The organism is Marinospirillum sp. (genome assembly GCF_035271045.1).
Taxonomy (GTDB): domain Bacteria; phylum Pseudomonadota; class Gammaproteobacteria; order Pseudomonadales; family Halomonadaceae; genus Marinospirillum.
The window spans coordinates 173015-229042 of sequence record NZ_DATESC010000002.1; the positions used below are offsets into that span (position 1 = coordinate 173015).

The 56028-nt window shown below is 43.4% G+C and carries 60 protein-coding genes, 1 tRNA gene and 1 riboswitch (2 of these 62 only partly in view); of the genes, 29 read left to right on the forward strand and 32 right to left on the reverse strand.

Annotated features, from left to right (window positions below; genetic code table 11):
* The 3 genes in view from VJY63_RS01675 to gpmI are tightly spaced (at most 34 nt apart) and all read right to left on the reverse strand, a layout consistent with a single transcriptional unit that may run on beyond the window.
* Positions 1-959, reverse strand: partial view of a S41 family peptidase gene (locus VJY63_RS01675; protein ID WP_324047994.1) — the 5' portion only. It extends 376 nt beyond the left edge of the window; the window shows 959 of its 1335 coding nt (coding positions 1-959); its start codon is at positions 957-959; its stop codon lies off the left edge, out of view.
* 34 nt (positions 960-993) lie between these two features.
* Complete coding sequence (locus VJY63_RS01680; protein ID WP_324047995.1) at positions 994-2181, reverse strand: murein hydrolase activator EnvC family protein; 1188 nt, start codon at positions 2179-2181, stop codon at positions 994-996.
* A gap of 19 nt (positions 2182-2200) precedes the next feature.
* Positions 2201-3742 carry a 2,3-bisphosphoglycerate-independent phosphoglycerate mutase gene (gpmI, locus tag VJY63_RS01685; protein WP_324047996.1) on the reverse strand — a complete coding sequence of 514 codons (1542 nt, stop codon included), beginning with the start codon at positions 3740-3742 and terminating at the stop codon, positions 2201-2203.
* A 212-nt stretch (positions 3743-3954) separates the two neighbouring features.
* Here gpmI and VJY63_RS01690 point away from each other — a divergent pair, with 212 nt between their 5' ends.
* From VJY63_RS01690 to VJY63_RS01745, 12 genes are all read left to right on the forward strand, one after another.
* Positions 3955-4374, forward strand: a complete 420-nt coding sequence (locus tag VJY63_RS01690) for a rhodanese-like domain-containing protein (RefSeq protein WP_324047997.1) — start codon at positions 3955-3957, stop codon at positions 4372-4374.
* 29 nt (positions 4375-4403) lie between these two features.
* The gene (gene secB, locus VJY63_RS01695) at positions 4404-4847 is read left to right on the forward strand and encodes a protein-export chaperone SecB (RefSeq protein WP_324047998.1); all 444 of its coding nucleotides are present in this window, start codon (positions 4404-4406) and stop codon (positions 4845-4847) included.
* Positions 4848-4857: 10 nt separating this feature from the next.
* Complete coding sequence (locus tag VJY63_RS01700) at positions 4858-5577, forward strand: 16S rRNA (uracil(1498)-N(3))-methyltransferase (RefSeq protein WP_324047999.1); 720 nt, start codon at positions 4858-4860, stop codon at positions 5575-5577.
* Between the two features lie 47 nt (positions 5578-5624).
* Positions 5625-6584, forward strand: coding sequence for a glutathione synthase (gene gshB / locus VJY63_RS01705; RefSeq protein ID WP_324048000.1), 960 nt, complete (start codon positions 5625-5627; stop codon positions 6582-6584).
* Positions 6585-6596: 12 nt separating this feature from the next.
* A complete protein-coding gene (locus VJY63_RS01710) occupies positions 6597-7346 on the forward strand; it encodes a TonB family protein (protein WP_324048001.1) in 750 nt (249 codons plus the stop codon).
* A gap of 117 nt (positions 7347-7463) precedes the next feature.
* Positions 7464-8018 carry a YqgE/AlgH family protein gene (locus tag VJY63_RS01715; protein WP_324048002.1) on the forward strand — a complete coding sequence of 185 codons (555 nt, stop codon included), beginning with the start codon at positions 7464-7466 and terminating at the stop codon, positions 8016-8018.
* A complete protein-coding gene (gene ruvX / locus VJY63_RS01720; RefSeq protein ID WP_324048003.1) occupies positions 8011-8514 on the forward strand; it encodes a Holliday junction resolvase RuvX in 504 nt (167 codons plus the stop codon). Before VJY63_RS01715 ends, ruvX begins: the two co-directional genes overlap by 8 nt.
* A gap of 18 nt (positions 8515-8532) precedes the next feature.
* On the forward strand, positions 8533-9078 hold the full coding sequence (gene pyrR / locus VJY63_RS01725) for a bifunctional pyr operon transcriptional regulator/uracil phosphoribosyltransferase PyrR (RefSeq protein WP_324048004.1): 546 nt from the start codon (positions 8533-8535) through the stop codon (positions 9076-9078).
* The gene (locus tag VJY63_RS01730; RefSeq protein ID WP_324048005.1) at positions 9075-10079 is read left to right on the forward strand and encodes an aspartate carbamoyltransferase catalytic subunit; all 1005 of its coding nucleotides are present in this window, start codon (positions 9075-9077) and stop codon (positions 10077-10079) included. Before pyrR ends, VJY63_RS01730 begins: the two co-directional genes overlap by 4 nt.
* On the forward strand, positions 10076-11353 hold the full coding sequence (locus VJY63_RS01735; RefSeq protein WP_324048006.1) for a dihydroorotase: 1278 nt from the start codon (positions 10076-10078) through the stop codon (positions 11351-11353). Before VJY63_RS01730 ends, VJY63_RS01735 begins: the two co-directional genes overlap by 4 nt.
* A 15-nt stretch (positions 11354-11368) precedes the next feature.
* A complete protein-coding gene (locus tag VJY63_RS01740) occupies positions 11369-12025 on the forward strand; it encodes a fumarylacetoacetate hydrolase family protein (RefSeq protein WP_324048007.1) in 657 nt (218 codons plus the stop codon).
* Between the two features lie 43 nt (positions 12026-12068).
* A complete protein-coding gene (locus VJY63_RS01745) occupies positions 12069-13241 on the forward strand; it encodes an HD-GYP domain-containing protein (RefSeq protein ID WP_324048008.1) in 1173 nt (390 codons plus the stop codon).
* A gap of 34 nt (positions 13242-13275) precedes the next feature.
* Here VJY63_RS01745 and VJY63_RS01750 read toward each other — a convergent pair whose 3' ends face one another.
* Positions 13276-13614, reverse strand: a complete 339-nt coding sequence (locus VJY63_RS01750) for a P-II family nitrogen regulator (protein ID WP_324048009.1) — start codon at positions 13612-13614, stop codon at positions 13276-13278.
* Between the two features lie 158 nt (positions 13615-13772).
* Here VJY63_RS01750 and VJY63_RS01755 point away from each other — a divergent pair, with 158 nt between their 5' ends.
* Genes VJY63_RS01755 through VJY63_RS01765 form a run of 3 tightly spaced genes read left to right on the forward strand, consistent with a single transcriptional unit; the run spans position 13773 to position 16772 of the window.
* Positions 13773-14015, forward strand: a complete 243-nt coding sequence (locus tag VJY63_RS01755; RefSeq protein ID WP_324048010.1) for an accessory factor UbiK family protein — start codon at positions 13773-13775, stop codon at positions 14013-14015.
* A gap of 51 nt (positions 14016-14066) precedes the next feature.
* The gene (locus VJY63_RS01760; RefSeq protein WP_324048011.1) at positions 14067-15566 is read left to right on the forward strand and encodes a YifB family Mg chelatase-like AAA ATPase; all 1500 of its coding nucleotides are present in this window, start codon (positions 14067-14069) and stop codon (positions 15564-15566) included.
* Between the two features lie 15 nt (positions 15567-15581).
* On the forward strand, positions 15582-16772 hold the full coding sequence (locus VJY63_RS01765) for a CBS domain-containing protein (RefSeq protein ID WP_324048012.1): 1191 nt from the start codon (positions 15582-15584) through the stop codon (positions 16770-16772).
* Here VJY63_RS01765 and metF read toward each other — a convergent pair.
* Positions 16756-17583 (reverse strand): methylenetetrahydrofolate reductase [NAD(P)H], encoded by an 828-nt coding sequence (gene metF, locus VJY63_RS01770; RefSeq protein ID WP_324048013.1) that lies wholly within the window; start codon positions 17581-17583, stop codon positions 16756-16758. The genes VJY63_RS01765 and metF overlap by 17 nt on opposite strands.
* Positions 17584-17688: 105 nt before the next feature.
* Positions 17689-18618 (reverse strand): DMT family transporter, encoded by a 930-nt coding sequence (locus VJY63_RS01775; protein ID WP_324048014.1) that lies wholly within the window; start codon positions 18616-18618, stop codon positions 17689-17691.
* Positions 18619-18829: 211 nt separating this feature from the next.
* On the opposite strand from VJY63_RS01775, the gene VJY63_RS01780 reads away from it, so the two are divergent.
* Together VJY63_RS01780 and VJY63_RS01785 are read left to right on the forward strand one after the other, a co-directional pair.
* Complete coding sequence (locus VJY63_RS01780) at positions 18830-19291, forward strand: TRAP transporter small permease subunit (protein WP_324048015.1); 462 nt, start codon at positions 18830-18832, stop codon at positions 19289-19291.
* A gap of 17 nt (positions 19292-19308) precedes the next feature.
* Positions 19309-20688: a TRAP transporter large permease gene (locus VJY63_RS01785; RefSeq protein ID WP_414674800.1), complete on the forward strand. Its 1380-nt coding sequence runs from the start codon at positions 19309-19311 to the stop codon at positions 20686-20688.
* Between the two features lie 79 nt (positions 20689-20767).
* On the opposite strand, the gene VJY63_RS01790 is transcribed toward VJY63_RS01785, so the two are convergent.
* On the reverse strand, positions 20768-21886 hold the full coding sequence (locus VJY63_RS01790; RefSeq protein WP_324048017.1) for a TRAP transporter substrate-binding protein: 1119 nt from the start codon (positions 21884-21886) through the stop codon (positions 20768-20770).
* A gap of 148 nt (positions 21887-22034) precedes the next feature.
* On the opposite strand from VJY63_RS01790, the gene VJY63_RS01795 reads away from it, so the two are divergent.
* Together VJY63_RS01795 and rluA are read left to right on the forward strand one after the other, a co-directional pair.
* Positions 22035-22379 (forward strand): DUF2288 domain-containing protein, encoded by a 345-nt coding sequence (locus VJY63_RS01795; protein ID WP_324048018.1) that lies wholly within the window; start codon positions 22035-22037, stop codon positions 22377-22379.
* Complete coding sequence (rluA, locus tag VJY63_RS01800) at positions 22376-23059, forward strand: bifunctional tRNA pseudouridine(32) synthase/23S rRNA pseudouridine(746) synthase RluA (RefSeq protein WP_324048019.1); 684 nt, start codon at positions 22376-22378, stop codon at positions 23057-23059. Before VJY63_RS01795 ends, rluA begins: the two co-directional genes overlap by 4 nt.
* A 56-nt stretch (positions 23060-23115) precedes the next feature.
* On the opposite strand, the gene ahcY is transcribed toward rluA, so the two are convergent.
* The 8 genes from ahcY to pyrE form a co-directional block, all read right to left on the reverse strand.
* Positions 23116-24507 (reverse strand): adenosylhomocysteinase, encoded by a 1392-nt coding sequence (ahcY, locus tag VJY63_RS01805; RefSeq protein WP_324048020.1) that lies wholly within the window; start codon positions 24505-24507, stop codon positions 23116-23118.
* A gap of 53 nt (positions 24508-24560) precedes the next feature.
* Positions 24561-24636, reverse strand: a riboswitch (S-adenosyl-L-homocysteine riboswitch).
* Positions 24637-24723: 87 nt separating this feature from the next.
* The gene (locus VJY63_RS01810) at positions 24724-26595 is read right to left on the reverse strand and encodes a methyl-accepting chemotaxis protein (RefSeq protein ID WP_324048021.1); all 1872 of its coding nucleotides are present in this window, start codon (positions 26593-26595) and stop codon (positions 24724-24726) included.
* A gap of 44 nt (positions 26596-26639) precedes the next feature.
* The gene (gene trmB, locus VJY63_RS01815; RefSeq protein ID WP_324048022.1) at positions 26640-27374 is read right to left on the reverse strand and encodes a tRNA (guanosine(46)-N7)-methyltransferase TrmB; all 735 of its coding nucleotides are present in this window, start codon (positions 27372-27374) and stop codon (positions 26640-26642) included.
* On the reverse strand, positions 27374-28156 hold the full coding sequence (locus tag VJY63_RS01820) for a thiazole synthase (protein ID WP_324048023.1): 783 nt from the start codon (positions 28154-28156) through the stop codon (positions 27374-27376). Before VJY63_RS01820 ends, trmB begins: the two co-directional genes overlap by 1 nt.
* Before the next feature lie 31 nt (positions 28157-28187).
* On the reverse strand, positions 28188-28388 hold the full coding sequence (gene thiS, locus VJY63_RS01825) for a sulfur carrier protein ThiS (RefSeq protein ID WP_324048065.1): 201 nt from the start codon (positions 28386-28388) through the stop codon (positions 28188-28190).
* A gap of 67 nt (positions 28389-28455) precedes the next feature.
* Positions 28456-28881 (reverse strand): PaaI family thioesterase, encoded by a 426-nt coding sequence (locus tag VJY63_RS01830; protein WP_324048024.1) that lies wholly within the window; start codon positions 28879-28881, stop codon positions 28456-28458.
* Positions 28882-28907: 26 nt separating this feature from the next.
* Positions 28908-29498 (reverse strand): YfaZ family outer membrane protein, encoded by a 591-nt coding sequence (locus VJY63_RS01835; RefSeq protein ID WP_324048025.1) that lies wholly within the window; start codon positions 29496-29498, stop codon positions 28908-28910.
* Between the two features lie 24 nt (positions 29499-29522).
* Entirely contained in the window at positions 29523-30167 is a 645-nt protein-coding gene (gene pyrE, locus VJY63_RS01840; RefSeq protein WP_324048026.1) for an orotate phosphoribosyltransferase, read from the reverse strand.
* A 180-nt stretch (positions 30168-30347) separates the two neighbouring features.
* Here pyrE and VJY63_RS01845 point away from each other — a divergent pair, with 180 nt between their 5' ends.
* Positions 30348-31103 (forward strand): exodeoxyribonuclease III, encoded by a 756-nt coding sequence (locus tag VJY63_RS01845; protein ID WP_324048027.1) that lies wholly within the window; start codon positions 30348-30350, stop codon positions 31101-31103.
* A 57-nt stretch (positions 31104-31160) separates the two neighbouring features.
* Here VJY63_RS01845 and rph read toward each other — a convergent pair whose 3' ends face one another.
* Positions 31161-31880 carry a ribonuclease PH gene (gene rph, locus VJY63_RS01850; protein ID WP_324048028.1) on the reverse strand — a complete coding sequence of 240 codons (720 nt, stop codon included), beginning with the start codon at positions 31878-31880 and terminating at the stop codon, positions 31161-31163.
* A gap of 59 nt (positions 31881-31939) precedes the next feature.
* Here rph and VJY63_RS01855 point away from each other — a divergent pair, with 59 nt between their 5' ends.
* Positions 31940-32800 (forward strand): YicC/YloC family endoribonuclease, encoded by an 861-nt coding sequence (locus tag VJY63_RS01855; RefSeq protein WP_324048029.1) that lies wholly within the window; start codon positions 31940-31942, stop codon positions 32798-32800.
* A gap of 82 nt (positions 32801-32882) precedes the next feature.
* On the opposite strand, the gene VJY63_RS01860 is transcribed toward VJY63_RS01855, so the two are convergent.
* The 3 genes from VJY63_RS01860 to dsbG form a co-directional block, all read right to left on the reverse strand.
* A tRNA-Arg gene (locus VJY63_RS01860) sits at positions 32883-32959 on the reverse strand.
* Between the two features lie 51 nt (positions 32960-33010).
* On the reverse strand, positions 33011-33823 hold the full coding sequence (locus tag VJY63_RS01865; protein ID WP_324048030.1) for a TlpA disulfide reductase family protein: 813 nt from the start codon (positions 33821-33823) through the stop codon (positions 33011-33013).
* A gap of 18 nt (positions 33824-33841) precedes the next feature.
* A complete protein-coding gene (gene dsbG, locus VJY63_RS01870; RefSeq protein WP_324048031.1) occupies positions 33842-34723 on the reverse strand; it encodes a thiol:disulfide interchange protein DsbG in 882 nt (293 codons plus the stop codon).
* A 102-nt stretch (positions 34724-34825) separates the two neighbouring features.
* Here dsbG and VJY63_RS01875 point away from each other — a divergent pair, with 102 nt between their 5' ends.
* Positions 34826-35074 carry a hypothetical protein gene (locus VJY63_RS01875; RefSeq protein WP_324048032.1) on the forward strand — a complete coding sequence of 83 codons (249 nt, stop codon included), beginning with the start codon at positions 34826-34828 and terminating at the stop codon, positions 35072-35074.
* Here the strand turns inward: VJY63_RS01875 and VJY63_RS01880 are convergent.
* Positions 35071-35433, reverse strand: coding sequence for a hypothetical protein (locus VJY63_RS01880; RefSeq protein WP_324048033.1), 363 nt, complete (start codon positions 35431-35433; stop codon positions 35071-35073). The two genes, VJY63_RS01875 and VJY63_RS01880, sit on opposite strands and share 4 nt — an antisense overlap.
* A 171-nt stretch (positions 35434-35604) precedes the next feature.
* On the opposite strand from VJY63_RS01880, the gene VJY63_RS01885 reads away from it, so the two are divergent.
* Together VJY63_RS01885 and ubiA are read left to right on the forward strand one after the other, a co-directional pair.
* On the forward strand, positions 35605-36177 hold the full coding sequence (locus VJY63_RS01885; protein ID WP_324048034.1) for a chorismate--pyruvate lyase family protein: 573 nt from the start codon (positions 35605-35607) through the stop codon (positions 36175-36177).
* Positions 36174-37037: a 4-hydroxybenzoate octaprenyltransferase gene (ubiA, locus tag VJY63_RS01890; RefSeq protein ID WP_324048035.1), complete on the forward strand. Its 864-nt coding sequence runs from the start codon at positions 36174-36176 to the stop codon at positions 37035-37037. Before VJY63_RS01885 ends, ubiA begins: the two co-directional genes overlap by 4 nt.
* Here ubiA and VJY63_RS01895 read toward each other — a convergent pair.
* A complete protein-coding gene (locus tag VJY63_RS01895; RefSeq protein WP_324048036.1) occupies positions 37034-37873 on the reverse strand; it encodes a response regulator in 840 nt (279 codons plus the stop codon). The two genes, ubiA and VJY63_RS01895, sit on opposite strands and share 4 nt — an antisense overlap.
* Before the next feature lie 148 nt (positions 37874-38021).
* Between VJY63_RS01895 and VJY63_RS01900 the strand changes: the two genes are divergently transcribed.
* A complete protein-coding gene (locus VJY63_RS01900) occupies positions 38022-38459 on the forward strand; it encodes an acyl-CoA thioesterase (RefSeq protein WP_324048037.1) in 438 nt (145 codons plus the stop codon).
* Between the two features lie 31 nt (positions 38460-38490).
* Here the strand turns inward: VJY63_RS01900 and VJY63_RS01905 are convergent, their stop codons facing one another.
* Both VJY63_RS01905 and VJY63_RS01910 read right to left on the reverse strand, forming a co-directional pair.
* Positions 38491-39948 carry an NAD-dependent succinate-semialdehyde dehydrogenase gene (locus VJY63_RS01905; protein ID WP_324048038.1) on the reverse strand — a complete coding sequence of 486 codons (1458 nt, stop codon included), beginning with the start codon at positions 39946-39948 and terminating at the stop codon, positions 38491-38493.
* A gap of 35 nt (positions 39949-39983) precedes the next feature.
* The gene (locus tag VJY63_RS01910; RefSeq protein ID WP_324048039.1) at positions 39984-40448 is read right to left on the reverse strand and encodes a cyclic nucleotide-binding domain-containing protein; all 465 of its coding nucleotides are present in this window, start codon (positions 40446-40448) and stop codon (positions 39984-39986) included.
* 240 nt (positions 40449-40688) lie between these two features.
* Here VJY63_RS01910 and VJY63_RS01915 point away from each other — a divergent pair, with 240 nt between their 5' ends.
* The 4 genes from VJY63_RS01915 to dnaJ all read left to right on the forward strand — a co-directional run bounded on the left by VJY63_RS01915 (position 40689) and on the right by dnaJ (position 44810).
* Complete coding sequence (locus VJY63_RS01915) at positions 40689-40892, forward strand: hypothetical protein (RefSeq protein WP_324048040.1); 204 nt, start codon at positions 40689-40691, stop codon at positions 40890-40892.
* Between the two features lie 95 nt (positions 40893-40987).
* Positions 40988-41578 carry a nucleotide exchange factor GrpE gene (gene grpE, locus VJY63_RS01920; protein WP_324048041.1) on the forward strand — a complete coding sequence of 197 codons (591 nt, stop codon included), beginning with the start codon at positions 40988-40990 and terminating at the stop codon, positions 41576-41578.
* A 64-nt stretch (positions 41579-41642) separates the two neighbouring features.
* Positions 41643-43580: a molecular chaperone DnaK gene (dnaK, locus tag VJY63_RS01925; RefSeq protein ID WP_324048042.1), complete on the forward strand. Its 1938-nt coding sequence runs from the start codon at positions 41643-41645 to the stop codon at positions 43578-43580.
* A gap of 96 nt (positions 43581-43676) precedes the next feature.
* Positions 43677-44810, forward strand: a complete 1134-nt coding sequence (dnaJ, locus tag VJY63_RS01930; protein WP_324048043.1) for a molecular chaperone DnaJ — start codon at positions 43677-43679, stop codon at positions 44808-44810.
* A 105-nt stretch (positions 44811-44915) separates the two neighbouring features.
* Here dnaJ and VJY63_RS01935 read toward each other — a convergent pair whose 3' ends face one another.
* The 9 genes from VJY63_RS01935 to dksA all read right to left on the reverse strand — a co-directional run.
* Complete coding sequence (locus VJY63_RS01935; RefSeq protein ID WP_324048044.1) at positions 44916-46091, reverse strand: acetyl-CoA C-acetyltransferase; 1176 nt, start codon at positions 46089-46091, stop codon at positions 44916-44918.
* A gap of 152 nt (positions 46092-46243) precedes the next feature.
* Positions 46244-46624 (reverse strand): aspartate 1-decarboxylase, encoded by a 381-nt coding sequence (panD, locus tag VJY63_RS01940; protein WP_324048045.1) that lies wholly within the window; start codon positions 46622-46624, stop codon positions 46244-46246.
* Positions 46625-46646: 22 nt separating this feature from the next.
* Positions 46647-47513, reverse strand: coding sequence for a pantoate--beta-alanine ligase (gene panC, locus VJY63_RS01945; protein WP_324048046.1), 867 nt, complete (start codon positions 47511-47513; stop codon positions 46647-46649).
* Positions 47510-48301 carry a 3-methyl-2-oxobutanoate hydroxymethyltransferase gene (gene panB / locus VJY63_RS01950; RefSeq protein WP_324048047.1) on the reverse strand — a complete coding sequence of 264 codons (792 nt, stop codon included), beginning with the start codon at positions 48299-48301 and terminating at the stop codon, positions 47510-47512. Before panB ends, panC begins: the two co-directional genes overlap by 4 nt.
* Before the next feature lie 101 nt (positions 48302-48402).
* Complete coding sequence (folK, locus tag VJY63_RS01955; protein ID WP_324048048.1) at positions 48403-48912, reverse strand: 2-amino-4-hydroxy-6-hydroxymethyldihydropteridine diphosphokinase; 510 nt, start codon at positions 48910-48912, stop codon at positions 48403-48405.
* Between the two features lie 14 nt (positions 48913-48926).
* Positions 48927-50288: a polynucleotide adenylyltransferase PcnB gene (pcnB, locus tag VJY63_RS01960; protein WP_414674798.1), complete on the reverse strand. Its 1362-nt coding sequence runs from the start codon at positions 50286-50288 to the stop codon at positions 48927-48929.
* A 786-nt stretch (positions 50289-51074) separates the two neighbouring features.
* The gene (locus tag VJY63_RS01965) at positions 51075-52517 is read right to left on the reverse strand and encodes a sigma-54 dependent transcriptional regulator (RefSeq protein ID WP_324048049.1); all 1443 of its coding nucleotides are present in this window, start codon (positions 52515-52517) and stop codon (positions 51075-51077) included.
* The gene (locus tag VJY63_RS01970) at positions 52495-55458 is read right to left on the reverse strand and encodes an ATP-binding protein (protein WP_324048050.1); all 2964 of its coding nucleotides are present in this window, start codon (positions 55456-55458) and stop codon (positions 52495-52497) included. Before VJY63_RS01970 ends, VJY63_RS01965 begins: the two co-directional genes overlap by 23 nt.
* Before the next feature lie 339 nt (positions 55459-55797).
* A protein-coding gene (gene dksA, locus VJY63_RS01975; RefSeq protein WP_324048051.1) for an RNA polymerase-binding protein DksA crosses the window boundary here: on the reverse strand, positions 55798-56028 show its 3' portion. Its footprint extends 210 nt past the window's final position; only the last 231 of its 441 coding nucleotides appear in the window; the start codon falls outside the window, past its right edge — the gene reads right to left on this strand; the stop codon is at positions 55798-55800.

The window sequence follows — 56028 nt, forward strand, 5'->3', positions numbered from 1 at the left end:
GCGACTATTTCTGACGCTGAAGCTGAACCTTCGTTAATTAAGACCACTAGCGGTACACCGTCTAAGCTATCACCTGAATTGGCTTCAAAGCGCATTTGCGTATCAGGCAAGCGACCACGGGTATACACAATTAAGCCACCATCTAAAAATACATCGACTACATCAGCAGCCGCCTGCAGTACGCCGCCTGGGTTATTGCGTAGGTCTAAAATCAAGCCTTTTAATGGCGCTTTATTGGCTTTAACTAAGCGATTTAAGGCTTGTTCTACCTCGTTACCGCTGCGGTTTTGAAATTGACTAATGCGTAAATAACCAAAACTGGGTGCTAGTATTTTTTCTTTTACGCTAGTAATGCGAATTAAACCTCGTTCTAAATTAACATTAAAGGGTTGATTAGTATTTTTACGTTGAATGGTTAGCTCAATTTTAGTACCTGGCTCACCGCGCATAAGCTCCATTGCTTTATTAACGGTCATTTCACGCGTAGGGGTGTCGTTAATGCGAATAATTAAATCATGGGGCTGCAAACCGGCACGTGAAGCTGGGGTGTCATCAATGGGGCTAATCACTTTAATGTAGCCTTCTTCAATGCCTATTTCGATACCCAAACCACCAAATTCGCCTTGGGTAGATTCACGTAAATCTTTAAATGCTTCCGGCTCTAGGTAAGCAGAATGTGGGTCTAAGCCGGATAACATACCTTTAACCGCATTTTCTAATAATTCACGATCATCGACTTCATGCACATAGGCTTGTTTAATACGCTCGTAGACTTCTGCAAAGCTGCGTAGTTCATCCAGCGGTAGGTCGTATTGTGGGTCGAGAGGATAGTCTAATTCACCATTACTGTAAGCCGCATGGGTAGGTATAAGTAGCGATAAACCAAGCAGTAATCCAGCACCAAGCCGCAGTAAAGTAGGAGAGTAAGCATTATTGCTAGGTGCAACAAAGGGGTACATAGGATTACCTAAAAGAAAAGAATAAAGTTAAAAGTTAGCGGCGTGCTATCCAGCTTATAGGATCTAAAGGTTTACCAGCACTTCTTATTTCAAAATAAAGACCGTTTTGCTGTTGCCCACCCGTCGCGCCAGCAGTAGCAACGATTTCGCCACCATGCACCCAGTCACCAGGCTCTTTACGCAGGGTCTGATTATAACCATAAAGACTCATGTAACCATCGCCATGATCTATAATTAGCATAAAGCCAAAGCCGCGCAACCAATCGGCAAACACCACTCGCCCACCATGTACTGAATGTACTTCTTCACCTTCACTGGCTTGAATCAGCAGCCCGTGGCTGGTAATGCGATTATTAAACAGTTTGCTACCGTAAGCACTAAGCACTTTACCTTGAATGGGCCAAGGTAATTTGCCGCGCATTTGTGGAAAAGGGCTAGCATCTTTAGGTGGTGGTAATCGAACAATGGCTTCAGTGACGGCTTCTAATAATTGCTCTAAACGTTTTTGGTCGGTTTGTAGTTTTTTAAGTTCATCGCCACGACCGGCAATGTCTTGGCTAAGCTGTTTAACCACCTGTTGACGTTTTTTCTGTTCGGCTAGCAGTTCGTTGCGGCGCACTTGTAAACTGTGCCTAACTTGTTCAAGGGTTTGCCCACGGGTAATGATTTCAGCTTGTACTAAGGTCAATTGCCGAGCAGTACCTAGGTATTGCTCAATCTGGTCGGTTCTTTTTTTATTGATGTAATCGTAATAACGCAGCAGTCGTGCTACGCGGTCAGGTTCTTGCTGGTTCAGCAGCACTTTTAAATATTCTTGCCGCCCCATTGCATAGGCGGAACGAATTTGCTGGCGCAAATAACTGGCTTGCTGGTCAAGCTGGGTTTGTAAACTACGTTGCTCATTGCGTAAGCCCATCAGTCTTCGTTCTAACTCAGAGGCTTCTTTACTGTTATCACTAATGCGTGTCACTAGTTGGCTAATTTGTACTTCGGTACTACGCAGATTATTTTCTAGCGAAGAATGTTCGCCTTGTGCTTCGGTCAGCCAGCTTTGCAGCTTATTAATATCAGTGCGTAGCGCTTGTAATTGCTGTGCACTGACTTCTTCTGGTGCAGCAGCCATTATTGGGTTATTAATTAGCATACTGACTAATAATAAGGTGGCTAAAGTAAGGCGGCGGCGCATCACACGTTTTTGCTTTCTGCCTTCTGTTGGCTGCATTACCAATCTTCCCTATAACTTAATTGAATTCAATCAGCGCTTTACCAGTCATTTCAGGTGGCTGCTCTAAACCCATAACTTTAAGCATTGTGGGTGCTAAATCTGATAAACGCCCACCGTCTAATAAGCGCACATTACGGTTTTTAGGAGGAATATAAATAAGCGGTACAGGGAAGGTAGTATGCGCGGTTTGTGCTTGCCCCGTTACTTCATCCAGCATTTGCTCAGCATTACCATGATCGGCTGTAATAAAACCTTGCCCATTCACTGCTTGTAGCGCTTTTACAACGCGCCCAACACAAGCATCCAGCGTTTCAATGGCTTTTACTGTGGCAGCAAAATCACCCGTATGCCCAACCATATCACCATTGGCATAGTTACAAATAATCGCATCGTATTCGCCGGAATGAATCGCAGCGACTAGCTTATCGGTTACTTCTAGCGCACTCATTTCTGGCTGCAAATCATAAGTTGCTACGGGTGGTGAAGGCACTAACATACGCGTTTCACCAGCATAGGGTTCTTCTTTGCCACCTGAAAAAAAGAACGTAACGTGAGCATACTTCTCGGTTTCAGCAATGCGTAGCTGCGTTTTACCTAAGTTTGCCAAGTATTCGCCCAGCGTGTTGCTTAAATTAGCCGGTGGAAAGGCGGCTCGCGCATGAATATCTTCAGCGTATTGTGTCAACATGACAAAGCTGCTTAAACGTGGCCAAGCACGGCGCGAAAACCCGTTAAAGTCGGCTTCGGTGAAGGCACGGGTGATTTCTCTGGCGCGGTCAGCACGAAAATTCATAAAAATAACCGCATCGTCGTGTTCAATTTGGCAAGGTAAGCCAATTGCGGTTGCTTTTACAAATTCGTCGTTTTCGCCTCGCTCATAAGCGGCTTCAAGCCCAGCAGCAGCGGTTTTGGTATTAAAATCAGCTTGGCCTAGGGTTAGCAAATTATAGGCTTGTTCTACTCTATCCCAGCGGTTATCACGATCCATTGCAAAATAGCGACCAATTAAACTGGCGACTCTGCCAACACCTAAAGCTTTAAATTTACGCTCAGCGGCTTCAATTGACGCTTTAGCGCTACGGGGTGGTGTATCACGACCGTCTAAAAATGCGTGTAAAAAAACCTGTTTAGCACCGCGTTTAACGGCAAGCTCTGCCATCGCAAATAAATGCGCTTCATGGCTGTGTACGCCGCCACCCGACAACAGCCCCATTAAATGTACCGCACCTTGTTTGGCAATCGCTGCATCGACTGCCGCGATTAACGTGGCGTTTTCAAAAAAACTGCCATCTTTTATAGCTTGAGTAACGCGGGTAAAGTCTTGGTAAACCGTTCGCCCAGCGCCTAGATTCATATGCCCAACTTCAGAGTTACCCATTTGCCCTTCTGGCAAGCCAACGTGCAGGCCGTCAGTATGAATTTGACTGGTAGGGTATTTTGCACGCAGGTGATCCATAACCGGTGTTTTGGCATGAAAAATAGCGTTATTGTCGCTGGCTGGGTTATCACCATAACCATCTAAGATAATAAGGGCGGTAGGAAGGCGTTGAGAACTCATGACGTTGTAGGGTCGCTCTTTAAGGTCGGGTTAACGTTAGAATAAGCACAGGTCAGAAAAATTAATTGAGGCACATAATAGCGCTCTCCACCTTAAATCGCCATCTTGCAGATGCCTTGATTGTGACTCTGGTGTATCCTAAACGACAATTTTTCTTCAGGGTTAAGCTTGTCTTAATCTTTAGTCATGGCGTAATAAAAAAGAGATCAGCGATGTTAGAGCAAGTTATTGAATTTAGTATTAACAACCCCATGTTAGTGAGTGCCTTCGTTGTTTTGTTGGCTTTAATTGCGTTTAACGAAAGCCGTACTGCAGGTAATGGTGTTGGCGTAGCAGAAGCCGTGCGTTTTATGAACCGTGATGAAGCGATTGCTATTGATATTCGTGACCGTAAAAACTATACCCAAGGTCACATTGCTGGTTCATTGAATATTCCTATGGCTAACTTAGATTCGCGTCTTCAAGAATTAGAAAAGCATAAAAGTAAGAAAATTATTGTCGTTTGTAACACCGGCACTTCAGCAGGTATGGCAATAGCCAAGTTACAAAAAGCCGGTTTTGAACAAGTGTTACGCTTAAAAGGCGGTATTATGCAGTGGCAAAGCGATGCAATGCCGATGGTTAAAAAATAAATAATCGTAAAAATTAAGGAAACTAAATAATGAGTGAAGCACCCCAAACCCAGTTTGCACTACAGCGCCTTTACCTAAGCGATGTGTCTTTTGAAGCACCTAATAGCCCCGAAGTTTTCATGGTTAAAGAGCAGCCACAGGTTGACGTAAAATTAGATACAAAAAATCGCCAAGTAAGCGAAGACCTTTATGAGGTGACGGTAAAAATTACTGCTCAGGTTACTTTTGGTGAAAAAACGGCTTTTTTAGCGGAAGTTGAACAAAGTGGTGCGTTTCAAATTACGGGCATTGAAGGCGATAACCTAGAGCACGCTTTAGGTGCTTTTAGCCCCAATATTCTTTTCCCTTATGCGCGTGAAGCGATTGATAACCTAGTTGTTAAAGGCGGCTTTCCTCCGTTAATGATTGCGCCGGTTAATTTTGAAGCTATTTTTGCCGAGCGCAAACAGCGTGAAGCACAAACGACGCAATAGATAATATAACGTGCGCCGTTTTTATTCCCCTCAACCCTTGGCTGGTAAGGCTCAAATTGAGCTAGACGGTCAAGTGGTGCGTCATATTATTCAAGTGCTACGAATGCAGGCAGGTGAACATTTGCACCTGTTTGATGGGCAGCAGTGTTATTTAGCCAAGCTGTTAGACGGCAATAAAAACCGTGCGCTGTTGCAGCTATTAGAGCCTATTGCCGCCGCCGCGCCTTCGCCTTTAACCACCCACCTTGGGCAAGCCATTTCCAAAGGCGACAAGATGGAATGGATTATTCAAAAAGCCACCGAGCTGGGCGTAACCGAGCTTACTCCTTTGTATACCCGCCAAGGTGATGTGCGTTTAAAAGGTGAGCGGGAACAAAAAAAGCACCAGCAATGGCAGCAAATTGCGATTAGTGCTTGTGAACAAAGTGGGCGCAATGACGTGCCAATCATTCACCCGCCCCAAGTTTTAAATGACTGGTTAGGGCAACGGCAAGAAGCCATGAAACTCTTGCTGCACCCGCACGGTCAAAGTGGCGAGCTGGCAGTTAAAGAAGTCAGCAGTGTTGCTTTATTAATTGGCCCTGAAGGTGGTTTGACGGAAGCCGAAGCCCAAGCAGCCAAGCAACAAGGTTTTACTGGTCTGCGTTTAGGCCCTAGAATTTTAAGAACTGAAACAGCACCGCTAGCCGCACTAACCCTAGTGCAGCACTGGTGGGGTGACTTTAAGTAATGATTTTAAGTAGTGGTATTTAAAAATTAAGCCAGTGTGGAGGCAAAATGACTAAGCAGGTTGTGGTTGGTGTGGTAATGGATCCAATAGCGGATATTACTTACAAAAAAGACACCACGCTGGCGTTATTACTAGCTGCTAAAAAGCGTGGCTGGAAGCTTAAATACATGGAAATGGGTGATTTACACCTACGCCAAGGCAAAGCTTGGGCGCTGATGGCAGACCTAGACGTGTTTGCTAATCCAGAAAAATGGTTTGAATTAGGCGAATCCCAAGCCGCTTCTATGGCTGAACTAGACATTCTGCTTATGCGTACCGATCCACCTTTTGATGGCAACTTCTTAACCTCGACTTGGTTATTAGAAGCCGCCGAGCGTGAAGGTGTACTAGTGGTTAATAAGCCACAAAGCCTGCGTGACTGTAACGAAAAGCTGTTTGCCCAAGAATTTCCAGACTGTTGCCCACCCACCTTGGTTAGCAGCAATAGCGAGTTAATTCGCGCCTTCCATAAAGAACACCAAGACATTATTTTAAAGCCGCTGGATGGCATGGGCGGTATGGGCATCTTTCGTGTGAAAGAAGAAGGCTTAAATCTGGGTGCAATAATTGAAGAATTAACCGACAACAACCAGCGCCAAATAATGGTGCAAAGGTTTGTGCCAGAAATTAAAGACGGTGATACCCGTATTCTAGTGATTAACGGTGAAGCCGTGCCTTATGGTTTAGCGCGAGTACCTATGGCGGGCGAAACCCGTGGCAACCTAGCCGCCGGTGGCAGTGGCATTGCTCGTAAGCTAACCGAACGTGATTATTGGATAGTGAACCAAGTTGCGCCGGTACTTAAAGCCAAGGGCCTAATGTTTGTTGGTTTAGACGTTATCGGCGATTACCTTACCGAAATTAACGTCACTAGCCCCACCTGTGTGCGTGAATTAGACGCACAATGCGGCTTAGACATTGGTGGTCAATTAATGGCTTACTTGGCTGAACGCCTAGGTCGCGGTTGATTGTCAGCTGGGTTGACTAAACGCGTAAAATGGCAGCGCCCTATTTTTTGGACGCTGTTAATTGCTTTACTGCTGCACCTCTTGTTATTACTGATTGCTTCTTCACCCGAGGAAGACGACCTTCAGCAAACCTTTTCTCAGGCCACAGAAGTGCTGCTGTATGATTTAAAAGAACCGATTTTAGAAGAGCCACCGCCTGCTGCTCCTATTCCCGCTGCTATTCCTGTTCCTGTTGAACCTAAATCGCTTTCTGTTGAACCTGTTGCTGAAGAACCTGTTGCTGAAGTAATTAAAGAAGAAGTGACTAAAGCTAAACCACATTTTTCAAAAAGTTTAATTACTCGAAGTTTAGAAATTGCCCGTTTAGAAGCAGCGTTAGCAGTGATGCAAAATCACTCGGCACAACGCCCCCGAGTCAGGCGGATTAGTTCTGGCGCACGCATGAGTAGCGAAGAAGCACTGTATTTACGGCAATGGGAAGAAAAAGTAGAAAGGGTGGGTAATTTAAACTACCCCGAAGCAGCCAGAAGCCAAAATTTGGGTGGGCGTTTACGTTTGCTGGTGGTTATTGCAGCGGATGGGCGTATTTTAGAAGCGCAGTTATTAACGGGTTCAGGTCATACATTGCTAGATGATGCAGCTATACGCATTTTAAACCTAGCAGCGCCCTTTGCACCCTTGCCAGATTCCATCAAAGCACAAGCCGATGTGTTAGAAATTATTCGTACTTGGCAGTTTGGTGATGGTTGGTATGCTAATTGAATTATGCCAATTGAATGAGCCAGCCAACGCAAGGTAATACTAGCGTTAAACGCTTTTATTCACCGTATAATTTCGTCAGAATTACGTCTTGATGCGTTACAAAATAAAGAGAAAACTGTGAATACACTTAGGGATCATTTTTTACTAGCAATGCCACAACTTAAAGACCCGCATTTTGGTGGAAGTTTAACTTACCTTTGTGAACAAAATGCAAAAGGTGCTTTAGGTTTAATCGTCAACAAACCATTGTCACTTACGTTTGCTGAGTTAATGGAGCAGATGGCTATTGAAGCTTCGTCGGATCTTTACGCAGATCGCCCCATTTTTTGTGGTGGGCCAGTGCATGGCGACCGAGGGTTTGTTTTGCATACGGGTGCTGCTAACTGGAAAGCCAGCTTGCCGATTAATGACCAGTTAAGCCTTACTACTTCGTTAGATATTTTAGACGCACTTGCCAAAGGCGAAGGCCCAGAACACTTTCTTATTGCACTAGGCTGTGCGGGTTGGGAAGCTGGTCAACTAGAACAAGAGCTACTCGATAACGCTTGGTTAACCTGTGCTGCCAGTGAAGTCATACTTTTTGCTACCTCAGCAGAAAGCCGCTTAACCGCAGCAGCAACAACACTAGGCATCAACCTAGATTTAATGACAGGGCAAGCTGGTCATGCTTGATAGCACTGTGATTGCTGCCCCTAAGCTGCGCTTAATAATGGCGTTTGATTTTGGTAGCAAGCGCCACGGCGCTGCGCTAGGCAACGAGCTGACGCGCACAGTCAATCCGTTAACCGAGATTCCTGCTAAAGACGGTATTCCAGCGTGGCAAATTTTGGATGCTTTAGTGAAAGAATGGCAGCCTGATGTTTTTGTGGTGGGTTTGCCGTTGGATGAACAACTTGATGAAACGCCGTTAAGCCTGCGGGCTAGAAAGTTTGCACGGCGTTTATTTGGGCGTTATGGCAAAGCTTGCTATGGCATGAATGAACGGGGTTCGACGCGCATTGCCAAAGCAATTGTTAAGCAGCAGGGTGGGCATAAAGGTAATTTTCGTGAGGATCCTGTGGATAGATTGGCTGCAGCGGTTATTTTAGAGGAATGGTTACAGCTAAATCCTAATGGCGATAGCATTTATTTAAAGCAGATTGCTGGACCTGATTTCGTTAAATTTTAAAAGGAGCGACTGACTAAAATGGGAAATCAAAACCAAGCCGTTTTATTACCAAAAGTTTCGCCACTTATTGACAGTCTAGCCATCACGCTAGAAAACTATTTACAGCAGCAGGGCATTACCGAGCCTTTATTGATTGGCATTCATACCGGCGGTGTTTGGGTGGCGGAAGCACTGCACCAAAAAATGCAGATTGCAGCGCCCTTGGGAACGCTAGACATTTCTTTTCACCGTGATGATTATTCTCAAGTGGGTTTTAATGCGAGTGTAAAACCGTCTAATCTACCTTTTGTAACTGAAAACCAACACCTAGTGTTAGTTGATGATGTGTTGATGTCGGGACGAAGCATTCGTGCTGCCATGAATGAAATTTTTGATTATGGTCGTCCTGCCTCTATTACATTGGTTACGTTATTATCTTTGTCGGGTCGAGAGTTGCCCATTCAAGCGGATTGTTGTGCTTTGCATTTAGATTTACCCGCTAATCAACGCGTTAAACTGTCTGGCCCCGATCCGTTAGAATTTAATTTGGTTATTCGTCCTGTTGACACAGAGGAACCTGCATGAGTAGTGCGCTCGATAATCCAAACCACCCCCGCAATATACAGTTAACAGCGGATGGGCGTTTAAAGCATTTTTTAAGCATTAATGGTTTGTCTAAAGCTTTGCTAACAGAAATTTTGGATACTGCAGAATCGTTTGCCAATATGGGCGAACAAGCGGTTAAAAAAGTACCGCTGCTGCGAGGTAAAACCATTGTTAATTTGTTTTTTGAAAATTCTACCCGCACCCGCGCCACCTTTGAATTAGCGGCTAAACGCTTGTCTGCTGACGTGTTAAATTTAGATATTAATACGTCTTCAACCACTAAAGGTGAAACACTGATGGATACGCTACAAAACATTGAAGCTATGTATGCCGATATGTTTGTGGTGCGTCACGCTGATTCAGGTGCAGCCCATTTTATTGCGAGTCAAGTTACGCCTAAAGTTGCCATTATTAATGCCGGTGATGGTCGTCATGCTCATCCAACGCAAGCCATGTTAGATATGTTTACCATTCGTCGCCATAAAGGTGGTTTTGAAGGGCTAAAAGTAGCGATTGTCGGTGATATTTTGCATTCGCGGGTTGCGCGTTCGCAAATTCGCGCCTTGAATGTATTGGGTGCGGCGGAAGTGCGTTTAGTGGCACCTAAAACCTTGTTGCCCGTTGGCATTGAAGAAATGGGCGCCAAAATTTATACCCGTATGGAAGAAGGCATTAAAGGTGTGGATGTGGTGATTATGCTGCGTTTGCAAAAAGAGCGCATGAGCGGTGCTTTGCTTCCTTCTGAATCTGAATTTTACCGCCTGTATGGTTTAACGACGCAAAAGCTGGCTTATGCACATCCAGAAGCAATTGTGATGCACCCAGGCCCGATTAATCGTGGGGTAGAAATAGAATCAGCCGTCGCTGACGGGGCGCGTTCTGTGATTTTGCAACAGGTGGGTTATGGTATTGCTACGCGCATGGCGGTGATGAGTATGGCAATGAGTGGACAGATGCACGAAAGGTCACAAATACAATGAAAATTTCTATTCTAGGCGGGCGTGTTATCGACCCAGCAGCGGCATTAGATCAGGTGCTTGATCTGCATATAGATAAAGGTCATATTTTAGCGCTGGGTGCTTGCCCTGAAGGCTTTAAAGCAGAGCAAATACTGGATGCCACCGGCTTATTAGTGTGTGCCGGTTTTATCGACCTCTGCTGTCATATACGAGAACCTGGCCCCAGTTATAAGGGTAGCATTGCTAGCGAAACTCAAGCAGCTTTAGCCGGTGGCTTTACCCAAGTTTGTGCGCGTCCCGACACACAACCGCCTTTAGATTCACCAGCGGTTATTCGAGTAGTGAAAGAACGAGCGGAACTGGCAGGTCAGGCTAAAGTGCTGCCCATCGGCGCACTCACACAAGGTTTAGCCGGGCAGTTATTAAGCAATATGTCCGCACTACAAGCCGCAGGCTGTGTGGCATTGACTAACTTGCGCCACCCGATTCAAGACAATTTAATTTTGCGCCGTTGTTTAGAATATGCAGCTACTTTTGATTTGTTGGTGATTTTTTACCCAGAAGACCATGCGTTAAAAGGTGCTGGTTTTGCACATGAAGGTGCGCTGTCTTCACAGTTAGGTTTACATGGTATTCCTGAAACAGCCGAAACCCTTGCCGTGGCGCAAACGCTGTTGTTGGTCGAACAAACCGGCATTCGTGCTCATTTTGCACACCTTTCTACCGCCAGAGCGGTTGAGCAAATTGCCGATGCTAAGGCAAAAGGCTTACCTGTAACGGCAGACGTTGCGTTAAGTCATCTATTGTTTACTGATGCCGCTTTAGAATCATTTGATAGCAATTTTCACTTAGAGCCGCCATTACGCAGCGAAAATGACCGTTTAGGTCTGTTACAAGGTTTAAAAGATGGCACGATTGCGGCGGTTTCTAGCAGCCATTTACCCCATGAGCAGGCGGCAAAAATGGCACCTTTTTCTGCTTCAGAAGCAGGCATGAGCAGCCTAGAAGTAGTTTTGCCACAAATGTTAGCACTGGTTGAAGCCGGTTGGTTAAGCCTTGCTGATATGGTAAAGCGTTTGTCGTTAGCGCCAGCTCAAGTGCTAGGCTTAAAATCGGGCACACTGGGTGTTGGTTATAAAGCTGATGTGGTACTCATTGATCCAACGGCTAGTTGGGTATTAAATGAGCAAACGGGCTTTTCAGCCGGACACAACACGCCTTTTTGGAATCAATCGCTGCAAGGCCGTGTGGTGACCAGCCTTGTCGATGGTCAAATTCGTTTTAACTTAAAATAAAGGGTGAGCAACGCTGTGTTTAATTCTCGATTATTAGGTACGAATAGCCTGTGGCCTTTGGGTAAAATTGTCTGCGTGGGGCGTAATTATGCTGAACACGCTGCTGAGCTAAATAATCCAGTACCTGAACAGCCGCTGTTGTTTATTAAACCAGCAACGAGTGCGGTTGCGATGCAAGCGCCTGTGCGATTACCTACAAATGTGGGTGATGTGCATTATGAAACCGAAATTGCCTTATTAATTGGCCAAACGCTGAGCAAAGTTAAGCCTGCCAAAGCTTTGGCAGGCGTGGTGGGTGTGGGATTGGCGCTAGACTTGACTTTGCGTGATTTGCAGTCAGAACTTAAAAAACTGGGGCATCCGTGGGAAAGAGCCAAAGCTTGGGACGGTGCTTGTCCTTTGTCTGACTTTGTTGATGTTGCAGCGGTTAACGACTGGCAAGCCTTAGAATTGAGTTTAAAAATAAATGGCATTGAAAAGCAGCGTGGGCAAGCCAAGCAAATGCTCACGCCGATAGCCGAACTACTTAGTCATATTAGCCAAACTTTTACGCTGCTGGCGGGTGATGTGGTGATTACTGGTACACCCGCTGGTGTGGGTAAGTTAGCGGTGGGCGATCAGTTAGAATTAGCCTTAACTGGCTTGTTGCAGGTAGAAACGCGTGTAATTTAAATAAAGTTATTTTAGCCAAGTGAATGAACAAAGGAATGCGCTAATGACAAGTAACACTTTAGTAACATCAAGCGTAGCAAAAGTAAGCTTGATAACAGCCATGAGTGAGCGGCAAGGATTGCCCGAAAAACTAAGATTATTAGCTGAAAGATTACAAGAAAAATATGCACAGGTAGAACGCTTTTCGATTGCCTTGTATCACCCTGCTACTGATAAAGTACGCACTTTTTTTACCACTAGCCACTGTGATATGGCCATTACTGCGTATGATTTTCGGCTTCAGGATGCGCGATCGCTGTATGCCCTTGCGCTTAATAGAAAGCCTAGAGTTATTCATGATTTGACCGAATTGGTACCGCCTAAAAATTTAGGCGCTGTTAATCCGCATACTTTAAAACTGGTTAGCCAAGGTTGGCGTTCCAGTTTTACGTTACCTTTGTTAGTTGATGACGAGTTGATTGGCTTTGTATTTTTTAACTCGCAAACTATTTGCACTTTTCAAGATGATTTATTAGCAGAGTTAGAGCTGTACTGTCAGCTAATTGCTCAGTTGGTTTACCAAGACCATGCGGCAATCAAAACGTTAACTGCTGCAGTGCGCTCCACCATGTCCTTGTGTGCTAAAAGAGATCCTGAAACGGGCGCTCATTTAGAACGCATGGCGCAATTTTCTCAATTAATAGCCGTTAACTTAGCACCAAAATGGATATTTAGTGATCGCCAATTACAGCACCTGTTGCTGTTTGCACCTCTGCATGATTTAGGCAAAATAGCCATTGCTGACCGAGTGTTATTAAAGCCTGGTAAGCTAACTGATGATGAGTTTAAAGAAATGCAGCAGCACACAGTTAAAGGCTGTGAGCTGTTAAGTTTAGTGATTAATAATCATGGTTTAGAAAGCCTAGATGATATACAAATGTTAAAAAACCTAGTGCTTTACCACCATGAAAAAATGGATGGCACGGGTTATCCAGAAGGATTGAAAGGCGAAGAAATTCCTATTGAGGCAAGGATTATTGCTGTTGCTGATGTTTTTGATGCGCTTACCAGTGAGCGTCCTTATAAGAAAGCTTGGTCAGTGATGGATACCTTGGCAGAGTTACAACGCATGGCAGGCAGCCATTTAGATGCGGATTGCGTGGACGCTTTGGTAAACAACCGTGAACAGGCAGAATACATTCTTAACAAGCTTCGCTGTGAAATAAGCGAAGCCTAGTTAGATTAAGCCTAGCTAGATGATGGCGGCTAAACTAAATGGCATCTTTACCTTTTTCACCAGTACGAATACGAATGATTTGGTCGAGCGGGGTCACAAAAATTTTGCCATCACCAATTTTTCCAGTGTTAGCAACGGTAATAATGGAGTCAATTACTTGCTCTTCCATAGCATCATCTACAGCAACTTCTAATTTTATTTTAGGTAAAAAATCCACTACATATTCAGCACCACGATAAAGTTCGGTGTGCCCTTTTTGACGACCAAACCCTTTTACTTCAGTAACAGTAATGCCTTGTACGCCAATTTCAGAAAGTGCTTCACGTACATCGTCTAGCTTAAAAGGTTTGATAATGGCGGTAATTAGCTTCATTGTTGCTTCCTCGGTAAATGAATAAATATTGCTTAATGGTAAAGCCTCTAGCTATAAATAACCAAAAGAGATGCGATATTTTTTAGGTCAGTAAACTTGATCTAACCCGTTTTTTATAAAAAATCAGCTATGTTAAGCTGCCGATATTAGGAGATAGTATGCTTAAACCTGAGTACTTACAAAAAATAACCAGTGAGATAACTACAAAGTTGGGTAGTTTAAACCAACCTTTACCTACAAGTCAGGCGCTAAAAAATCTAGTTAACGAAATAGTAACAAAGTTAGATTTAGTTAGCCGTGAAGATTACGAGCGTTTGTTGCAGATTCATCAGCGTACACGGCAAAAAGTAGACCAGTTAAATTCGCGCGTAGAGATGTTAGAGGATAGGTTAAAAAACTAGATTAAAACGGTGTTAAAAGAACTCAGTTAAGAGATTACAAGGAGGTTTAAGATGTCGCTGGCATTGGTTGCAAGTCGTGCCCTTATTGGCTTGGATTCACCTGAAGTTCGTGTTGAAGTACATTTGGCTAATGGTTTGCCTGCATTTAATTTGGTTGGAATGCCAGAAGTAGCGGTTAGAGAAAGTCGTGATCGGGTGCGTAGCGCATTAATGACGGCGGGCTTTGAGTTTCCTGCGCGGCGTATTACCGTTAATCTTTCGCCAGCCGATTTGCCTAAAGAAGGGGGGCGTTATGACCTTCCCATCGCGCTAGGTATTTTAGTTGCTTCTCAACAATTACCGCAAAATAGCCTTAATGGCCGTGAGTTTATTGGCGAGCTGGCTTTAAATGGCGAGTTGAGAAAAATAAAAGGCGCATTACCCACGGCTTTATCAACTTCAAAAATAGGTAACTTTTTAGTGCTGCCTGCGGCTAATTTGCCAGAAGTTGGGTTGGTTTCTAGCTTAAAAACGGGTGGCGCTCATCACTTGCTAGATGTTGCTGCAGCGTTGCGGGGTCAAGCCGAGTTCTTAACACCTAGCCACACGCCTTTAGACGTTGTTAGCTTAAATTACACCGATTTATTAGAAGTAAAAGGTCAGCAAGCCGCAAAAAGGGCTTTAATGGTTGCGGCGGCTGGGCAACATAATCTGCTGTTTTGTGGGCCACCTGGCAGTGGTAAAACTTTATTAGCACGCTGTTTATTGGGGTTATTGCCTGAACCCAGTGAAGAAGAAGCCTTAGAAGTTGCCGCGATTCAATCCATCGTTCAAGGGTTTGATGCCAGCACTTGGCGACAACGCCCATTTCGTTCACCCCACCATACGTCATCCGCTGTTGCTTTAGTGGGCGGTGGCAGCAATCCTTTACCCGGCGAAATTTCTTTAGCCCACCGGGGTATTTTATTTTTAGATGAGCTGCCTGAGTTTGGTCGACAAGTTTTAGAAGTGTTGCGTGAGCCTTTAGAAGCTGGCGTGATTCACCTTGCTCGTGCTAAACGCAAGGCAAGCTATCCAGCACAGTTTTTATTAATTGCTGCGATGAATCCTTGCCCTTGCGGTCATTTGGGTGATCCACGCAAAGCTTGTATTTGTCCACAAGGCTTAATTCACCGCTATCAATCACGCTTGTCAGGGCCTTTGTTAGATAGAATTGATTTACACCTTGAAGTACCTGCTTTGCCAGCCGATTGTTTATGGCAACCCGTTGAAGGTGAAAGCTCCGCTCAAGTGCGTGTAAGAGTAAAAGAAGCACGGCAACTGCAAATACAGCGGGCAGGCAAGCCAAATTCACAACTATCACCCACAGAATTAGAAACCTTTGCACCTTTAGGCAAAGAACAACAACAGCTATTAACACGCGCTATGAATAAGATACATCTGTCAGCTAGAGCCGCGCACCGTATAATCAAAGTAGCACTGACTTTAGCTGACTTAGAAACCAAGTCCGTTATAGAGTCTAAACATTTATTAGAAGCACTTAGCTACCGTAAACTACCTTGGTCAGACTAATTTAATGGTATAACTATGCAGTTTCCAACTTTACAATCCCTTGCAACAACACAAGTCATTAGCCTAAACGAACAGGCTAGTTTGGCTGAAGCGCTAAGTCTGATGAATAAACATACCATTCGTAGTTTATTAGTGAACAGCAGTCAGGGTTATCGCTTATTACAAACTAAAGATTTAATGGCGTTTCATTTGCAGGGCATTAATTTTAAGGTGCCTTTAGCGCAAGTATTGCTGCCTAGAGCGTTGCAATTGCCACCTGAAGTTGATGTGCAAGAAGCGATTAAGCTGATTAGTTTGCATCAAGCCGAGCAAGTTTGTTTGATTGATGAAAATGAGCAGCTTTGTGGCATTGTGACTTACACCGATCTAGTACAAAACCTTGATCCTGATGCTTTAGCTGAAAATCAGCGTTTGGGTGATTTATTGCGCGGAATGCAGCTATTGCAGGTTAATAAAGAAATGCCGATTAACCTAGTATTGGGATTGATGCAGCGGCAAGATGTTAATACGGCTTTAATTAGTGAAGATCGTGTGCCTTTAGGTATGCTTACTTTATCGGATGTGATGCGTTTGCTGGATGCTAATTTAGACCTTTCTAGCCGTGTCGATACGGTGATGTCTAGCCCAGTATCCACTTTGTCCGAGTATTTTTCAGTGCGCCAAGCCATTAATAATATGCGTGAACAAGGCTTTAAGCGTTTAGTGGTGGTTAATGATGCTAATAAGGTGGTGGGTTTAATACGCCAGCAAGATTTAGTTAATCTTTATTACAGTCAGTGGTTTGGGCTGATTAAACAGCAGCAGCAAGAGTTGCTCGACAGTAATCAGCATTTGGAACAAAAAGAACAAGCCTTTACTCAGTTGTTAGAAATGTTAGAGTTTCCAGTTTTGTTGTTGAATGCTAAGGGTGAGTTAGATCAGTTTAATCAAGCCGCGCAACAAATTTTTGCTAAAGAAAAACTTTTATCCGGTGTTACATTGCAACGGTTGATGCAAGACAATCCTTCAGCGGCTAATGCTAAAGATTTTTTTATCAAGTTAGATATAGGCCAAGCTTCACGCGCTGAAGTCATGTTTAAATCAGTGACTGGGCATTATCAAGCTTATCAATTAACAGCACGTCCGCTTAATAGTGATGCTAGTCGTGGCTTTATGCTACTTAGCTTTAAGCCACGTCAGGCGATAGAGTCTACTTCAAGTTATTAACAACAGCTAAAGAGGCTTCAGCTTGATTAAGGGTATAAAAGTGCAAGCTGGGCGCGCCACCTTCAATTAGCTGTTGACAAAGGTTAGAAATGACTTCTTCACCAAACTTAATAATGCTGTCGCTATCATCGCCATAAGATTCGAGTTGTTTTCTAATCCAGCGCGGTAATTCAGCACCACAAGCATCAGAAAAACGCGCCAGTTTACTGTAGTTAGTAATCGGCATAATGCCAGGAATAATGGGGATTTCGATACCTTTTGCCCTGACTCTATCTACAAAATAAAAATAAGCATCGGCATTAAAAAAGTATTGGGTAATCGCGCTGTCGGCACCAGCTTGGCATTTACGCACAAAGTTTTGAATATCAACGTCTAGGTTGGCTGCTTGAGGGTGAGATTCAGGGTAAGCAGCCACTTCAATAATAAAATCTTTGCCAAACTCTTGGCGAATAAATGCAACCAATTCATTGGCATAACGCAATTCACCACCCATACCCATACCAGAAGGTAAATCACCACGCAAAGCAACTAAGCGGCGAATGCCCTTGTCTTTGTAGCCTTGTAATTGATTGCGTAATTCGGCACGGCTTGCACCAATACACGACATGTGTGGTGCTGAATCAATGCCGCTTTCACGTAAAGCTAAAACGGTTTGTAAGGTGCCATCTTGGGTAGAACCACCGGCGCCATAGGTAACAGAAAAAAATTCAGGATTCAGGGCAGCAAGCTTATTGCGCACCACTAAAAGCTTTTCTTGGCCTACGGGTGTTTTAGGGGGAAAAAACTCAAAACTAATGGGTATAGAAGGCATGATTATTCTCATTTATATTAATTGGATTCATCTTACCTGCTGATTAAGATGAATAAAATAGCAGTTGCTTGAAACTTATTAGCAGACTGGATGAGATTTATTCATTTAATGAATGATTGAGTGTTTTTTTATAAAAGTCGCTAAAATAATGCCGCTAAAAATAAGCAGCATTCCTGCCCAGTGAAAACCTTCTAGTTGTTCGCCTAAAAAAATACTGGCTAAAATTAAGCCCCAGACTGGAATTAAATGAATAAAATAACCCGCACGGCTTGCGCTAAGCACCTCTACACCACGATTCCAAAATAAAAAAGCACCAATAGATGCAAATAAACCAACATAACCAATACTTAATAAGCTGGTTAGGTTGAAGCTAAAATTGCGTTCTTGTACCAGTAGTTCGTAAAGGTAAAACGGCGTGAGTTGTAGCCAACCAAAAATAACCGTTAACGCAAAAAAAGCCAGCCCACTTAAATCGGTTGGGCGACTGCGTAACATAACGGAATAAATAGCCCAACTAAATACCGCTGCAAGTACCCAAAGATTACCGTTACCACTGCCAAGCTGGTTTAATAATTGACTGGGTTGCCCTTGACTAATCAGCACGCTAATACCGGCAAGTGAAACCGCTAACCCTATAATTTGCTTTGAGCTAATAGCGTCGCCATAAAACCACCAAGAAAAAACTAAAATAAACAGTGGGCAAGCAGATAAAAGTAAAATGCCGTTGCTTGCAGGTAAGGTTTGTAAACCGATATAAACCAGCGTATTAAAACCTGTAACGCCAAACAGTGCCATTAAAGACAACTTAAACCAGTGGGCTTTGATAATGTGTTTGGCGTTCCAAAGCTGTTGCCCAGCAAAAGGAAGAATAATCAACATGGCCAGTAACCAGCGCCACCAAGCTAAGGCTAACGGTGGGATTTCAGTATGCACAGCACGGGCGACAATGAAATTACCACCCCAAAATAAAGTCGTTAAAATCAATAAAAAATAGGCTAGCCACTCAGCTTTTTTAAGACTTACTTGATTAAACATAAAAAACTCATCAGGTTAAAGCAGAAGGATTGAACACAGATTGAAGGCGGTGTTTGTGTGTTTTGGGCTAGAATATCATGTATTCTTGTTGGCTTAATTTAACTTTATATATGAGGGCTGCAAAGTGCAGGCTATAGCACTGATCATCCGATTAATCAGTCGATTTAATATCCTTCTAGGGCAGATTTTTTCCTGGTTTTCTTTAGGCATCGTGCTGGTATGTTTTTCTGTAGTCGTGCTGCGCTATGTTTTTTCTGTGAGTCAAGTATGGATGCAAGACCTTTATGTTTGGCTTAACGCCATGATGTTTATGGGCTTGGCTGGTTATGCTTTATTTAATAATTCTCACGTTAGGGTCGATATTTTTTACCGTCCGGCTAGCTTACGTCATAAAGCTTGGGTAGATATGTTTGGCAGCCTATTCTTTATTGCCCCATTTGTAACCATTTTGGTTTATTGGAGTTTTCCGTATGTTATGCGTTCTTGGAAATGGCTAGAAGGCTCATCTAACTATGGTGGTATGCCGGGCTTATATATCATTAAAAGCTTTATTATGGTATTTGCTTTTGTAGTGGCTCTACAAGGTTTAGCCATGTTTTTACGGGGTGTTTTGGTGTTATTTAATCAACAAGACTTGCTGCCTAAAGAATACCGTTATCGGGAGAATCACTAATTATGGAGCCGACTTTAATTGGTGAAGTGCTTTCGGTTGTGATGTTTTTTGGCATCATCGGTGTATTAATGCTGGGTTACCCCGTTGCTTTTTCACTGGCTGGGGTATCACTTTTTTTTGCAGGTTTAGGCTGGTTGTTAGGTGCTTTTGATCCATCTAACTTTAATAGTCTTGCCTCACGTTATATCGGCGTAATGCTAAATGAAGTATTGGTTGCTGTGCCTTTATTTATTTTTATGGGCATGATGCTAGAGCGTTCAGGCATAGCTGAAAAGTTATTAATAACTATGGGTCGTATGTTTGGCACGCTGCGTGGTGGTTTGGGTTTATCGGTTATTTTGGTGGGCGCTTTATTAGCTGCTTCAACGGGCATTATTGGTGCAACCGTAGTTACTATGGGGCTGTTGTCTTTACCCGCAATGATTCGTGCAGGTTATGATCCTCGCTTAGCTACTGGTGTTATTTGTGCTTCAGGCACGCTGGGTCAAATTATTCCACCCTCAACGGTGCTCATTTTTATGGGTGATATGCTGTCAGGCATTAACGCTCAAGTACAAATGGAAAAAGGCAATTTTGCGCCCTCTGCTGTTTCTGTGGGTGACTTATTCGCTGGCGCTTTTATACCCGGTTTAATGCTGGTTAGTTTTTATATGTTGTGGATGATTTATAAAGCCATAACCGACCCTAAAAGTTGTCCGGCTTTGGAAGTCACTGCAGAAGAAAAAGCTAACTTAGGACACGATGTTTTAACCAGCCTTTTGCCACCATTAGTGTTAATTATGGCCGTTTTAGGTTCTATTTTAGGTGGTATTGCTACGCCAACAGAATCGGCTGCTGTGGGTGCTGTGGGTGCTATGTTGCTAGCGGCAGTCAAACGTAAGCTAACGTTAACCAATTTACGCGAATGCATGAGTGCTACGGCAAATACCACGACTATGGTTTTTGTTATTCTCTTGGGTGCGTCTGTTTTCTCGCTGGTATTTCGTATGTTGGGTGGCGATGAGCTGGTTGCAGATTTTTTAGGGAACTTACCCGGTGGAACGCTAGGCGCAATCGTGTTTGTTATGTTGCTGATGTTCTTGCTGGGCTTTATTTTAGATACCTTTGAAATTATTTTTATCGTGCTACCTATTACTGCGCCTATTCTGCTAATGATGGATGTTGATCCTGTTTGGCTAGGCGTTATGGTGGCAATCAATTTACAAACCAGCTTCTTAACACCGCCTTTTGGCTTTGCGCTTTTTTACCTTCGCGGTGTAGCGCCTTCATCGGTACCAACCCGCATGATTTATGAGGGGGTCTTGCCCTTTGTTGGTATTCAATTGGTGGCTTTAGTTACTTTGATTATTTTTCCAGAAATAGTGACTTGGTTGCCTAACAAGCTTTACGGTAACTAACTTTTCAGCAAAATAGCATAAAAAAAGCGCACCCAATTATTTAGGTGCGCTTAGTTTTTTTGTAGGTGACTATTTAAAGCTACTTATAAATAAAGTGCTTCTCACGAGCCAAACCAAAGCGTTGGTCTACCTGCTCTGTACGAGTACGCAAGATAGTTAAACTCTTCACAAAGCTTTCTGCGGTTTCACGCGTTAATGCATCTTTATGTTCGCGCAGCTCAGTCATAATATTCATTGCAGCTTTAGCACCCGCTTCTAGGATGTCATCAGGGAAAGCGCGAATATTAACCCCGTGTTTATCAACGAGTTGTTTAAGTGCAATGGGGTCATTGGCATAAAAATCTGAAGCAACTTGGTCGTACTCTGCCTGACAAGCCACTTCAACAATTTGCTGTAAGTCTTTAGGTAGCTTAGCAAACTCTGATTTATTCACGACTAGCTCGGTTGCTAGACCCGGTTCAGTGAAGCTAGGCATATAGTACTCTTTACACACTTGGTGAAAACCTAACGCTAAATCATTAAAAGGCCCAACAAACTCAGCCGCATCTAAAGCACCGGTTTGCAGTGCTTGGAAAATTTCACCGGCCGGTAAATTGACAACGCTAGCGCCAATGGCTTGCCAAACTTTACCAGACAAACCTGGCGTACGAAATTTAAGGCCTTTAACATCTTCTATGCTGTTAACTTCTTTACGAAACCAACCGCCCGCTTGAGTGCCTGTATCACCTGATAAAAAGCCTTTAACACCAAACTGATCGTAAACCTTATCCCAAATTTGTTGCCCGCCCATATAACGTATCCAAGCGGTTAGCTCGCGTGATGTCATACCATAAGGAACACCCGTGAAAAAAGAGCTGGCTTCGCTTTTGTTCTGCCAGTAGTAAGCCGCACTGTGGCACATTTCTGCAGAGCCTTCGATAACGGCATCAAAAGATTGCAGTGCGGGTACAAGTTCATTGGCTGAATAAACACGAATCGTTAAGCGACCTGCTGACATGGCATTAATACGATCCGCTAAGCGTTGTGCGCCCACGCCTAAACCCGGAAAATTACGCGGCCAAGTAGTTACCATGCGCCAGTTATATTTTTTTTGAGATATGGCTGGTGTAGCAATACCGGCTGTTACAACAGCACCTGCACCTATGGCTGCGGATTTAATAAAGCCACGCTTACCTTGGTCGACTGATTTATCTTTCATTACAGCGAAACTCCAACAAGTTTTATATGAGTAGACTTTATTGTTTTAAGCAGCGATTTAGCGTCTTGTTAAGTAATCTACTAGAATGCCATTACTATAGAATGGCTTTTTTAATATTACACACAAACACAGCAAGGTCGAAAATAATATGCAAAATGAACACCCCGATGCTCGCCAGCCCGATTTACTGCGTAGCAAATTGGCCCTTGAAACGGCTTTAATTACTTGGCGTGAATTAGAAATACACCATGCGCGAGGTTGTGTGGTTCAGGTTAATAGTACATTAGATTTAACGGAAGTTGGCTTTCAGTTGACGCAAGATAATCGGGCGCAATTTCAACAATGGTTAGATTCGGGTGAAGTCGGCACAGTGGCTGATGACGATGCACATACTTGGCATCAAGAAAATACTGAACTTTGGGCATTAGTAGTGGCTCCTTGGGTATTGGTTCAAAATCGCCCTAAAAAACCTGCGGATGCGCGTTTGCAATGAGTTTGTTAGCAATCAACCAAGCACCACCCGTGTTAGATTATCAGCCACCTACCGAACCTTGGCTGGATATTCTTTACCAGGATAAAGACATATTAGTGGTTAACAAACCAGCAGGGCTGCTTTCTACGCCTGGTCGTGGTGAAGGCTTATACGACAGTGTAGAAGCACGCGCCAAACAAATATCACCCTATGCTGAACTTGCTCATCGCCTAGACATGGCGACCTCTGGCGTACTTGTTGTGGCGCTGCGTAAAGATGCTGAGCGTTCGATAAGAATGCAATTTCAAAACCGCCAAACCAGAAAAACCTACATCGCACAAGTTTGGGGCTGCCCAACAGAAACAGAAGGCGAAATAAACCTACCGCTAATATGCGACTGGCCCAACCGTCCACTACAAAAAGTCTGCCACGAAAGAGGTAAACCCTCGCTAACCCATTACCGTGTTATAGAAACCGATGGCAAAACCAGCCGCCTAGAACTCAACCCCATAACTGGGCGCTCGCACCAACTAAGAGTCCACCTAAAAGCCCTAGGCCATCCCATTTTGGGCGATAGGTTTTATTCGGAAGGCGAGGCGTTAGCTGCCAGCAGCCGTTTACTGCTTCATGCACAAGAGCTAGAAATAAGCCATCCAAGCACAACAGAGCCAATGACTTTTACTGCACCCTGTCCTTTTTAGTTGGTAATAAAAAAGCCCAGTTAAACTGGGCTTCTACTGTTAGCAAGCAATACTTACTAATAACGATAAGTCTCTGGCTTAAATGGGCCAGCCTGCGGCACACCTAAGTACTTGGCTTGGTCATTGGTTAGCTTGGTAATCACGCCACCAAAACCTTGCACCATATACTGAGCCACTTCTTCATCTAATTGCTTAGGCAACACTTCAACAGTAATGTTACTGGCTTTCTGGTCTGCTGCTAGGTTAGCAAAACCTTCTCCAAACAAATGAATTTGCGCTAGTACTTGGTTAGCAAAAGAACCATCCATAATACGGCTAGGGTGACCTGTTGCATTACCTAGGTTCACTAAGCGGCCTTCAGAAAGCAGAATTAAGTAATCATTACTGGCTTCATCAAACTGACCTGGCTTGCCATCACGGAAAATTTTATGAACCTGTGGCTTAATTTCCTGCCAAGCCCAGTTCTTACGTGTGTAAGCAGTGTCAATTTCATTGTCGAAGTGACCAATATTGCAGACAATCGCACCATTTTTCAGGGCTTTCATCATAGGCGCATCACACACATTCACGTTACCTGTGGTGGTAACTAATAGGTCAATTTTGCCTAGCAATAACTTATCCACACCTTCATCTTTACCGGTATTAACGCCGTTCAAATAAGGAGAAACCACTTCGTAACCGTCCATGCAAGCCTGCATCGCACAGATAGGATCAACTTCACTGACTTTAACAATCATGCCTTCTTGCCTTAAAGAAAGCGCAGAACCTTTACCTACGTCACCATAACCAATCACCAAAGCTTGCTTGCCCGAAAGCAGGTGGTCAGTCGCACGCTTAATCGCATCGTTTAAGCTATGGCGGCAGCCGTATTTGTTGTCGTTTTTAGACTTGGTAACCGCATCGTTTACGTTGATAGCAGGAATCTTCAAAGTGCCTTTCTGCATCATTTCAATTAAACGGTGCACACCTGTGGTAGTTTCTTCAGAAACACCGTGAATAGCGTCAATTAACTGAGGGTAATCATCGTGCAGAATTGCGGTTAAGTCGCCGCCATCGTCTAGCACCATGTTGGGTTCCCAGCCGTCTTTGCCTTCAATGGTTTGTTTAATGCACCAGAGGTATTCTTCTTCGGTTTCGCCTTTCCAAGCAAATACTGGCGTGCCCGCTGCTGCAATGGCTGCCGCAGCATGGTCTTGGGTAGAGAAGATATTGCAAGAAGACCAGCGAACTTCAGCGCCTAAATCAATTAGGGTTTCAATCAATACGCCGGTTTGAATGGTCATGTGAATACAGCCAACAATGCGCGCACCTTTAAGCGGCTGCTGTTCGCGGTATTTAGCACGAATGGTCATTAGCGCAGGCATTTCGCTTTCAGCAATGCGCAGTTCTTTACGGCCCCAATCAGCTAGGCTGATATCGGCTACTTTGTAATCAGTAAATTCAGACATATAACACTCCGTTTAGCAGAATAAATAGCCAATAAATAGTGGCCATTGCATCGTTTTAACGGGCGCCGTTAGTCTTTAGTTCCTGAACTGAGCCTGACAGAAAATGCTGCTGCAGCGCCCCTCAGTACAGAGAAAACAGTTAAGTTTAACTAACTTATACAAAAATTATAACTCAGCTAGACAGCCTTTGCAGCAGGGCAGCTATAAAAATAAAGCTTAGGTTAGTTTACCCATTTCAAAAGAAGCCGCTAAATGCGCTTTAAGCGATAAAATCTCTTCCTTTAGTTTGAGTGATTCAGCATGGTTGCCTTCAGCCGCTTCAGCAAGCACCAATGAAATATCATGGATTTTGCTGGTGTTGTCGTGAATTTCATTCGACATCATGTGCTGCTCTTCCACGGCGCTTGCGGTTTGCAGTGTCATATCATTAATGGTGGTGTTGGCTTTTGTGATGGCCTGAATTTGTTCATAAGCAAGGCTGGCTTGGTCGGTGCTTTCTTTGGCTGTCAGCTCACTTAAGCGCATTTCTTTAATGGTTTCTTGAGTTGCCGTTTCAAGTTTTTGAATTAACGATTGAATTTCTTGCGTTGCATTTTGGGTGTTATGCGACAAAGAGCGCACTTCATCGGCCACTACCGCAAAGCCACGGCCATGCTCGCCTGCCCGTGCCGCTTCAATGGCAGCATTTAAAGCTAGCAGGTTGGTTTGTTCGGCAATGTCATTAATGTTACGCAAAATTTTACGAATGCCTTCAACGGTTAAAGCTAGTTCATCCAACTTAATGGCGTTGCTGTGTACTAGTGTTGAAAGCTTAGAGATGGAATTATGGCTGCTTTGCATTAGCTTCATTCCCTGCTGGCTAGAATCGACCCCTGATTCTGAAGCGCTGGCAGTTCGTTCCGCATTTTCAGCAATTTCAGCGGTGGCAATCGACATTTGGCTTACCGCTTCAGACATTTGCGACAGGGCTTCACGCTGTTCTTGAGTTGCGTTTAGTGTTTCATTGGAGTGAACTTCTGTTGATTCAACACTTGCAAGTAATTCATCGCTTAACCGGCTGGTTTTGCCTAAGGTTGATTGTAGTTTTTCAATTAAGCGGTTATAAGCAAGGCTCATCATGCCAAACTCATCGTTTGAAGTAATTTGGGTGCGTTGCTGAATTTTACCATCGGCAAGCAAGTTGAGTGCTTGGGTAACACGTATTAATGGTGTACTGAAATAGTTAGTGAGTAACCAAATTAGAAAAGCAGCAATGGCTACTATAAGTAAGCTACTTAATACTAGTTGCAGGGTTAGGTCATAAAGTGGTGCTAAAGCATCTTTTTCATTCACTAATAAAATAAGCTTCCAGCCTTGCTCGGGTAATGATATTTCACGAATAAACCAGCTTTGATTCAGGTATTGCACTTTATCTAAGCCACGAAAACCTTCGCTTGCATTAGAATAAAGTTCAGTATAATTCTTGTTCGCTTGACTTGAATCTGGGTGGGCTAATAGCTGACCACTTTCATTGGTTAACCAAAGCTGTGAAGTCCAGCGAGTTTCCATCATCAAAAGTGTTTTTATAAGTTGAGTAAGGGTTACATCGCCTGCAACCACGCCACCCATACCATTTTGCATGGGCGCAGCAACAGTCACCACTAGCTCGCCAGTGCTAGAGCGTGGGTAGGGTTGGGTAATAATTAACTTATTAGCCTGCTGAGCTTGTTTATACCAAGGGCGAGCGGTTGGGTCATAGTCTGCTCGTTGCACTGTGGCAGGGTTAGATTGTAAAAACTCTTTTTGAGGTGTACCAATATAAAAAAGATCAAAACCACCTGAATCTTTTGCCAAAGTTAATGATGAATCAATGCCTTGACGACTGATTGGTAGGTTTTTAGTTGCTGAGCTTATAATGGCAGATTTGGCATCACTCCAGCTGTTTGCAGCATCCCTTGCTTGTTCTAATGTCATGGATATTTGGCTATCCAAGGTGGTATGTGTTTCATTCATTAGGCGGTAAAGTGCAAGGGCTGCTAACACTAAGCAAGTAATGAGTAGTAAGCTTAGTGTAGAAATTAACAGCTTGTTTTTAAAGTTTAATGCCACAGATAATTCCTCAGTATTTTTTATTGTAATATTTTATTTGAAAGTTAGTTAATTCGCCTATAAATCAAATCCCAAACGCCATGCCCTAAGCGTTCGCCACGCAGTTCAAACTTAGTTAAAGGGCGAGATTCTGGGCGTGGCACAAAATCACCTTGGGTCGCGGTATTTTCATAACCAGCGGCATTGTTCATAACATCGCGCATGTGTTCTGCGTAGGCTTCCCAATCGGTAGCTAAATGAAAACGCCCACCAATTTTTAGCTTTTTGCGAATCACTTCCACAAAAGGCGGCTGCACTATACGGCGCTTGTGGTGCTTTTTTTTGTGCCAAGGGTCGGGAAAAAACAGCTGAAATAAGTCGATTGAATTATCGGGAATGCACTGGTTAAACACCTCTACTGCATCTTCGTGGTAAACCTTTAAGTTATCCACACCCAGATCACCGGCCTCGCCCAACAACTTACCCACCCCAGGTAGGTGAACTTCAATGCCCACAAAGTCATGGTCGGGCATGGCTTGCACTTGTTCGAGTAACGAGCCGCCCATGCCAAAGCCAACCTCAACAACCAAAGGTGCATCACGCCCAAAAACGGCAGCAGCATCAAATGCACCATCTTCAAGTGTTAGCCCCAATTTAGGCAAAAAATCGCTAATGCCTCTTTGCTGCAAGCCTGTCATCCGCCCTTGGCGCAACACAAAACTACGAATACGCTTATCATGAATCGCATCATCCGCACGGTCGTGCTTATTGCTCACATTCGATTGTTCTGCATTGCTCATTATTTAATTAATCCTTCTAAGGGCGAACTGGCGCTGGCATAGGCTTTTTTAGTCATGCGACCCGCTAAAAAAGCTTCACGACCGGCTTGAATCGCCTTATTCATAGCGCTTGCCATTAACACCGGATTATGAGCATGAGCAATCGCTGTATTCATCAATACGCCAGTGCAACCCATCTCCATTGCAAAGGCGGCATCGGAAGCTGTACCTACGCCTGCATCAACCAATACCGGCACTTTAGCTTCTTCCATAATTAAACGAATATTGTGCGGATTAAGAATGCCCAGGCCTGAGCCAATTAAAGAGCCTAACGGCATAATCGCCACACAACCCATACCTTCTAATTCTTTGGCGGCTATGGGGTCATCGTTGCAATACACCATAACCTCAAAACCTTCGGCCATTAACTGTTCAGTGGCAATTAAGGTTTCTCGCATATTGGGGTAAAGGGTTTTTTGGTCGCCTAACACTTCTAATTTAACAAGGTTATGACCATCTAATAATTCACGCGCTAATAAACAGGTACGCACAGAATCTTTAGCATCGTAACAGCCAGCCGTGTTAGGTAGCAGGGTGTATTTTTCTGGCGAAATAACGTCGAGTAAATTAGGCTCACCTTGGTTCTGACCAATATTGGTGCGGCGAACAGCAAAGGTAACGATTTCAGCACCTGAAGTTTCAATGGCTGCTGCTGTTTCCTGTAGGTTTTTGTATTTGCCTGTGCCAACTAAAAGGCGAGATGAAAACTCACGTTGACCAATTTTAAAAGTATCTTGGTTCATTATTTATTGTCTCATTTTTTTGCTAGAAAACTTAGCCACCACCAATCGCGTGTACTATTTCAACGTAATCATCTGCTTTAAGTAGTGTTGTAGCATGGCGGCTTTTAGGAATGATTGATTCATTAACTTCAACTGCAAGGCGTTTACTAACCAAGTCAAGTTGTTGCAGTAGATCAACAATATTGATCGGTTCGGTTAGGGTATAGGGTTGCCCATTTAAGTGTATTTGCATCTTCACCTTTTAACCTTTTTATTTAAAGTAGGTGTTTTTTAAGCTAAGTATTTTTAAGTTAAGCATTTTAAACAGTGATAGGTGGTACAGAATAGGTAGCAACCACATGAGCAACAATGTCTTCTTCGCCTTCACTGTAAAGCTCAACCTCACCAATAATTAAACGTTTACCTTGTTTTAGCAAGCTTGCTTTTGCCATTATTGCGCGGTCAGAGCGGGGCTTGTTTAAAAAATGAATGGTTAAGTCGGTCGTAACCGTTAAAGCCACGGGTCCAATTTTAGAAAGAATAGCAACATAAAGCGCAACATCGGCTAAAGCCATTAATGTTGGACCAGAAACAGTACGACCAGGACGTAAATGACTTTCATTAATGGGTTGGCGCAGCAGGCTGTAATTTTCTGCAACTTCACACACTTCGCCAATGTATTGAGGGAACTCTTTATGCAAAAATTCAGCCAGTGCTTGGTGAGTCATTTTTAAGGCGCTAGTCATAGTCGTTAGCCTCTGGTTTTAATGGGTTAGAAGTTTAAACGGAAGCCAAGGTTTACCCCATTTTCTAATGGGTCTTTTAAGGTGTTTCTACCATATTTCACATTTTTAACTTTTAAATGGCGATACCCTAAAAACACGTCAGTATTTTGAATAACGCGAAAAGCAATGCGAGCACCCAGCTCATAAACTTGTTCGGTATCCCCAAAGCTAGTTACTTTAGGTGCAAACCAGCCATAGCCACCAGCTGAAAAGCGTTGTGCGCCTGGAAGGGTGTGGTAAAACAAGCCGCCGACAGCAATGGCTGTACCACTTAATGGGCCGTAATCATAAAAATATAAACGGCCGCCGACCGCAGCGCGGTAAGTAGCGTTATTCGTTTCTACGCCTTGAAAGCCCACCGTAGCCACAATAGCATTATGATCGCGGTGTTCTTCGGTATAAAGTAAACTGGCATTGACGTGTAGATTGGTCGTTTTAGGCAGACGGGTATCAAATTCAATTTGTGCGGTGTCATTATTTAAACTGGCTTCAATTGAACTGGCTGCTGAAGCATTTAAGCCAGTGGTGGCTAGCATGACAGCACCAGAAAAAGTAGCGAAGGTTTTTTTAGTCAACATATTCATACTTTCCTTTATAAAAAATTAAACACCGTAAGCTTGGCGATAGGCTTTTATGGCTGTTACGTGCTGCGTTAGGTTTGGTTGATCGGCTACAAATTTTAAAACGTCTTCCAAAGCAATAATGCTGATAACGGGGATCGTTAAATCTTGTTCAACTTCTTGAATGGCGGAGCGTTCGCCTTGTCCGCGTTCTTGGCGATTTAAAGCAATGACGACACCAGCAACGATGCCACCGGCTTCTTCAATTAACGGTATTACTTCACGAATCGCAGTGCCAGCAGTAATCACGTCATCAATAATCACCACACGTTTACCGCGCATATCGGCACCCACTAGCTGACCACCTTCGCCGTGAGCTTTTACTTCTTTACGGTTAAAAGTAAAAGGGGTAGGACGCTGATGGTGTTCAGCTAGCATAGTTGCTGTTGCAGCACCTAAAGGAATGCCTTTGTAAGCAGGGCCAAACAATACATCGAATTCTAAGCCTGAACGGACAAGCGTTTCAGCATAGCTTTTACCCAGTTCCACCAAAGCTTCGCCTGAATTAAATAATCCAGCATTAAAAAAATAAGGGCTAATGCGACCTGATTTTAAAGTGAACTCACCAAAACGTAGCACTTCTTGGCGTAGAGCAAAGTTAATAAAGTCTTTTTGATAATCAAACATAGTGGATGTCTATAGCTCATTTCTTAATAGGTTTAAAAGTATTGTGCATTCAGCAGGCAGTTGCGGCAAAATGACTTATATAAGCAACCTAGGGTAACAGCAATTCCCTAAAGGTCTGAAGGTCAGGTATCATACACTTTATTAAAATTTGTCACACGCGGGAATGGGAACAACCTACGCATGAAAGTTATTAGCCTGAATGTTGGCGGAATTAAGCAAGCCGTTGAAAGAGGGTTTCTCGATTGGTTGAAAGACCAAGATGCTGACGTTGTATGCGTGCAAGACGTGCGTACCAAAAGCTGGAAACTCGGTGACGCTATTGAGCGCCCAGACGGTTGGGAAGGGTATTTTTTTGATGCCGAACAAGATGATTATTCTGGTACTGGCATTTATTGCCGCAAAACTCCTAAAGCGGTAATGACAGGATTGGGTTTTGAATTGGCCGACCGAGAAGGTCGCTTTATGCAAGCTGACTTTGAAAAAGTTAGCGTTGCTAGTTTTTTAATGCCTTCAGGTGCTAATCCAGCTGAAAAAAAGTTGTTTTTAGAGCAGTTTCTAGAGTTTTTAAATAAGTTACGCCGCAAACGCCGTGAGTTTATTATTTGTGGTACGTGGAATATCGCCCATAAAACGCTTGATTTAGCTAACTGGCAAGATAATCAATTAAGTATTGGTTTTCGTCCTGAAGAACGTGCTTGGATGGATCAGGTCTTTGGCCCACTCGGTTTTATTGATGTTTTTCGTGAAGTAAACCGTGATACCGATCAGTTCACTTTTTGGCCTGACGCTAAAGAAGAGCGCCTAAGGCAAGAAGGTTGGCGTTTAGATTACCAAGTCGTTGGCCCGAATTTACGCAAAAACATTAAACGTGCTTGGATAGATAACAGCGTTAAATTTTCTGACCACGCTGCCTTGTTTGTCGAATACGAGTTTTAGTAAAGGGGATCAGAATCAATTTATGTTTTTAAATTGATTCTGATCCCTGACTTTAAACTAAAGACTTTTTAACGCTTCTTGTTGAATTACAAATAATTCACGGCAGCCTTTTTCAGCCAATTCTAGCATGGCGTTCATTTCTTCACGGCTAAATGCTTGACCTTCCGCTGTGCCTTGTACTTCAATAAATTTGCCGTCTTGCGTCATTACTACGTTCATATCGGTTTCGCAATTAGAGTCTTCAGGGTAATCTAAATCTAATACGGCTTCGCCCTTGTACATACCCACCGAAACTGAAGTAATAAACTGGGTAAAAGGATCAGATTTAATGCTTTTGTTTAGCTGCAAACTACGCAACGCATCCACCAGTGCAACGCAAGCGCCAGTAATTGAAGCGGTGCGCGTACCACCGTCGGCTTGAATCACATCACAGTCTAACGTGATGGTAAATTCACCCAGCTTTTTTAGATCAACGGCAGCACGTAACGAGCGCCCAATTAAACGTTGAATCTCTAAAGTACGGCCACCTTGTTTACCACTCGTAGCTTCGCGTCTATTACGTGTGTGGGTTGATCTTGGTAACATACCGTATTCAGCAGTAATCCAACCTTGGCCTTTGCCCTGTAACCAGCGAGGCACACCCTTTTCAACACTAGCGGTGCAAATCACCTGAGTATTACCGAAACATACCAGCACCGAACCTTCGGCATGACTGGTAAAATGACGGATGATTTTGACTTCTCGTGCTTGATCGGAAGCTCTGCCACTTGGACGCATTAATAATTTCCTAAACGTTAATTAAATTAGCCAGCTAGTATAACCCAGAAGGATATTCCATGACCGCCAGCATGACCGCTTTTGCCCGCCGTGAAACGCACCAAAACTGGGGGAGCCTGAGTTGGGAAATTCGCTCCGTTAACCAACGCTACCTAGAACCCACTTTTCGCCTACCAGAAACGCTACGAGACTTAGAGCCGCTGTTGCGTAATGAACTGCGCCAAGCCATTTCGCGTGGCAAGTTAGATTTAACTCTAAAATTTCAACCTACAGAAGCTAGCAGCCAGTTAGAAGTCAATACTGCTTTGTTAGACCAGCTGATTGCTGCTGCTGACCAAATTTATAACCGCACGCCAGCAGCAGCGCTTGATCCGCTGCGTCTGTTGCAGTGGCCTGGTGTTATGCAAAGCGCCAAAGCTGATGAAGATGATGTAAAAAAAACAGCGCTACAGCTTTTCAAAGACGCTTTAGTCGATTTAAAAGCCCATCGCCAGCGCGAAGGTGAAGCGTTAGCCAAACTGATTGAAGACCGTTTAGAACAAATTAGTCAGCACTTAATAACAGCACAAAACTACCTACCTGCTGCATTAGAAGTTTGGCGAACTAACCTATTAGAAAGAGCACAAAAGCTACAAATAGACGTAGACCTAGCAAGGCTAGAACAAGAAACCGTTTTGCTGGCACAAAAACAAGATGTGATGGAAGAGCTAGACCGACTAACCACTCACATAAAAGAAGTGCGCCGCGCCCTAACCAGCAAACAACCGATAGGCCGCCGCTTAGATTTTTTAATGCAAGAAATGAACCGCGAAGCCAATACACTAGGTTCAAAAGCCATTAGCATGGAAATGACACAGGTTTCAGTGGATTTAAAAGTGCTAGTAGAGCAAATGCGCGAGCAGATACAAAATATTGAGTAGTCAACTTTAATTTTAGGCGTGGGTAACGCCATTTAGCAATTATTTCGTATTCTGGTTTGATATGTTATCTGTGGTTAAGGATTGGCGCGCTAGGCGGGAGTCGAACCCACGACCTTCGCCTTCGGAGGGCGACACTCTATCCAGCTGAGCTACTAGCGCATACCTTGCAAAACAGCGTTTGCAAGGCCACGGATTGTAGGACGTGCGTGTTTATTTGTCCAGCAGCGATGTTTGTTGATTAATAAAGCGTTCGATTTGAGCACGGCTTAATTCACCAAAGTGCCGGTCAACTTGTTCGCCTTTGGCGTTATAAAACACGGTAGCAGGCAAACCGGGTGCGCTAAAAATTTGTCCGGCTTGTTGATGCACATCAAGCAACACAGCACCAAAATCAAACCCTTCGCTGCGTAAATAATGATCGACCGCCACAGTGCTTTCACCTTGATTAATCATCACCAACTGAATTCGCTCGTCACCTTCGTAACTATGTAACATTGGCATTTCACGTCGGCAAGGCGGACACCAAGTTGCCCAAAGGTTCACAATGATTGGCTTGCCTTGAAACTGGGTTAATTGCTGCTCTTCACCATCAAGTGTTGTAAAAACTTGATTCGGCAAGCCTTCGTTATTGAATGCGTTGTTAGGTGTTAATAGCAGCAGCGCCACCCCGACTAAACCAGCAATGCCAAGATTTGTTATGCCACCAATAGCCAATGGTGGCTTTTTATAAAGGTAAAACCCTGTAAAAGCCGCTGCAGAAATAATCGCACCCCAAACACTGTAACCGGGCTGCCAAAAATACAGTAGTGTCCAAGGTTCGCTTAAATAAGCCGAGGGTGCGCTTGCTGCATAAACCAATCTTGCTCCTAGCGTAGCTGCCAAAGCCGTTAACCAACCCCAGCGGGCAAGACCCGGAAAACGCTTGTTATAAAGTTCACTGCCCGCCAGTAAAATAATCAGTGCCACCAAGCCGGGAATACGGCTAATGGGTAAAATTAACGGGCCAAGCGTGATTGCTTCCATAGTATTTTTTCCTAACTTCTAACGAAAACGCATTAACGTAGGTTCAGTGTGTTTTTGAGCCGGTAAGCCAGTGATGCTAGGCAATTTTGGTAAGCGCAACATACCCGAATGGGTTTGTAGATCACCCGCTTCATTTAGCCAAACCCAACCAGGTGTGCCGTTGATACCAAAGGCTTGCATCAAACTCATATTCGCTTGCAGTTGCATTTTATCTTTATCATCCGCTGCTTTACCCATATCTGATGGATTTTCCCCAAACGCTTGCATACTTTGTTCAAGTAGTTTCGCTTGCTGATTGGGTGAAGTGCTTAATAGTGCTGCGGCTTTATCACGGCTATCTGGCTTTAAATAAGCCACCGGAATCCAGCGTACTTCAAGCCCTGCATCACGGTAAGGTTGCAGCGCTAACCAAGATAAGTGGCAAAAAGGGCAATTAGCATCAAAGAACATATAAATAGTCGATTTGGGCGCGTCGGCTTGGTTTTCTACACGGTTTTTTTCAGTAATAAAATAGCTAGTGGCTAAGTCTTCCCAGTTAGGTTTAGGTAGCCAGCTTTTTTGGTGTTCTTCGGTTAAATCATTGCCTTGTGCATCTAATAACACACCATTAATTAAAAACTCACCGTCGGTCGTGGTATAGACAAGGGTATCATTACCTTCGTAACTAACTACCCAGCCTGTGATGGATGCGCCAACGTGAAATTCACGTACAATGTCTAACCCTTTACTTTTAAGGTGTTGAATAGGTTCAGGTAATTGGTTTGGTAGGTTTGTTGCTACGGCATTTTGTTCACTTGATTGGGTTTGAGCTAAAGCAGTACCCGATAATCCCAGTAACAGGCTAAGCGCTAAAGTGAAGATCAGGGTGTTGTGTAAACGTACATGAAAAAAATGAATCATAAAGTAGACCGCCTCGGCTAAACCAATGCTAAAAAATAAGCGACAAGGTTAGCGATTTTGCTAGGCAGTGTCATCTTTTAGGTAGTGAAGGGTATTGAGTGAATGGGTATGTTTAATAATCGACTACGTTTATGGGCAATAGTTTCGCAAGCTTTAGGTTTTATGGTTATTTTTTGGTTAGAAACCTACTTGGGGCGTGGGCAAGCAGGCGCTTGGCAATTGGGTGTGTTATTGCTGATGCTCGCTGCTGCACTGTTGATTGCGGTATTAAAGCGCTACCAACAACGTAAAGCGATGCGTTTAGCAGAGCAGCGTTCTGCCCTGCTGCGTGAAGAAGCGGCAGATGATTAAATTTTTAGGTGCTTGATTAAGCTTTGCAGTTGAAAAAGTAGTTTGTAATCCCCTTCTACTTTGACATCGCCTTCTTGAATCGCTCGCATAAAAGCATTTTTGTCTTTACTGGTTAATACCTTCCAAGCTTTGGCAGGGCTGCCAAATACTAGGGTTAAATCCATTGGCTGATTGTTGGTATTTTGAGTTGTTACCTTGGTTGCGTGTAAAAAGAAGCAATGGTTTAGCTGACTGCCAGCAGTTTTTATAGCAAAGTTTAGCGGTTGTTTTTCCAGTTTTTGTCGGAATTTTTCATCGTTACGCCAAGTACGCTTTAATAGAAATCCCAGTATCCACAGTAAAAATTTTAGTTTAAGCATTGTTATTGGTTTCCCTAGCTGTGAATAAGATTTAAGAATAATAAAGAACATTCAGAATAAAACAAGCGTTTTAAAAAATAGCCAAGTTATCGATTTAATAGTCGGGTGCTTCCCTTGTGGTAGAATTTGTAACCTTTATAGATATAGACCAAAAAGCACCTTTGTTTTTTTATGCCATTAATCAATTTAGCTAAAGCTTCAGTCGCACACCTGCCCAATACCGCAGCGGTACATTGGCAGCCAAGTGCCCATTTAACAGGCGCTCCAGCAGGTGCTTGGCGTAGTTGGCTACAAGAGAAAGGGTCGCTGACGCTGCGCTTAAAAAGCCACACTAAGCAAAGTTTTCGGGTCAGGGTTTTAAATGAGGCTGTGCTGTGTCCGCATAATAATGAACTCGCTTTGTTAGGTTGTCTCAAGCAGCGTGCTTGGGTGCGTCAGGTTTTATTAGAGGTCGATGATGAGCCTTGGGTCTTTGCGCGGTCTGTTTTGCCTTTAGATTCACACGGTATTTTACAACGTCGCCTTACGCAAGTTGGCAATAATGCTTTAGGCCATATCTTGTTTAATAACCCATTAGTTAAGCGTGAAGCCTTGGTATTTTGTGCGCCTAATCAGCTGTCAGTGCCTAGTTTGTGGGGCCGTGCTTCTTGTTTTTCTGACCAGCATTTACGCTTGCTAGTTGCTGAACATTTTTTACACCCTATGGCTAAACAGTTACTTTTATCTGGAGTGCCTAAATTATGATGCCTTGGTATCAACGCCTTCCCGCTTTTGTTGATCTAACCCGTTTAAACCGCCCCATTGGTACTTACCTTGTTTTGTGGCCTACGCTTTGGGCGCTGTGGTTTGCGGCAGAGGGTATGCCAGACATTAAAGTGCTGCTGATTTTTGTGGTGGGTGTGGTGTTAATGCGCTCAGCAGGTTGTGTGATTAATGATTTTGCTGATCGCAAAGTGGATGGCCATGTGCAGCGAACCTGCACGCGCCCTTTAGCGACTGGCAAGGTAACCGCTAAAGAAGCTTTAATCTTATTTTTTGGATTAATCTTCATTGCGTTTTTTTTAACGCTATTTACTAACGTATTAACAATTGTGTTAGCGCCCGTGGCTTTGTTGTTAGCAGCCATTTATCCGTTTATGAAGCGTTATACCCACTTTCCACAAGTGGTATTAGGTGCTGCTTTCTCTTGGGCAATTCCAATGGCTTTTGCCGCACAAAGCAATGCTTTGCCGCCTGCGCTATGGCTGGTTTTTTTGGCTAATTTGGTTTGGACGGTGGGTTATGATACAGCTTATGCGATGGAAGATAGAGAGGATGACCTAAAAATTGGCGTTAAATCAACCGCGGTATTTTTTGGACAATACGACCGTTTAGCGATAGCTATCTTACAGTTATTCACTTTACTGCTGCTGGCTTTGGCAGGCATAGCTTTTGAACGTGGTGTTATTTTTTACCTAGGCTTAGTAGGTATGGCAGGTTTTTTTGTGTGGCAACAGTGGTTAATTCGTAAACGCCACCGTGGGCCTTGCCTACGCGCATTTTTGAATAACCACTATGCAGGTATGTTGCTATTTATTTTGCTGGTTATTGATTATCTTATTTAAAGCAGCAGTGCTAGCACTTTGTTAAATTTAGCTTCAGTTTCAGCCTCTTGGGGTAAAAACTGTACTCGCAAATTGAACTTGTCACTTTCTGGATTGCGTTCCGTTAGCTGTAGGCTAGAAACGTAAGCTTTAACCGTGACCTTAACCGCATTGTCTTCACTGCCTGCAGCAATGCCTAGGGTTATTTCTTCGGTTAGGTTGGGCCGACCTTCACTTAGTTTACCTAACAGTAGGGCTTCTTGTGGGTTAATATCACGAATAATAACAGTCATACGTTCTTCACCCGTTAGCAGCAGCGCTTTACCAAAAGGGCCTTTGCGTTTAGGTGTAGCGGTTGAGCGTACTTTTACTTGTGCCAATAAAGGGTTGCCACCCGCTAATAACTCTGCGCCACCCGCAGCAGATATACGTTCTTTACTACGCCCCATACTCATGGCTTCTTCACGGGTAACACAGCCAGACTTAATTAGCTGCTTCATAACTTTGTTCATTAGCTGTTCAGGTGTAAAAGGCTTGGTAATATAGTCATTTACGCCGGCTTGCAGTGCTTCTACTACGTTTTCTTTTTGATCTAAGCTAGTGACCAATACAAAAGGTTGTTCTTTTAAGTTTTCTTGGCAGCGTACCCATTGCAATAATTCGATGCCACTCATTTCGGGCATTTCCCAATCACAAAGAATCAAATCAAAACTGTTATTTTGTAAAATTGATTGTGCTTTACGTCCATCAACGGCTTCAGTGATTTCCATTGAAGGGTATTCATTTCGTAATGTTTTTTGTACCAAGTCACGAATGAACTTAGCATCATCAACGATTAAAAGCCTTATTTTTTTCATATTTGCGTGCCAATTTAGAAGTGAAATTAAATGCATTCAAGTTTAGCGCTAAAGCTCAGCCAATGTCAGTAGTGTATTAAATGCTTAAACAATTTGCTTTCTTATCCATTGCAGGTAAAATTTTTCTATATCGCAACTGCGAACAATAATGACAAAAGAGACGGATGCAAGCATGATTGACCATGATGATTTAGAAGATACTCCCGGCCCAGAAGGGCAGTTAAGTTTAAAGTTAGTGGCGACACCTAAAGACACCAACCTACACGGTGATATTTCGGCAGGTTGGGTCGTCTCACAAATGGAGCAGGCAGCAGAGTTAGCCGCCGCACGCTTAGCCAAAGGGCGCACCGCTACGGTTGCATTAACGAGCATGGACTTTCTTTGCCCTGTTCGCTTAGGCAGTTTGGTGCAAGTGCATTCGCAGCTATTAGAAACCGGCACTAGCTCGATGAAGATTAATATTGAAGTGTGGATTTTACCACCCAACGAAAAAGACCCCAATAGCCTATATAAGGTGACTGAGGCCACTTTTGTTATGGTTGCGTTGGATGATAAAGGGCGTATTCGTACTTTACCAAGCAACTAAATATTTTTTTATTGAATACTTTTTTAATTGTTTAGACACTCATGCAAAGGTATTTCATTTCTAAGTATTCATCAATGCCGTGGCGTGAACCTTCACGCCCTAGCCCTGATGATTTAATGCCGCCAAAAGGTGCTACTTCGGTAGAAATTAGCCCCGTGTTAATGCCTATCATGCCATATTCAAGCGTTTCGGCTACTTTCCAAACACGCGATAAATCCCGTGCATAAAAATAAGCTGCCAGGCCATATTCCGTTGCATTTGCCAGCTCTATGACTTCATTTTCATCAGTAAAACTAAACAGTGGTGCTAGCGGCCCAAAAGTTTCTTCCTTGGCAACTAGCATCGCTTGCGTTGCACCAGAAATGATTGTGGGTTCAAAAAAGCTTGCGCCTAAAGCGTGGCGTTTGCCGCCTAGTAATAGTTTGCCGCCTTTTGCTAACGCATCTTGTAAATGCCGTTCAACTTTTTCAACCGCAGCTTGGTCAATTAAAGGGCCAATTTCTGTGCCTGCTTCTAAGCCAGAACCTACTTTTAACTTGGCAACAGCGGCCGTAAATTTTTCTGCAAAAGCAGCATAAACGCCTGCTTGAACATAAATACGATTAGCACAAACACACGTTTGTCCAGCATTACGGTATTTAGAAATAATCGCGCCTTCAACTGCTGCGTCTAGGTCGGCATCATCAAAAACAATAAAGGGCGCGTTGCCACCCAGTTCTAGCGATAATTTTTTAAGCGTGGGCGCACAGGCTTGCATCAAGTGAATCCCGATTGCTGTTGAGCCAGTAAAGGATAGTTTACGCACAATTGGGCTGGCGGTTAGTACTTCGCCCACGCTGCGTGCATCATTTACGTCGGCTGTCACTATATTGAATACGCCTGCTGGAACACCTGCTTGTTCGGCCAGTTGCGCTAAAGCTAATGCTGATAACGGCGTTTGTGGTGCAGGCTTTAGTATCAGCGTACAACCTGCAGCCAGTGCTGGTGCGGCTTTTCTGGTAATCATTGCTGCTGGAAAATTCCACGGTGTAATAGCGGCAACCACCCCTACCGGCTGCTTTAATACTAAAATGCGTTTATCGGGTTGATGACCTTGTAGCACTTCACCATCAATACGCTTGGCTTCTTCAGCAAACCATTCAACAAAGGAGGCAGCATAAGCTATTTCACCCTTGGCTTCGGCTAAAGGTTTACCTTGCTCTTGGGTCATAATGAAGGCGAGTTCGTTTTGATGCTGCATGATTAAATCAAACCAGCGTCGCAAAATTTGGCTACGGTCTTTAGCTGTACGCTGCCTCCAAGCCGGCAAGGCAGCGTTGGCCGCTGCAATGGCTTGCTCGGCATCAACACCGTTCATTGAAGGCACTTTGGCAAGTAGTTCACCATTGGCAGGGTTAAATAAGTCATAATGCTTATTGCTTTGAGCAGCAACCCATTGACCTTTAATAAAGGCTTTGTTGTTGATAAATTGTGTGATTTTAGTGGGCATAAAAAATACTCTTAAAGTGTTTTGTCTAGTGTCAATTAGCTGCGGTTACTAAGCTCTATATTTTTCTGATGCAAACGCTCAATTAATTTTAGGATAATTTGATCTTTAATTTTTTCACGCGCTGAAGGGGCGAGTGTTTTAAGTGCTGAACGGCTACAGCGAAATAGAAGGGTTTGCTTTAAAGCTACTACATTGGCTGTTCTGGGACTGTCGGTTATAAATGCTGCCTCACCAATGGTTTCGCCAGGTGGCACTTTGGCGATGGCAATTTCTTTGCCTGCTTCGTTGGTAACGCGTACTTCTAGTTCACCGCTTAATGGTATGTACAAAGTAGGATCTACACTTCCTTCTTTAATGATGTATTCTCCTACTTCTGCAAGGACGATCATACCTTTCCCTTCAACTAGCAGGGTTACATCTGTATTATTAAAGTCCTTGAAAAATTCAAGGCGTTGTAGAAGCTGAATAATTTTATGTCGAAGTGTATTAATCTGTTTCATCAGAAATTTTCCATTGAATACGGCGAAATTGGCTTTAGAATAACAGAGGTTGTAAAGTAAAAAGTGTGATCCATGTTGAGAACTAACAATAATTAGCTATACGACTAATAAGCATTTAATTATTTTTTCTATTTTTGTTGACCGTAAGTACAGCTACTAAGCTTGATTTATAGTAGTTTACAAGGCTGACTATTAAGTAATTACTCGAATTTTATAACTAAAACTTTAGAGGTGAAGCACTTGAAGCCAAATGGCTTGCCAGACTATTACCGGCAAAAAATAAGTTTACATGACGAGCTTGAAAGGCAGTTTCGTGAAGAGCTATTAAAGCTTGATAAAAAGAAACCTGTTATTGATCCAGATATCGTCTTACGAGAAGAGATAGAGGTTTTGTTAAAAAACTATGATATTTCTCCCGCTCGGATGTTAGAAATTCTTTCTTGAAATTTTGTTAGCCTGCCCCCATTTATCTGTAACCTAATCAGTTCAGCATGAATTAACGCAAGGGTGCTTAACGCATCCGGTTTACGGAGTTAGATATGAGCAAGCAAGAAGAAATTCAAGAGCAAATTGAAGGCGAGTTGCAAGATTTAATTAATGCCGATGTTGAGCAGCCTAATAATCTAAGTCCAGAAGAGACCGTTGTTAGCTTATCTGCTCAAATCGAAGTTTTGCAGCAAGAAATCGCTTCTGCTCGCGATCAAATGTTACGTGCTTCTGCTGATGCACAAAATACAAGGCGTCGTGCAGAAGCCGACGTAGAAAAAGCACACAAGTTTGCACTCGAAAAATTTGCGCGTGAATTGCTCCCTGTTGTTGATAGTTTAGACAAAGCCACTGAAGCTTTATCGGGTGTTGCAGACGCTCAAAAAGAAGGTGTAGAAATGACCTTACGGCTATTTTTAGCTACTTTGGGTAAGTTTCAAATTAAACAACTTGATCCGCTTGGGCAAATTTTTGATCCTCAATACCATGAAGCCATGAGTATGGTACCTAACCCTTCTTTGCCAGCCAATGCAGTGATGGATGTGTTGCAAAAAGGCTATTCTTTAAATGAACGCTTGCTGCGTCCTGCGATGGTGGTTGTGGCTACGGGCGGTGAACCAAAAAAAGTTAATGAGACGGCTTGAAATAACGCCAATTAGCACACATTAACTAGACAAGCGAATTGAACCTACTTTTGGAGAAATAAATATGGGTCGCATTATAGGCATTGATTTAGGTACTACTAACTCATGCATTGCTGTATTAGACGGTGACAAGCCTAAAGTGATTGAAAATGCAGAAGGTGGACGCACAACGCCTTCAATTATTGCTTACACAGAAGATGGCGAGATTTTAGTCGGTCAAAGCGCTAAGCGCCAAGCAGTGACTAATCCACACAACACCCTTTACGCAATTAAGCGTTTAATCGGTCGTCGTTTTGATGAAGAAGTGGTTCAAAAAGACATCAAAATGGTGCCTTACAAAATTGTTAAAGCCGATAACAACGATGCTTGGGTTGAAGTAAACGGCAAAAAAATGGCGCCGCCACAGATTTCTGCTGAAGTATTAAAGAAAATGAAAGCAACGGCAGAAGACTACTTAGGTGAAGAAGTTACCGAAGCGGTTATTACAGTGCCTGCTTACTTTAACGACAGCCAGCGTCAAGCCACTAAAGATGCCGGTCGCATTGCTGGTTTAGAAGTTAAACGTATTATTAACGAACCAACCGCAGCAGCACTTGCTTATGGTATGGATAAGTCACGCGGTGATAAAACCATCGCTGTATTTGACTTGGGTGGCGGTACTTTTGATATTTCTATTATTGAAATTGCTGACGTTGATGGCGAAACCCAGTTTGAAGTTTTAGCAACCAACGGCGACACTTTCTTAGGTGGTGAAGATTTTGATATTCGTCTAATCAACTACTTAGCCGAAGAATTCAAAAAAGAAAATGCGATGGATTTAAAGGGTGATCCTTTAGCCATGCAGCGTTTAAAAGAAGCCGCTGAAAAAGCTAAAATTGAGCTTTCTTCTGCACAGCAAACCGATGTAAACCTACCTTATATTACCGCTGATGCCAGTGGCCCTAAACACCTTAATATAAAAGTGACGCGTGCTAAATTAGAGTCTTTGGTTGAAGATTTAGTAGAGCGTTCACTAGCACCTTGCCGCATTGCACTCAAAGATGCCGGTTTAGACGTTAGCAAAATTGATGACATTATCTTGGTCGGTGGCCAAATTCGTATGCCATTGGTGCAAGCTAAAGTTGCTGAGTTTTTTGGTAAAGAAGCCCGTAAAGACGTTAACCCAGATGAAGCGGTCGCTGTTGGTGCTGCCATTCAAGGTGCGGTACTTTCTGGTGATGTAAAAGACGTTCTACTGCTTGACGTAACACCGCTGACGCTAGGTATTGAAACGATGGGCGGCGTGATGACTTCTTTGATCGAGAAGAACACCACGATTCCTACTAAAAAATCACAGGTTTTCTCTACCGCTGAAGATAATCAAAGCGCAGTAACCATTCATGTGTTGCAAGGTGAACGTAAGCAAGCAACACAGAATAAATCATTAGGCCGCTTTGACTTGGCAGACATCCCACCTTCACAGCGTGGCTTGCCACAAATTGAAGTAACTTTTGACTTAGATGCCAACGGTATTTTGAACGTATCAGCTAAAGATAAGGCAACGGGCAAAGAGCAGTCGGTGGTTATTAAAGCGTCTTCTGGTTTGTCAGATGAAGAAGTCGAACAAATGGTTCGTGATGCTGAAACTCATGCGGCTGAAGATAAGAAATTTGAAGAAATGGTTCAAGTACGCAATCAAGCGGACGGCATGATTCATGCGACGCGTAAAATGCTAACCGATGCTGCTGACAAAGTAGATGCAGCGGATAAAGACGCTATTGAAATAGCGGTTACTGAGCTAGAAGCAGCAATGAAAGGCGATGACAAAGAAGCCATTGATGCTAAAATTCAGGCATTAACCGAAGCTTCTGGTAACTTAGTTCAAAAAATGCAAGCTGAAGATGCTGCAACAACAGAAGGTGCTGAGGCGAATGCTGCTAATAAAAGCCCTGATGATGCAGTGGATGCAGAGTTTGAAGAAGTGAAAGAAGCCAAAGATACTAAAGAAGACGATAAAAAATAAGTTTTCTGGTAACTGAAGCAGTAAACATAACAGACAACGCGGGAGCCTTTCCCGCGTTGTCTTTATACGATGGTTGAAACAGGCGGTGATAAAACCATGGCAAAACGTGATTATTACGAAGTCCTAGGTGTAGAGCGCGAGGCTGACGAAAAAGAAATTAAAAAAGCCTACCGTCGTCTGGCCATGAAATACCATCCAGATCGCAACTCGGATGACCCAGCAGCCGAAGATAAGTTTAAAGAAGCCACTGAAGCTTATGAAGTTTTATCCGACGAACAAAAACGGGCTGCTTACGACCATCATGGTCATGCCGGTGTTGATCAACAAATGGGTGGCGGCGGTTTTGGTGGCGCGAGTCCTTTTGGCGATATGTTTGGCAATATGGGCGATGTATTTGGCGATATTTTTTCTGGCAATTCAGGTCGTGGCGGTCGCAGTGGCGCACAGCGAGGTTCAGACCTGCGCTATCAGCTTGACTTAGATTTAGAAGAAGCAGTGAAGGGAACCAGTGTAAAAATTAAAGTACCAACGTTGACTGAGTGTGACCCTTGTAACGGTACAGGTTCAGCCGATGGGCAGGTTAAAACTTGCCCTACGTGTGGTGGTGCAGGTCAGGTAAGAATGCAGCAAGGCTTTATCGCCTTTCAGCAAACGTGTCCGACTTGCCGTGGTTCGGGTCAGTCTATCAGTAACCCTTGTAAGAAGTGTCATGGCGAAGGCCGTGTGCAAAACACCAAAACTTTGGAAGTGAAAATTCCTGCAGGTGTTGATACTGATGACCGTATTCGTCTTTCTGGTGAAGGTGAAGCGGGTCGTAAAGGTGGTCCAACAGGCGATCTTTATGTGCAAATTAACGTGCGCCCTCACCCCATTTTTGAGCGCGATGGTGCTGACTTACATTGTGAAGTACCGGTTAGTTTTGTTGACGCAACCTTGGGTGGTGAGCTTGAAGTTCCTACCTTAGAAGGCCGTGTTAAGCTTAAAATTCCTGCCGAAACACAAACCGGCAAGTTGTTTCGCTTGCGTGGCAAAGGCGTTAAACAAGTACGTGGTGGCGCACAGGGCGATTTATTGTGCCGTGTAGTGCTAGAAACACCCGTAAACCTAAGTGATGCCCAAAAAGATATTTTACGTCAGTTCCATGAAGATACCCAAGCTGAAAAACATTCACCCAAAAGAAATAATTTTTTTGATGGCGTGAAGAACTTCTTTGAAAACTTAAAGCTGTAACTGTTTTTTAGAACGTTTTTTTAGAACGGTTTTCTTTGCCAATAAAACCCCCGCAGTTTATTAATAAGCTGCGGGGTTTTTTAATGCTTATTGATTATGTAAAAATTAACGCTCAATCGCTAAAGCAACACCCTGACCACCACCAATACAAAGCGTGGCTAGGCCTTTTTTAGCATCTTGCTTAACCATTTCGTGTACTAAAGAAACCAATATACGGCAACCGGAAGCACCAATTGGGTGACCTAAAGCAATGGCACCACCATTAACGTTTACCTTGTTAGTATCCCAACCTAGCTCACGGTTAACGCATAAAGCTTGTGCAGCAAAAGCTTCGTTAGCTTCGATTAAGTCTAGGTCACTAATGTCCCAGCCTGCTTTTTCTAGGCATAAACGTGTAGAAGGAATTGGACCAGTACCCATGATTTTTGGATCAACACCCGCAGAAGCGTAAGCCTTAATGCGTGCTAATACTTTTAAGCCTAATTCTTCAGCTTTTTTGGCCGAGCAAAGAATCACTGCTGCTGCGCCGTCGTTAATTGAAGAAGCATTACCCGCCGTTACTGTGCCATCTTTTTTAAATGCAGGGCGCATAGTACCAAGCTTTTCAGCAGTAACATTGCGTGGGCCTTCGTCGGTATCAAAAACAACGGGGTCGCCTTTGCGCTGCGGAATAGAGACGGGGAAGATTTCATCTTTAAAACGGCCATCAGCAACCGCTTTAGACGCTTTAGTTTGCGATGCAGCAGCAAAAATGTCTTGGTCTTCACGGCTGATGTTGAATTGATCAACGATATTTTCAGTGGTGATACCCATGTGATAATCATTAAACGCATCCCACAAACCATCTACAACCATAGTGTCTTGCGCTGTCCAAGGGCCCATACGTTGACCGTTGCGTGAGTTTGGCAGAATGTGTGGTGAGGCACTCATGTTTTCTTGGCCGCCAGCAATAATAATGTCTGCATCGCCACAACGAATGGCTTGAGTCGCTAGGTGAAGCGCTTTAAGACCTGAACCACATACTTTATTAATAGTCATGGCTGAAATGGTTTCAGGTAAGCCAGCAGCAATGACAGCTTGGCGCGCAGGGTTTTGACCACAGCCTGCGGTTAAAACTTGACCCAAAATAACTTCGTCAATTTGGTCTGCCTTAATGCCTGACTGCTCTAATAATCCTTTAATAACGGTTGCGCCTAACTCGTGAGCCGGAACATTCGCAAGTGAACCACCAAAACCACCAATAGCAGTACGACCTGCCGCTACAATAACAACGTCTTGCATTTTAATTCTCCTAATTAGCCTCAACGAGGCAAGATACAATCAATATTATTGATTACTAAAGTTAAAAATGTACCAGAAGCTAAGTGACTTGCCTATTGCTTATAAGTAGTAGCATAAAAAAAGGCAGCCTAGGCTGCCTTGATAGTTAGGTTTTAAGAAACCTGAACGGGTATTGCATCACTGGTATGGCTAACTGCATTGCCATCGGTGATGTAAATTAAAGCAGGTTTATGTTTTAGGCGCTCTTCTTCTGAATAATTAGCATAAGCACAAATAATCACACGGTCACCTACATCAGCCATATATGCTGCTGCGCCATTTACCGAGATAATGCCGCTGCCTTCTTCGCCACGAATAATGTAAGTGGTGAACCGCTTACCGTTATCAAGGTTATAAATTTGAATTTGCTCGTATTCATGCATACCAGCCATGTCGAGTAGATTACCATCTATGGCGCAAGAACCCTCATATTCAAGCACTGCATGAGTGACTCTGGCTTGATGGAGTTTGGCTTTGAGTAGAATGGTTTGCATTGCTTAGTCTTACCTCGTTTATTTAATTACTGTCCCGCTGAACAATAAGATTATCAATAAGGCGGGCTTTACCCAGCCTTGCAGCAATAAGAATAACCCAGCTTTTAGCATTTGGGCTTGCAGAGCTTAAATCTAGGTTGCGTATTTCAACATACTCAGGCGCAAAACCTTGTTCGGCTAAGCGCGCGCGTGCTGTGTGAGTTAACTCATGAAAATGTGTATTACCTGCGGCTAACGCCGATGCCATATTTTTAAGTACAGCATACAGTGACGATGCTTTTTTCAGCTGTTCAGGTGTTAGGTAGCCATTACGTGAAGAAAGGGCTAAACCTTCGGGCGTTCTGTGCGTAGGGACTTCAATAATTTTAATAGTAAAAGATAAGTCTTCAATCAGCTTACGAATAACAGCTACTTGTTGGTAATCTTTTTGTCCAAAGCAAGCAACATCGGGTTGCACAAAGTTAAATAGCTTAGTAACAACGGTAGCAACACCATCAAAATGCCCCGGTCTTTTTTGGCTACACAAGCCTTCACTAACCACGGGAACAAGAATGCGAGTTTGGTTTTCTTGGCCGTTAGGGTAAACCGCTTCAATGCTGGGTGTGAACAGTAAGTCGCAGCCTGCATCAGTTAACATCGCTTGGTCTGCTGCTAGCGTGCGAGGATAGCTTTCGTAATCTTCACCGGGTGTAAACTGAAGTGGGTTGACAAAAATAGTTGCAACCACTACGTCTGCATGGTTTTTTGCTTCTTCAATTAAGCACAAATGCCCTTGGTGTAAATTACCCATAGTGGGTACCAGTGCGATAGTTTTTTCTTCACGTCGATAGGTGGCTAGTTGTTGGCGTAGCGCATCAACTTGGCTGATAGTTTTTAGCGTTGTACTCATTTAAAACAATGTTCCTCTGCTGGGAAAGCACCTGATTTGACGGCCTGATGATAAGCAGCCAGTGCGGCAGGAATAGAATTAGCCTCTTGCATAAAGTTTTTCACAAACTTAGCTGTTTTACCAACGGTTATGCCTAGAATGTCATGTAAAACTAGCACTTGACCATCGGTTTTTGGCCCCGCACCTATGCCAATGACTGGGCATTTAACGGCTTGAGTGACTGCTTCACCAAGATCACTCGGCACGCATTCTAATAAAATAACGGATGCACCTGCTGCTTCTAATAACACAGCTGTTTCAACCAGCATTTTTCCTGCTTCTCCACGGCCTTGCACTTTATAGCCGCCCATTTGATTAACCATTTGTGGGGTTAAACCTAGGTGAGCACACACTGGAACGCCGCGCTGAGTCAGTTTAGTAATGCTTTCAGCCAACCAAGCATCGCCTTCAATTTTAACCATGTGAGCACCTGCTCGCATCAGTGCAGCTGAGTTTTCTAGCAAGGTTTCAGTATTAGGGTCTGACATAAAAGGCAAGTCAGCCATGATTAAGGCGTGCTGATTGCCGCGCTTCACTGCTTGGGTGTGGTAAACAATGTCGGCAACTGTAACCGGTAGGGTTGAGTCATGGCCTTGTAAAACCATGCCTAGGGAGTCACCCACCAGCATAACCTCAACGCCTGCTTCATTAATTCGGGTCGAAAAAGTAGAGTCATAGCAGGTAAGAACACTGAATTTCTCGCCTGATTCTTTTAACTCTCTCAAGGTGTTGATGGTCACAGCGTTCATCGACTGCTCCCTTTTTTAAGTAAATTAGTAAGATGAAATGCTAGCTTGTAACGCGCATTCCAAGCACGAAAAAACGATTGTTACTCCTGGTAACTTAAAAGTCAAAACCTTGTGGTAACTTTTGCTTCGACTGGTAACACTTCATTGCAAGCTTGCTTGCCAAGTTGTTGAATTAATTGCTTAACCTTACCCAAGTTGGGCAGCATTAAGTTTTCATCTAACTCAGCCAACGGACAAAGTACAAAAGCCCGTTCAGCAATGCCAGGGTGAGGCAGTGTAAGCTTTTCAGTGTTTAGCACTACTTGCTCATAAGTAAGTAGGTCTAAGTCTAGGGTGCGTGGCCCCCAGTGCCTTTCGCGTTTACGTTGATGCAAGTTTTCTATGTTTTGAAGCGCTACTAATAATGCTAACGGTGTTAAATTGGTTGCTATTTCTGCAACGGCATTAATAAAATCAGGTTGATCTTGAGGCCCAAAAGGTTTGCTTTGCCATAAACTGGAGCGGCGTACTACTTGTGTCTTAGGCAGCGCATCCAGTTCTGTAAAAGCATCCGTTATTTGTTGGCTGGGGTTTTCTAGATTACTGCCTAGCCCTATCCAAGCTTTAGCCATTAAAATCTTCCTAATTAGTTAGTAGGCGCTGGTTTATGGCGGCGCAGTTTGCGTTTTCTGCTGCCTGATTTCTTAACAGGACTACGCCCCAAAGAAGTGATTAACTTATGCTGTTCATCTTCATTGGCCTCTTGAAAAGCTGTCCACCAAGCCCCAGCACCATCCGTTGCTTCACCCGCCATTTCACGTAATAGTAAAAAGTCGTAAGCAGCACGAAAGCGTGGTGTTTGCAGCAGCACCCAAGCTTTTTTACCTTGGCGTTGCGGTAGTTTTAGTTGTAAGTCCCAAATTTCACGCATTGGAAAAGCAAAGCGCTTGGGAATGGTAATGTGCTGGTTTTGCCTTTGTAGCAGTCGATTACCTGCTTGTTGCATAGCAGGAAAAGCAGGTACGCCATTATTTTGTAAATCATTAAAAATGTGTTCTAAACCTGGCCATAATAAAGCGGCGTATAAAAAGGCCGGTGTAACAGGGCGGCCTTCACTAATTCGTAAATCAGTATTGGCCATTGCTTGCTCAACTACCACCAAAGCAACGGGGTTGGTTTTAAATGCTTCATGGCTAGCAGGAAAAAGAAAAGCAAATAAACCATAGTGCCGTAATAGTTGAAACGTAGTTAAGCCATGACCTGATAAAAACAATTTAAGCACTTCGTCAAACATACGTGCGGGCGCAACCTGTAATAAAAGGTTGGCTTGCTCATAAATAGGGGCTTCGGTGGCTGCTTCTAACTTGAAATCAAGCTTGGCTGCAAAACGTATGGCTCGCAGCATCCGTACCGGGTCTTCACGGTAACGCGTGGCTGGATCACCAATTAAGCGTAGCATTTTATTTTTTAGATCAGTTAAACCGCCGGTATAATCGTAAACTGAGTGGTCTTTTATATTGTAATAGAGTGCATTAATCGTAAAGTCACGCCTGATGGCATCTTCTTCAATGCTGCCCCAGACGTTATCGCGCAGCAGCATTCCTTCATCACTTTGCTTAATGCGTTTATCTGTTGCTTCTTGAGTTTTGCCTCTAAAAGTAGTCACTTCAATAATTTCACGTCCAAAACGCACGTGAACAATGCGAAAACGTCGCCCAATCATGCGTGCATTACGAAAGAGTTCAGTAACTTCTTCGGGCGTGGCATCGGTAGCAATGTCGAAGTCTTTAGGCGTTTTACCTAACAGTCGATCACGAATACAGCCACCCACAAGATAGGCCTGAAAGCCACTTTGATTGAGGCGATAAAGGACTTTGAGTGCGCCTTCATGTATTTCGCTGCGTGAAATGGGATGCTGTGAACGGGGCAGTATTTGTAGTTTAGGTGCCTTTACTACAGCCTGCTTATTCATGCGAGTTTTAATATAGCTGGTAATTCCTTTAATCATTTTGACCCGTGGCGCAAAAGAAAGATGCAGCAGTTTAACTGACCCGTGAAGCAGGGCAAAGTATGAATGGGTTTATTTAGCAAAACAAAAGCGTAAAAAAAGAGGAAGGCTTACGCCTTCCTCTTTTATCGATTGATATTTTACGAATCCATTCTTTATTTTAGGGTGAAGGTTCTAGATCGCCCTGAACACGTACCACAGTCACCAAATCGCCAACCCAGCCTTATTTTTGTTTTTATTCTTGTTCTTAGTTGTGAGGGTAGACCATCTCGTATTCAAAACAATTTAGCCTCAGCTTGGACTTTTTCTAGGGTGTTTATTGTTTTTGTTCACCCTTTGGACGCAATAGGCATTATTTTTATTTTTACCTTTTTACATCAGTTTTCGCTGAAGACCGGAGACCTTAGCTATTGTTGTTATTGTTAATGCTTTTAAGCTACTGTGCCATTTATTGTTTTTATGGTGGCTAGTGCGCTGGTCATTCACCAAACTGCCTAGTTGTTTTTATTTTTGGGACGTTGGTTCGGTCAGACTCAGTATTGTTATTGTTTTTTCTGAGAGGCTGACGCCGGTGTTTTTGTTTTTCTTGCTTATGCTTAAAGCGATATGTGTGCCATATTTTAAAAAATCTTTAATAATCAATTGGTTATATTTTTTTTATGTTATTTTTATTTATTTGCACCAAAAGTGTTACCTATTTTTTTACGGTTTCAAGTGGGTGGGTGGGTGTAACGGTAACACCTAAAAGTGAAATCCAATTGCTAAGCTAAAAAGGCCGTTAAAGTGCTAGCGTGAAGCCGTTATTTTACGTTTAGGAATGTTTAACCGCTGCCGTCTTTCCCATAAGCATTTTCTAGAAATACCGAGCTTTTTAGCCAGTTCTGTCTCGCTCATCTGGTCTTCATTTTCTTGAACAAAGCGTACAAAGTAATCTTCGAGTGATAGGTCGTCTGTGGGTAGGTGTGCCGAATCTAAATGATCGGCCGAGGGTTCACCGATAGGCTGTACGGTCGTTTTTGCCGTGACTGCGTAATGGGTTGCGCTAACAAAATTGACCTTTCTAGGTGGCTGAATGGCTTGTGGTAGCTCTAAGTCTTCGGCTTGAAGCAGTAGGTCATCTGCTAAAATAACGGCCCTTTCAACACGATTTTCTAATTCGCGTACGTTACCTGGCCAAGAGTAAGCGAGTAAAGCATTGCGTGCTGATTTCGAAAAACGTGCTGAAGGTTTACCTATGCGTTCACAACAAGTTTTAAGCAGGCTGTCGGCTATCAGTAAAATATCATCTTCGCGTTCAGCTAAGCAGGGTAGTTCTAGTTCAATGACATTTAGGCGATAGTAAAGATCAAGACGAAATTTACCTTGGTCAACGAGGTCTTTAATATTACGATGCGTGGCTGCAATAAGCCGAATATTAACTTTTCTGGATTCAACCGAGCCTAAGCGCCGAATTTCACCTTCTTGTAGCACTCTTAATAGACGGGCTTGAGCTTCAAGGGGCAACTCACCGATTTCATCTAAAAATAAACTACCACCATCCGCTGCTTCTACAAGACCATTACGACTGGTATTTGCACCAGTAAATGCACCCTTTTCATGCCCAAATAATTCAGACTCTATTAAGGTTTCAGGAATAGCGGCACAGTTTACACTAATTAAAGGTGCTTTTTTGCGTGGGCTAAGGTTATGCAAAGCGCGTGCAACCAATTCTTTACCCGTACCCGACTCACCTAAAATAAGTACCCGTGTATTAAAAGGTGCTATTTTTTTAATCTGTTGGAATACGGCTTGCATAGCAGGGCTTTCACCAATCATGCCTTGTAAGCCAGCAGCAGATTCGGTTACCTCATTAAGAATTGTAGCAGGTGGTGGGTCTTGTTGGCGGCGATGCTGATTAAGAATATGGTTGACCGCTGAGAGCATTTCATCATGGTCAAAAGGCTTGGCAATGTAATCCACTGCGCCTTGTTTCATCGCCTCCACTGCTGAGCGTAAACTGGCATAGCTGGTCATAATTAACACGGGAGTCGCTTGGTTAATTAATTCAGTGCCGGCTTCACCGGGGAGGCGTAAATCACTAATAATCAAATCAAAACTTTGTGCTGCCAGCGCTTGGCGTGCTTCAGGAACTGTGCCTGCTTCAGTAATTTGAAATCCGTTACGCTCCAGTAGTCGCCTTAGCGCAGAACGAATAATGCCTTCATCTTCAACGATCAGTATTTTGCTCATTGTTGCTTAATGGCTCCTGATAAGTTAAATCGCTGCTAGGTAATGGAAAACGGCAGCGAAAACAGCTGCCTTTTTTGAATTCTGGGCTAGGGCTAAGGGCTTGAATTTGTCCATCATGCTCTTCGACAATACTATAAACCAGCGCCAGCCCCAACCCTGTACCATCACCCACTTGTTTGGTAGTGTAAAAAGGTTCAAACAAATGCTCGAGGTGTTGTGGGGAAATGCCTTCACCATCATCGTGAACTTCAAAAACTACTTCTTTCTCTTCTTGGTGAGCGGTACATAAAATTTTGCCACCATCCAAAGTTGCATCACAGGCATTGGCAATTAAATTGACGAAAATTTGTACGAGGCGCTGCGTGTCACCTGTGACGTAAAGCGTTGCTGGGCAAAAGTTTTCATAAATCCGATTACTGCCTTTATGGCTGAGTGAAATTAAGCTAATTGCTTCTTGCACGGCACCACGTAAGTTAATCAACTCAAATTTAAGGCTGTCGCTGTGCCGTCCTGCATGAGCAAAATTAACTAAAGATTGCACAATGCTAGTAATGCGTTTGGTGAGTTGTAAAATGTATTGACTGGTTTCTTTAACGACTTCAGGCTCTTCAGCATCGTAATAAAGATTCTGTGCCAAAGAAGAAATGCCTGTAACAGGATTACCAATTTCATGCGCGACCCCAGCGGCTAAGCGACCGATTGAAGCTAAGCGTTCATTGTGTAGTAACTCATCTTCTAATAGTTTTAAACTGCTTTGGTCTTCTACCAGTAAAATCGTACCGCCCATCAGTGCTGCTGGATCGTCTTGCTGTGCTTTATGTAGGCTTAACCATGCAGTGCTGCCATTGTTGTTTTGTAAAGGTTGGCGATAGGCTTGTGATACCGAGCCTTCAAGGAAATTATTAAGCAGTTCATTCCAAGGTGCGGGTAGGTGACGAATTTTTGAGCCAATGACTTGATCGCTAGTAATAAGGGTTAAGTCTTCCATGGCACGATTCCACATTAAAACTTCTTGATCGCTGCCTAAAGTACAAATACCAACGGGTAAGTACATTAAAGTTTGGCGGTGATGGCGGCGTAATTTATCCAGTTCTCTTGCCATACCTGTTAAGCGCGAACGGTAATCTTCTAAGTGGCGCTCAATAATGTGAATGTCATTTTCTGTTGGCTGATCTTGGCTTTGCCACGGTAAATAACGGTCGACTAACTCTTGGGCAACAGCAGATCCCATTAAGCCAGATAAATTGGCTTGAATTTGTCCCCGTAAGCGGCGCAGCGTATAGGGGCGAGTATCGGATGAGCTGATATTTAACTCTGTCATCACTCGATTTACTTCTCGCTGTGCGGTTTCCTGCCCTAATGGAATACTTAAAAGACGAATTAAGTCATTGCTGTCTTTGGCTTGTAATTGCAGGCGTTTAGGAAAAAATAAAGCATCTTGTGAGCAGGCTAAAGCGCCAGCTTTTTCTTCTTCACTTATTTTTGTTAGTAGAGAAACTAGAATAAATAGCAGGATATTAGACGTAGTGGCTATCAGCGTAATGTTGTGCCAATCATTAATACCTTGTAATGCTAGGGTAAGACCAAAAAAAGTAATTTGATCGATGCTTAATAGCAAAGGAAAACCTAAACCAATACTCCACACTAAAAAACCTGCTGATAAACCCGTTAATAGTCCTTTACGATTGGCAATCGGCCAGTATAAAAGCGCCAACGTACCGGGTAAAAATTGTAGCGTGGCAATAAAGGCTGATAACCCTAAGGTGGCTAGGTCATGTTCAATACTGACAACTAAATAGACTAGATAAGCGATAAAAATTAATGAGCCAATCAGCAAGCGGCGCATTCTTACTAGCCAAAAATAAATATCAAAATCAGCAGGTGGTTGATAAACCGCTAGCACCAAGTGATTAAGTACCATCGGTGCTAATGCCAATGTCATCACAATAATAGTGCCACTGGCTGCTGCTAAACCCATAATAAAAGATACCAAACCCCAATAGCCACCTAACGAAAGTGTTGCATATTCAATCGGTAAGCTACTGCCTAATGCTTGGTGTCCCCAATAAATTACTGGCACAGGCAAAGCTAGCAGCAGTAAAAAAATGGGCAGCATCCAGCTAGATTGCATCATGGCTTCTTCGGAGGGGTTTTCAGTAAAAATAATGTGGAAAATGTGCGGCATAGTTAGCGCGGTAGCAAAAAAAATTAATAGCAGCGTGCGCCATTGGTTGTTTTCTAACGGCTGCATTGCAGCGGTAAGGGTTGCGTTGTGCGTTGCTAGCCAGTTTTCTAAACCGTTAAAACCACCAAAAACGCTATACAGTGTAAAGCCACCTAAGGCTAAAAATGCAATCAGCTTAACAAGGGATTCAAAAGCGATGGCAAACAATAGACTTTCGTGGCGCTCTCTTAAAGAGATGTGCCGCGCGCCAAATAAAATGGCAAATAAGGTAATGACGGCACAAAATACAAAGGCTAATTGATAGGGTGAAGATTCGTTGGTGAGTAGATGAATCACATCACCAATGGCCTGAATTTGCAGGGCAAGCAGCGGCATACTGCCAAACAATAGCCCTAGTGTAACCAGCATTCCTACCCAGCGGCTGCGGTACCTAAAAGCCAATAAATCGGCGAGTGATGACAGTTGATAAGTACGTGCAAGGCGCAACAGCGGCGACAGCAGCAGCGGGGCTAAAACAAAAATACCCGCGATGCCTAGGTAATAAGTTAAATAACCATAGCCATATTGATTAGCCAAACCGAATGAGCCATAAAATGCCCAAGCACTGGCATAAACACCTAATGCCAGCACATAAACGAAAGGGTGTTTAACTAATTTTTGTGGTAGCCAACCTTTTTCAACAATCCAAGCACAAGCAAAAAGAATGGAAAGGTAGCCAACACCTAGCGTGAATATTTGGGTCAGCGTAAAGCTCATATTATTCTAATAGCTCAAGTCGACGTTTTTGTTCTAGCCAAAGCGTTGCAGCGATTAGTCCAGCCCAAAAAAGAAAAGGTTTATACCAGTCACTATTGCTCCAAGGTTGTAGAAGCCAAGGCGAAAAGAAATAACCAAGAGTGACCAGTAGTAGGACGAGTCGGTAGGCATACATCGGCGTAATTCGACCTCGCAAGATTGGATAAATTAAGAAGGGTTTAATAAAGGCGTATGGTTATTTTGATTAAATAATGGTCAGGATAGTAACAACAGTTAAGTGCTCTTGCATGGGTTTTAACAATAAAAACCTAACAAGAGCACAGGATTAATTCAGGTTATTTAGCCACCAATTTGCTTTTCTTTAATTTCTGCTAGGCTTTTACAGTCAACACACATGGTTGCTGTTGGGCGTGCTTCAAGGCGGCGAATACCAATATCAATACCACAAGCTTCGCAGTAGCCGTAATCGCCTTCTTCAATACTGACTAGCGTTTCGTTAATTTTTTTAATTAACTTGCGCTCTCTATCACGGGTTCTTAGCTCTAGGCTAAATTCTTCTTCTTGAGTGGC

Excerpts from the sequence above, each read along its gene's own strand:
- VJY63_RS01970 (WP_324048050.1), bottom strand. The coding sequence starts at position 55,458 with ATGAGCTTTACGCTGACCCAAATATTCACGCTAGGTGTTGGCTACCTT.
- VJY63_RS01855 (WP_324048029.1), top strand. The coding sequence starts at position 31,940 with ATGACCGCCAGCATGACCGCTTTTGCCCGCCGTGAAACGCACCAAAAC.
- VJY63_RS01775 (WP_324048014.1), bottom strand. The coding sequence starts at position 18,618 with ATGTTTAATCAAGTAAGTCTTAAAAAAGCTGAGTGGCTAGCCTATTTT.
- dnaK (WP_324048042.1), top strand. The coding sequence starts at position 41,643 with ATGGGTCGCATTATAGGCATTGATTTAGGTACTACTAACTCATGCATT.
- VJY63_RS01730 (WP_324048005.1), top strand. The coding sequence starts at position 9,075 with ATGAGTAGTGCGCTCGATAATCCAAACCACCCCCGCAATATACAGTTA.
- VJY63_RS01965 (WP_324048049.1), bottom strand. The coding sequence starts at position 52,517 with ATGAGCAAAATACTGATCGTTGAAGATGAAGGCATTATTCGTTCTGCG.
- trmB (WP_324048022.1), bottom strand. The coding sequence starts at position 27,374 with ATGAGCAATGCAGAACAATCGAATGTGAGCAATAAGCACGACCGTGCG.
- VJY63_RS01845 (WP_324048027.1), top strand. The coding sequence starts at position 30,348 with ATGAAAGTTATTAGCCTGAATGTTGGCGGAATTAAGCAAGCCGTTGAA.
- metF (WP_324048013.1), bottom strand. The coding sequence starts at position 17,583 with ATGCCTTCTATACCCATTAGTTTTGAGTTTTTTCCCCCTAAAACACCC.
- rph (WP_324048028.1), bottom strand. The coding sequence starts at position 31,880 with ATGCGTCCAAGTGGCAGAGCTTCCGATCAAGCACGAGAAGTCAAAATC.
- VJY63_RS01760 (WP_324048011.1), top strand. The coding sequence starts at position 14,067 with ATGTCGCTGGCATTGGTTGCAAGTCGTGCCCTTATTGGCTTGGATTCA.
- VJY63_RS01835 (WP_324048025.1), bottom strand. The coding sequence starts at position 29,498 with ATGTTGACTAAAAAAACCTTCGCTACTTTTTCTGGTGCTGTCATGCTA.
- VJY63_RS01680 (WP_324047995.1), bottom strand. The coding sequence starts at position 2,181 with ATGCAGCCAACAGAAGGCAGAAAGCAAAAACGTGTGATGCGCCGCCGC.
- ubiA (WP_324048035.1), top strand. The coding sequence starts at position 36,174 with ATGATGCCTTGGTATCAACGCCTTCCCGCTTTTGTTGATCTAACCCGT.
- VJY63_RS01820 (WP_324048023.1), bottom strand. The coding sequence starts at position 28,156 with ATGAACCAAGATACTTTTAAAATTGGTCAACGTGAGTTTTCATCTCGC.
- ruvX (WP_324048003.1), top strand. The coding sequence starts at position 8,011 with ATGCTTGATAGCACTGTGATTGCTGCCCCTAAGCTGCGCTTAATAATG.
- rluA (WP_324048019.1), top strand. The coding sequence starts at position 22,376 with ATGAGTTTGTTAGCAATCAACCAAGCACCACCCGTGTTAGATTATCAG.
- grpE (WP_324048041.1), top strand. The coding sequence starts at position 40,988 with ATGAGCAAGCAAGAAGAAATTCAAGAGCAAATTGAAGGCGAGTTGCAA.
- panD (WP_324048045.1), bottom strand. The coding sequence starts at position 46,624 with ATGCAAACCATTCTACTCAAAGCCAAACTCCATCAAGCCAGAGTCACT.
- VJY63_RS01895 (WP_324048036.1), bottom strand. The coding sequence starts at position 37,873 with ATGAAAAAAATAAGGCTTTTAATCGTTGATGATGCTAAGTTCATTCGT.
- thiS (WP_324048065.1), bottom strand. The coding sequence starts at position 28,388 with ATGCAAATACACTTAAATGGGCAACCCTATACCCTAACCGAACCGATC.
- secB (WP_324047998.1), top strand. The coding sequence starts at position 4,404 with ATGAGTGAAGCACCCCAAACCCAGTTTGCACTACAGCGCCTTTACCTA.
- VJY63_RS01905 (WP_324048038.1), bottom strand. The coding sequence starts at position 39,948 with ATGCCCACTAAAATCACACAATTTATCAACAACAAAGCCTTTATTAAA.
- gshB (WP_324048000.1), top strand. The coding sequence starts at position 5,625 with ATGACTAAGCAGGTTGTGGTTGGTGTGGTAATGGATCCAATAGCGGAT.
- pyrR (WP_324048004.1), top strand. The coding sequence starts at position 8,533 with ATGGGAAATCAAAACCAAGCCGTTTTATTACCAAAAGTTTCGCCACTT.
- dsbG (WP_324048031.1), bottom strand. The coding sequence starts at position 34,723 with ATGATTCATTTTTTTCATGTACGTTTACACAACACCCTGATCTTCACT.
- VJY63_RS01795 (WP_324048018.1), top strand. The coding sequence starts at position 22,035 with ATGCAAAATGAACACCCCGATGCTCGCCAGCCCGATTTACTGCGTAGC.
- VJY63_RS01745 (WP_324048008.1), top strand. The coding sequence starts at position 12,069 with ATGACAAGTAACACTTTAGTAACATCAAGCGTAGCAAAAGTAAGCTTG.
- pcnB (WP_414674798.1), bottom strand. The coding sequence starts at position 50,288 with ATGATTAAAGGAATTACCAGCTATATTAAAACTCGCATGAATAAGCAG.
- VJY63_RS01735 (WP_324048006.1), top strand. The coding sequence starts at position 10,076 with ATGAAAATTTCTATTCTAGGCGGGCGTGTTATCGACCCAGCAGCGGCA.
- VJY63_RS01865 (WP_324048030.1), bottom strand. The coding sequence starts at position 33,823 with ATGGAAGCAATCACGCTTGGCCCGTTAATTTTACCCATTAGCCGTATT.
- VJY63_RS01875 (WP_324048032.1), top strand. The coding sequence starts at position 34,826 with ATGGGTATGTTTAATAATCGACTACGTTTATGGGCAATAGTTTCGCAA.
- dnaJ (WP_324048043.1), top strand. The coding sequence starts at position 43,677 with ATGGCAAAACGTGATTATTACGAAGTCCTAGGTGTAGAGCGCGAGGCT.
- VJY63_RS01910 (WP_324048039.1), bottom strand. The coding sequence starts at position 40,448 with ATGAAACAGATTAATACACTTCGACATAAAATTATTCAGCTTCTACAA.
- VJY63_RS01690 (WP_324047997.1), top strand. The coding sequence starts at position 3,955 with ATGTTAGAGCAAGTTATTGAATTTAGTATTAACAACCCCATGTTAGTG.
- folK (WP_324048048.1), bottom strand. The coding sequence starts at position 48,912 with ATGGCTAAAGCTTGGATAGGGCTAGGCAGTAATCTAGAAAACCCCAGC.
- VJY63_RS01900 (WP_324048037.1), top strand. The coding sequence starts at position 38,022 with ATGACAAAAGAGACGGATGCAAGCATGATTGACCATGATGATTTAGAA.
- panB (WP_324048047.1), bottom strand. The coding sequence starts at position 48,301 with ATGAACGCTGTGACCATCAACACCTTGAGAGAGTTAAAAGAATCAGGC.
- gpmI (WP_324047996.1), bottom strand. The coding sequence starts at position 3,742 with ATGAGTTCTCAACGCCTTCCTACCGCCCTTATTATCTTAGATGGTTAT.
- VJY63_RS01830 (WP_324048024.1), bottom strand. The coding sequence starts at position 28,881 with ATGACTAGCGCCTTAAAAATGACTCACCAAGCACTGGCTGAATTTTTG.
- VJY63_RS01790 (WP_324048017.1), bottom strand. The coding sequence starts at position 21,886 with ATGAAAGATAAATCAGTCGACCAAGGTAAGCGTGGCTTTATTAAATCC.
- VJY63_RS01885 (WP_324048034.1), top strand. The coding sequence starts at position 35,605 with ATGCCATTAATCAATTTAGCTAAAGCTTCAGTCGCACACCTGCCCAAT.
- panC (WP_324048046.1), bottom strand. The coding sequence starts at position 47,513 with ATGAGTACAACGCTAAAAACTATCAGCCAAGTTGATGCGCTACGCCAA.
- ahcY (WP_324048020.1), bottom strand. The coding sequence starts at position 24,507 with ATGTCTGAATTTACTGATTACAAAGTAGCCGATATCAGCCTAGCTGAT.
- VJY63_RS01765 (WP_324048012.1), top strand. The coding sequence starts at position 15,582 with ATGCAGTTTCCAACTTTACAATCCCTTGCAACAACACAAGTCATTAGC.
- VJY63_RS01755 (WP_324048010.1), top strand. The coding sequence starts at position 13,773 with ATGCTTAAACCTGAGTACTTACAAAAAATAACCAGTGAGATAACTACA.
- VJY63_RS01750 (WP_324048009.1), bottom strand. The coding sequence starts at position 13,614 with ATGAAGCTAATTACCGCCATTATCAAACCTTTTAAGCTAGACGATGTA.
- VJY63_RS01880 (WP_324048033.1), bottom strand. The coding sequence starts at position 35,433 with ATGCTTAAACTAAAATTTTTACTGTGGATACTGGGATTTCTATTAAAG.
- pyrE (WP_324048026.1), bottom strand. The coding sequence starts at position 30,167 with ATGTTTGATTATCAAAAAGACTTTATTAACTTTGCTCTACGCCAAGAA.
- VJY63_RS01935 (WP_324048044.1), bottom strand. The coding sequence starts at position 46,091 with ATGCAAGACGTTGTTATTGTAGCGGCAGGTCGTACTGCTATTGGTGGT.